Genomic DNA, 51,911 nt, shown 5'->3' with positions numbered 1-51,911 from the left:
GAGGAAAGCCGCCATCTGCGAACTCATGCGGCCGAAGCGGGTGCCCGTGCCGACGATGATCGCGTCGTAGTCGGCCAGATCGGCGATGGAGGCCACCGGAGCGTCCTGATCGAGCTTGAAGTGGGCGTTCTTGGCGACTTCAGGCGGGGCGGTTTCTGGCACGCGCTTGATGTCGACGGTCGCGCCGGCCTCACGGGCGCCTTCGGCCACGGCCTTGGCCATGGTCTCGATGTGGCCGTACGAGGAGTAGTAGAGAACGAGAACCTTGGCCATTTGGGGCTTCCTTGAACGGGTTGTCGGTGAGGAAAGTCGGCGCGAGGTTTTCAGTTTCCTCGCGCCATTTTCTAGAACGGAATGGTCGTGCTTAGGCCGCGTCGACCAGGACGAGTTCGGCGTCTTCCAGGGCGGTGACGGTGATGACGTCTTCGTCCTTGATGCCGGCGCCGTCGCGGGCGTTCAGCTTGACGCCGTTGACTTCCACGACCCCGACGGCTGGGACGAGGTAGCCGCTGCGGTCCTTGCCCAGGGCGTAGGTGGTGCTTTCGCCGGCCTTCAGCGTCGCGCCCAGAACGCGGGCGTCGGTGCGGATCGGCAGGGCGTCGGCGTCATCGGCGAAGCCCGAGGCCAGGGTCACAAACTTGCCCGAGCGGTCACCCTTCGGGAACGGCTTGGCGCCCACGAGGGAGCCGCGCCGAACGTCTTGGGTTCGATCCAGATCTGGAAGATCCGGGTCGTCTCCGGCTCGAGGTTATACTCCGAGTGACGGATGCCCGTGCCCGCGCTCATCACCTGGACGTCGCCGGCTTCGGTGCGGCCCTTGTTGCCCAGGCTGTCCTGGTGGGTGATCGCGCCGTCGCGGACATAGGTGATGATCTCCATGTCGCTGTGGGGGTGCGGCGGGAAGCCGGTGTTAGGGGCGATCTCGTCGTCGTTCCAGACCCTCAGAGCGCCCCAGTTCATGTTGCTGGGATCGTAGTAGCTGGCGAACGAGAAGTGGTGCTTGGCGTTCAGCCAACCGTGGTTGGCGCCGCCAAGCTTGTCGAACGGTCTGCGGTCGATCATGGCTCTAACCTTTCTTTCCCTCTGGGCCTTGGCCCTCTGGTGCGCCGCGTCGGCGCGTCCTGTTGAGGAGAAGATAAGGGATCGCCCGGGATCCGAAATGGAAACTGTTGAAACTCATTGTTTCCGAAACTAGGCTTCAGTCATGTCCAAGCTACCCGATCTCGAAGGCCTCGCCGTGTTCGCCAAGGTGGTGGAGCTGCGCTCGTTCGCCGCCGCCGCCGAGGAGTTGGCCATGTCCAAGGCCACGGTCTCCAAGGCCGTCACCCGGCTGGAGGAACGGCTGGGCGCGCGGCTCTTCAACCGCACCTCGCGCCGCCTGGCCCTGACCGACGCCGGTCAGTCCCTGGTCGAGCGCGCGACCCGCGTGCTGGCTGAGGCGCAGGCCGCCGAGGAAGAGGCTTCCAGCCAGTCTTCGGCCCCGCGCGGCACCGTGCGAATGGCGGTGCCCATGTCGCTGGGCATCACCACCCTTGGGCCCGTGCTGCCGGGGTTCTTCGAAGCCTATCCAGACGTCTCGGTCGACCTCCATCTATCGGACGCCACGGTCGACCTGGTCGGCATGGGCTTCGATCTGGCGCTGCGCGTCGCGTCCCTGCCGGACAGCTCGCTTATCGCCCGTCGCCTGCGGGGCGTGAAGCGCCAGGTCGTCGCCGCGCCGGCCTATTGGGAAAACACGGACGGCCTGGCCACCCGGCCGGCCTGGCCGAGCATCGCGGCCTGACCTACGGCCACCAGGCCGCCCCCGAGACCTGGCGCTTCCAGCGCGGCGGCGAAGAGGCCTCGGTGCGGCCCAAGTCCGTGGTCCGCGCGAATAACGGCGACGTGCTCGTTCCGTCGCTGATCGCCGGCGTCGGCGTGGCTGTCCTGCCGGACTTCATCGTCGGTCCGGCTGTGGCTGATGGCCGGCTGGAGGAGATCCTGGTCGACTGGACCGCCGCCCCGATCGCCCTGCATCTGGTCATGCCGCCGGGCGGCCCGCGTCCGGCGCGGGTCGACGCCCTGGCCAACTATCTGGGCAAGGCGCTTTCAGGCAAAAGCTAGCGGACGCGCTTGAACGTCAGGCTCTGGTCCGGCGGGCCGGGCTGGCCGTCGACATCCTGCTCGACCTTCAGCGTGTTGGCGTCGACGAGCCAAACCCTCATCGACTGCTTGCGGCCGGTTTTGTTGTGGGTCACGGCGGTGACGCCGCTCTGGCCGTCGCGGCGGACGCTGATCATCACGATCTGGGTGTTGACCACGGCCTTGGTCGGTGTGCCGTCCAGCGGCGCGTTGGCGAACTGGATAGCGGCCAGGCCGCTCTCGTCTTCCTCGATCAGGGTCCAGGCCAGGCTCTTGCCGTCATCCTTGGTGACGTCGACCTCGGCGCTCACCGGGGCGGGGCCAGTCAGGGCCTCGTTGAAGCGCGAGGCCGCCAGATCGATCTTCCAAAGGCCCATCGCGCCCAGCGGATCGGTCTGGGCGAGGGCCGGAGACGCCATCAACAGGCCGGCGGTGACGAGAGTGGTTCGGATGATCCGGCGCCTCCTGAGCGTTCGGCCATCAGACGCCCGGGGGGGCGCGCGTCGTCTAGAAGCTTTCTCGCCTATCGGCCTTCCGGCCTAGAGACTGGCGACCTGGGTCGGGGTCAGGGCCCCGACCTGAAGCGGGGTCATGGCCGCCAGGTTGGTCGACGACAGCCAGTCCAGCTGGGCCAGGGTCAGGCCCGGGATCTGGGCCGGCAGCAGGTAGCCGACCTGGGTCGTCGTCAGTTCCGCGATCACGGACGTCCCCAACGCGCCGATCTGGGTGGAGCTCAGCGACTGGACCTGCGTCGGGGTGAGCTGGCTGAACTCGGCGTGCGAGAAGCTACGCATCTGATAGGGCGACAGGCCCCTTAGCGCGCTGGTCGTCAGGGCTGTGACCTGTGTGGCCGACAGGGCCGACAGGTCGGTGATCGAGATCGCGCCCAATTGAGCGCCGCTCAGAGCGCGCACCTGGGTGGTGGAGAACTCGGCCATGTCGGTTGTCGTCAACCCGGCCAGCTGGGTCGCCGTCAGGCCGGTGATCTGCGTCGTGCTGATCGACTGGAAGGCGGTCGCATCCAGGCCCGACAGGTTCTCGACCGAGAGCCCGCCGAACTGGCTGGAACTCAGGCTCTGGAACTGCGTCGCGGAAAGCTCGGCGAAGTCGGTGGCGGTCAAACCGGCGATCTGGGTGGCGGCCAGGCCCGCCAGCTGGGTCGAGGTCAGGGCCGCGATCTGGCTGGCCGACAGGGCGTTGAAGTTGTCGGTGGACAGCGCCGACAGCTGGCCCGCCGTGAAGCCCGCCACCTGGGTCGGGGTCAGCTTGGTGAAGTCGGTGACGCTCAGCGTCCGGACCTGGGCCGCCGTGAGGCCGCCGATCTGGGAAGCGGTGAGGGCGGCGACCTTGGTGGCCGACAACCCCGCGAAGCCGCTGCTGGACAGGCCCGCCAGCTGGGTCGGGGTAAGGGCCTTGAACTGGGTGTCGGACAACCCGGCGGTCTGAGTGCTGGTCAGTCCGCCCAGCTGCGCCGCCGAGAAGACGTTGAAATCCGTATCGAGCTCTGTCAGTTGGTCCAGCGACAGCGATCCGACCTGGGTGGCCGTCAGGCCTTTAAATTGGGTGCTCGACAGGGCGGCGAACTGCAGGTCGTCCAGGGCCGGGATCAGGGTGGCGGGCAGGGCCGACAGCTGGGTCGACGACAGCGCCTGCAGCTGATCGGGCCACATCTCCCCCAGATCCTCCAAACTCATGGCGCCGATCTGCGTGGCCGTCAGGCTCTTGACCTGGGTGGCGCTCAGCGCCGTGATCTGCGTGCCATCCAAGGCCGTGAAGTGGGTGGCGTCCAGCGCTCCGATCTGGGCCGCGCTCAGCTTTTCCAGCCGCTCGGTGTCCAGCTTTGCCAGCTGCGTCGAGGTCAGGGCGTTCAATTGCCCGCCGCTGAACGCCGCCAACTGCTCGGCGTCGAAGATCACGTTCGGGGCGAAGGCCGGGATCTGGGTGGCCGTGAGGCCTTTCACGGCGGTGTTCGACAGGGCCGAGACCTGGCTCGCGGACAGGCTGCCAAGCGCGGTGCTCGAGAGCGCGGCGACCTGGGTGCTGGCCAGGGTCTCCAGCTTGGTGGTCGACAGGTTGGTGATCGTCGACGCCGACAGCGCGGCGATCTGAGCGGCGGAGAGGTACGAAATCGGCACTGAACTCGTTGCCCTACAAGGTCGCGACGCGAATCGTTCGCGTTAACCCTATGCGAAATGGCCCAATGCGACCATGCGGCGAGAAGGCCTACTCCGCGCGCATGGTCCAGAGGTCGAGATCGTTCTCGCGGCCGATCAAGGCCAGGCCCGAGGCGATCGACTCGAATTCGCCGCCGCTTTCGATCTTCTTGGCCCCGAAGCGGCGCAGGAAGATTTCGCGCACGGCCGGTACGAACGAGCTGCCGCCGGTGAGGAAGACCCGGTCGACGCCGGCTTCGGTCAGGTCGGCGCGCTCAAGCGCCTCGCCGACGGCGGTCTCGATGGCCGCCAGTTCCGGGGCGATCCAGCTTTCGAACTCCGTGCGCGCGACGGGCTTCTCGATCTCGACCGAGCCGGCGGCGAAGTGGAACATCGCCTCCGTCTGGGCCGACAGCGCCTCCTTCAGCGCCGAGACCGACTTGTAGAGGGCGTAGCCGTGGTTGCCGTCCAGCACCTCGATCAGGGCGGCGATCTTCTCGGGTTCCACGGCCGTGCGCTCAAGGGCGCGGATGTCGCGCATGTCCTTGGAGGCGCGCAGCAGGGCCAGCTGATCCCAGCGGGCGAAGGCGGCGTAGTAGCGTTGCGGGATCGGCAGGCTGTTGGAGAACGAGCGGTAGTCCGAGCCCTTGCCCAATTCGGGCGAGACCAGTTGGTCGATGATCCTGTAGTCGAAGGCGTCGCCGGCGATGCCGACGCCCGAGCGCGACAGCGGCGTCGAGCGCAGCGTGCCGTCGGCGTCACGCTCGAAGCGGACCAGCGAGAAGTCGCTCGTGCCGCCGCCGAAGTCGGCCACCAGCACGGTGGCGTCCTGCTTCAGCTGGCGGGCGAAGAAGAACGCCGCGCCGACGGGCTCGTAGGCGTATCGGATGTCGGTGAAGCCCAGGCGCTTGAACGCTTCCTCGTATCGGGTCAAGGCCAGGGTCTCGTCCGGCGAAGAGCCGGCGAAGGTCACGGGGCGGCCGACGATGACGCGCGGGGCAAGGCGTCCAACTGGCCCGCCGCGTGCTCCTGCAGGCGCAGCAGGAAGGCGGCCAGCAGGTCCTCGAACTGGTAGCGCTTGTTGAGAATCCGCGTCTCGGTGAAGGCCCTCGAGGCGGCGAAGGTCTTGAACGACTGGATGAACCGTGTCTCCAGCGGATCTTCCAGATAGGATTCAATGGCCCACGGCCCGGCCTCGACCAGGCGCTCGTTCACCGCGCCGTTCTGACCCTGCACGCTGTGAAAGCTCAGCGCCGATCGGAAGGCGAACAGGTCGCGGTTGTCGATCGAGAAGCGGACCAGGTGCGCGTGATCGTCGCCGCGCGTCAGCGAGACGACGGTGTTGGTGGTGCCGAAGTCGACGCCAATGGTCGGCGCGGTCGCCGTCATGGGATGGCTCGATCTGCTGGAACGGGGAGGGGCGTGCGTCGTAGCGCCTCCCGTGAGAAGGTCAAGCGATCTGGCCGCCTTTGAGCGCTCATTCGCGGTCGGCGCCCACCTATCGGCGCGCGCGGTCGGGTTATCGCGACGCCCGCTGATTGACTTCCTGGCGCGCGTCCGGTCGAACGAGCGCGAGCAAATCGTGGGAAGACCTTGGAAAACTTCGACGTCCTGGTGATCGGCGCGGGCGCGGCCGGCATGATGTGCGCCATCGAGGCGGGCAAACGCGGGCGCTCGGTGCTGGTCGTGGATCACGCCAAGGCCCCGGGCGAGAAGATCCGCATCAGCGGCGGCGGCCGCTGCAACTTCACCAACACCGGCGCGTCGATCCACAATTTCCTGTCGACCAACCCGAAGTTCGCCCTGTCGGCCCTGCGCCGCTATCGGCCCAGGGACTTCATCGCGCTCGTCAGCGGCATGGCATCGCCTACCACGAGAAGACCTTGGGGCAGCTGTTCTGCGACGGCTCGGCCAGGCAGATCATCGACATGCTGCTGACCGAGATGAAGGCCGCCGGCGTCACGCTGCGGCTGGAGACGAGCTTCCAGGACTTGGCCAAGACCGAGACCGGCTTCGAGGTTGAATTGTCTTCCGGCAAGGTGCGCTGCGCGTCGCTTGTCGTCGCCAGCGGCGGCAAGTCGATCCCGAAGATGGGCGCCACGGGCCTGGGCTACGACATCGCCAGGCAGTTCGGACTGAACATCGTCGAGACGCGCCCGGCGTTGGTCCCCCTGACCTTCGAGGCCGGCATGCTGGCGAGGCTGACCCCGCTGTCGGGTGTGGCGCTGGACGCCGTGGTCGCTCACGGCAAGACCAGGTTCCGCGAGGGGATGTTGTTCACCCACCGGGGCCTGTCGGGCCCCTCGATCCTGCAGATCTCGTCCTACTGGCGCGAGGGCGACGAGATCCGGGTCGACATGGCGCCGGGCGTCGACGCGCTGGCGGCGCTGAAGGCGGCCCGCACGGCGACTCCCCGCCAGGCGGTCGCCACCGTGCTCTCGACCCTGCTGCCCAAGCGCGTGGCGCAGTCGATCGCCGACGACGAGGAGGGCGCGCCTGAAAGCAAAAGGGGGGGAAACATCGCCGACTGTTCCGACAAGGTGTTGGGCCGGTTGGCCGCGGCGGTCAACGCCTGGACCTTCAAGCCCGTCGGCTCGGAAGGCTATCGCACGGCGGAAGTGACGCTGGGCGGGGTCGACACAGACGCCCTGGATTCGCGCACCCTGGAGGCCAAGGCCGTCCCGGGGCTCTATTTCATCGGCGAAGTGGTCGACGTCACCGGCTGGCTGGGCGGCTATAACTTCCAGTGGGCCTGGGGCGTCCGGCTGGTCGGCGGGGCAGGCCGCATAAGAAAAATCCTCCCCGTGAGGGGGAGGATTTTCGTCTGACTACTTCTTCTTGAACGGCTTACCGGCCGGCTTGCCGTCGAAGCTCTTGGCCTTGAAAGGCTTGGGGCCCTTGAACGGCTTGCCCGGGCCCGCGTCGTCGCGCTTGCCCGCATAGGGCTTGGAATAGGGCTTCGGGCCAGCGGCGTTGTCCGCGAAGCTCTTCTTGAAGGGCTTCTTCGGACCGTCGCCGTCCGCGCGCGGGGCGCGGGGCTTGAACTCGCGCGGCGCGTCGGCGCCGGCTTCGGCGCGCGGCTTGTAGGCGCGCTTGGGGCTGTCGGAATCCTGCGGTGAGTACGGACGCGGCGCTTCTTCACGCGGCGCGCGTGGTTTGAAGTCGCGCGGGGCGTCATCGCCACGCGGGGCGCGGGGCTTGAACTCACGAGGCTTGTAGTCGCCCTTCGGCTCTTCGCCACGGCCATAGGGCTTGGCGTTGCTGACGCCATCGTCGCCGTAGCTGGACGGACGCGGGGTGTGATCGCGCGAGCCCGGGGCGTTGGCGCGCGGCGAACGCGGCGCATCGTCACGAGGCGGGCGCGGCTTGTACTCACGCGGGCCTTCGTTATCGCCGCGCGGCGGACGCGGCGCATATTCGCGACGCGGACCGGCCTCGCGGGCGGCCGGGGCCGTGGTCGGGGTGATCGAGACGTCCTCGCGCACCGTCTGCTGGACCGCCGCGCCGAACTTCACGGCCGCTTCGGCCGAGATCTCGAACTTGGTGTCGTAGTCGAAGATCCGGATCGCGCCGATGTCCTTCTTGGTGATGTGGCCCAGGCGGCAGATCAGCGGGATCAGCCACTTGGGGTCGGCGTTGTTGCGGCGGCCGGTGTTGAGACGGAACCACTCCGAACCGTCCATGCTGACGCGCGGCTCACGCTCGGGGCGGTCGCCAAAATCGCGCTCACCGCCGAATTCACGCGGCTCGCGACCGCGCGGACCCGGATCGGCGCCGTGGCGCGGGTCGTCATAGATCTCTTCCGGGGCCGGCAGCTTGGCGCGGCGGGCGCGGATCAGGGCGGCGGCCAGCTCTTCCGGCGTGCGCTTTTCCAGCATGGCCGCGACCAGGCTGGCGTCGTCCTCGTTGGCGGGCTCAGAGAAGATCGGATCGTCCAGCAGGCGCTCGGTGTCCTTGACGCGGATCTCGTCGGCGGTCGGGCGCCGCCCCACTGGCCTTCGACGCCGGCGGCCATCAATAGCTGTTCGGCCTTGCGGCGCCGCGTGTAGGGCACGACCAGGGCCGAGACGCCCTTCTTGCCGGCCCGGCCCGTGCGGCCCGAACGGTGCAGCAGGGTGGCCTTGTTGACCGGCAGCTCGGCGTGGATGACCAGGCCCAGATCCGGCAGGTCGAGACCACGCGCGGCGACGTCGGTGGCGACGCAGACGCGCGCGTGGCCATCCCGCAGGGCTTGCAGGGCGTCGGCGCGTTCGCGCTGGGAGAGCTCGCCCGAGAGGCCGACGACGTCGAAGCCGCGCTCGCGCAGCTTGGAGTGCAGCGAGCGGACGCTTTCACGGGTGTTGGCGAACACCAGGGCGCCGGGGCTTTCGAAATAGCGCAGCAGGTTGACGACCGCGTGCTCGACCTCGTTGGGCGCGACGCGGACGGCGCGGTATTCGATGTCGCGGTGCGGCTCGTTGCGGCCGATGGTGTCGATGCGGATCGCGTCGTTCTGGTAGCTCTTGGCCAACTGCACGATGTCGCGCGCCAGGGTGGCCGAGAACAGCAGGGTGCGGCGTTCGGCCGGGGCGGCGTCGAGGATGAACTCAAGGTCCTCGCGGAAGCCCATGTCCAGCATCTCGTCGGCTTCGTCGAGAACGGCGACCTTCAGCTCCGACAGGTCCAGGTGACCGCGCTCGATGTGATCGCGCAGGCGGCCCGGGGTGCCGACGACGATGTGGGCGCCGTAGTTGAGGGCGCGCTGCTCGCGGCGAGCGTCCATGCCGCCGACGCAGTTGACCACCACCGCCATGGCCTGGGCATAGAGCCAGGTCAGCTCGCGATTGACCTGGATGGCCAGTTCGCGGGTCGGGGCGATGACCAGGGCCAGCGGGGCGCCGGCGCGGCCGAAGATCTCTTCGTCGCCCAGCAGGGTGGGGGCGGCGGCCAGGCCGAAGGCCACGGTCTTGCCCGAGCCGGTCTGGGCGCTGACCAGCAGGTCGCGGCCCTCGGCGTCGGCTTCCAGCACGGCGGCTTGGACGGGGGTGGGTTCGAGGTAGCCTTGAGCGGCGAGAGCCCGCTCAAGAGCGGGGTGGGAGGCAGGGAAGGGCATATGGGTCCAGTTCATTTGCGGCCGCGCACACAAAAACGCGCGGCTCGCGCCAATGACCAAATCGGGCCCCTGAAGCCTGTAACGCTTCCCTCGGACCGCTTCTTGGTCGAATTCCAACGAAAATAGCCCCCTCCGCGATGGAAGGGGGCCCACGAGCAGTCTTATGCGCTTGCCGCGGCGCTAAAAGCAAGCGCGATGGCGAATTGGCTTCAGTTCACCGTCGCCAAAGCCTGGTCGATCGCTTCGGCGATCCGCTCCGGGGTCTGGCGCCGACCACAGCGACCTTGCCGGCGAAGATGGCGAACGGTACGCCCGTGACGCCGCCCTGCACGGCCATGGCGTGTTCGCGAGCCACGGCCTCCTTGTCGGCGCCCTCCGACAGCAGCTGCAGCACGACCATCCGCTCCATGCCCGCGGCTTCGGCGATATCGCCCAGCACCATCGGGTCGCCGATATCCAGGCCGTCGGTGAAATAGGCCTTGAACAGCGCCTCGACGACTTCGTCCTGCGCGCCGGCCGTCAGGGCCCAGCGGATCAGGCGATGAGCGGCGTTGGTGTTTGGCGCGAATTCGATGGCCTCGAAGTCGAAGCGAATGCCTTCCTCGGCGCCGCCCTCGACCAAGGCCGCGTGGACGGCCTTCAGCTTGTCGGGGTCCTTGAACTTGCTGGCCATGTATTGCTTGCGGTCGACGCCTTCCTCGGGAAGCGTCGGGTCAAGTTGGTATGGCCGCCAGATCAGCTTGGCCTCGACATCGGGGCGCAGGGCCAGGGCCGACTTCAGCCGTCGCCAGCCGAGATAACACCAGGGGCAGACCACGTCGGCGACGACGTCGATAATTATCGGGGCGGTCTGGGGCTGCTGGGCCACGGCGTACTCCTCCGGAACTGATGTCCGCTACAGGACAGGTTCCATATAGGCGCTGCCGTTACGGCGCCCAAGCGCGTGGTTCAGCTGGCGTCGCGGCGCAGGGCGCTGGCGGCGGCGCGCTCCAGGGCCCGCACGGCGCCCTCGCCACGCTGGACCTCGGCCACACCGATATCGAACTCGCAGACGAACGGCGCGCGGTCCTCGCCGGCGTCGAACGCGGTGCAGCCGATCACGGCGGCGATCCGCTCGGCGGCGGCCTTGGCCGCGTTGAGGTTGGTCGCGGGCAGGGCCAGGGCGAAAACTTCGGTCGAGAGGCGCGCCGAAGTGTCCTCGACACGGACCAGACGGCCGATCATCGAGCCGATCTGCGGGATGGCGCGGTCCAGCCAGCCGTTCTGACGGGCCCAGACGGTCTCGGGCTTGTCGGCGACGCGCAGCACGCAGATCGACAGCGGCCGGGCGCGCTCGGTCGCGGCCTTGGCCAGACGCGCCAGGTGAGCGGCGAACAGGTCGCGGGTGAAGAGGCCGGTGGCGGCGTCCATCAGACCCGAGCTGCGGGCCTTTTCCAGGGCGCCGCGGATGGATTCGCCGCGCCGGTAGCTGCGGGCCAGTTCCATGACGCGCAAGGCCGTCTCGACCTCGGGCGTCTCGGGCGAAGCCACGTCGGAGACGCCGCGATGGAACGCCTCCGACATGGTCACATAGCTCTCGGCCTTCAGGTACAGCAGGGCCGGAATGTGGAAGAGGCGGGTGTTGCGGCGCATGCCCGCCGCGATCGACAGGGCTTCCTGCTGGCTGTCGCCGGCCCACAGGACCACGGAGTCGAAGGCTCGCTCGTGCAGGTAGTCGAAAGCCGTATAGGCGGTGAAGGCGCCGACCACTTCGGCGCCGCTGGCCTGCAGGGCGTTGGACAGGGCCAGGAACTGCGGGGCCGGCTCGCCGACCGCCAGGATGCGCACAGGCGTGTCCGGCGGTTCGGGGAGATCGAGGCGTCGTCCGCGCTCGCCGAAGGTCTCCAGGCGCAGTTCGAACTCTTCCTCGGCGATGGCGGTGCGCACCAGGCTCTCCAGGCGCAAGGCGGCCTGGGACGGGTGCAGCGGCGGCGAGAGGGTCAGATCGAACGCTTGGTTGCGATAGTCGCCGTCCGGGTCGCCGATCGCGATGACCGGCAGACGGCGCGGCGCCACGGCGGCTTTCAGTCGACGCGCCAGGGTCTGGGGTCTCGGGACCGGCGCTGGCCAGGTCGACGATGACCGCCTCGATCGGCAGGTCGCCCAGGGCGGCGAGGGCGGCGTAGGGGCCGCGGGCGGTGATGGTGCGCCAGCCCAGCCGGTCCAGCCCTTCGGCCAGCGGTCCGGCGCGAACATCGTCGCGCGCCACGATCAGGATCCGGGCGTCAACCGCCAAACCAACCTCCGCCCGAAATCCCGCGCGACCGCCCACAACGGCCCCTGAGATTCGACGCCGCAACATAGCAGAGGCTTTGCGCGGTCAAAGGTACGGAACGCCGCAGTTCGGAGCTAATCCTATCGGGGCTTGCCTGACCGAACGTCAGGGCCGTTCTAGTGAGCAAGACCGGTCGTCCGAAGAACGCCGGAAGGGAGACTTAATCATGGGCCAGGGGCCGCTTTCGGGACTGAAGATCGTCGAGTTCGCCGGCATCGGTCCGGGGCCGTTCTGCGGCATGCTGCTGTCGGACCTCGGCGCGGACGTCGTGCGGATCGACCGCAAGGGCCCAAGACAAGAAGGAGGGGGGCGCGGCTCGCCGGCCGACGTCACGGCGCGGGGGCGTCGCTCGGTAGCGCTGGACCTTAAGCATCCCGAGGCGATCGAGACCTGCTTGAAGCTGCTGGATCAGGCCGACGGCCTGATCGAGGGCTTCCGCCCCGGAGTCATGGAGCGGCTGGGCCTGGGTCCGGACGTGGCGCTGGCTCGCAATCCCAAGCTTGTCTACGGCCGCATGACCGGCTGGGGGCAGACGGGCCCCTACGCCAAGGCGGCGGGCCATGACATGAACTACATCGCCATCACCGGGGCCCTGGCCGCGATCGGCACGCGCGACAAGCCCGTGCCGCCGCTGAATCTGGTCGGGGACTTCGGGGGCGGGGCGCTCTACCTGGCCTTCGGCCTGCTGGCCGGGGTGATCCACGCGCGCGCCACGGGGCGGGGCCAGGTGATCGACTGCGCGATGAGCGACGGGGCGGCCTCGCTGATGGCCATGTTCTACGGCTTCAAGGCCGGCGGCATGTGGAACGAGGGCCGGCGGACCAATCTGCTGGATGGCGGCGCGCACTTCTATGACACCTACGAATGCGCCGACGGCAAGTGGATCTCGATCGGCTCGATCGAACCGCAATTCTATCTCCTTCTGCTGGAAAAGACCGGGATTTCCGACCCGCAGTTCCAGCACCAGATGAGCCGTGAGGAATGGCCGCAGCTCCGCGAGAAACTGGCGGCGGTGATCAAGACCAAGTCCCGTGACGACTGGTGCACGATCATGGACGCCACCGATGTCTGCTTCGCGCCGGTCCTGACCATGGACGAGGCGCCCAGGCACGCCCACAACGCCGCCCGCGACACCTTCGTCGAGGTCGCGGGCGTCGTTCAGCCCGCGCCGGCGCCGCGCTTCTCGGCTACGCCCGGCGTCATCCAGGGACCGCCGCCGAAGATCGGCGCTCACAATGACGAGGCTTTGGCCGACTGGGGGTTCTCGGCCGACGCCATCGCCGGGCTGAAGACGGCCGGAGCACTCTGAAACCTGCTGATCGCGTTCAGGTGCGGTTCAGGCGCGAGGGGGCAAGTTGCGTGCGTAGACCGGCCGTCGCGCCATCCGTCCCTCGATGCGGCGGTCGGTTCACAGGTACTTCCTGCGGAGACGCGTCGCCTTCCCCAAGGCGGCGCGTCTTTGACTCTGGAGGCCCGCATCGCCATGGTCCGCCGGATGCAAGATCCGCAGCACCACATTCGTTGGCGCGACCTTCAGCTTGATCCGATCCATTGGGTTCGTGAAATCCTCCGCGTGCTGGGCCTGGCCCTGTCGCGCCTGTGGGGCCGCGACGTCATGCTTTACGTCGGCGGCGTCTCGTTTTTCGCGCTGCTGGCCGTGTTCCCGGGCCTGGCGATTCTGATCGGCCTCTACAGCTTCTTCCTGACGCCCGAGAGTGCCGCGCGGCAGGCGACCAAGCTTGCAGAACTGATTCCCTCCGGCGCCCGCTCGATGTTCCAGGACGAGCTTTCGCGCCTGGCCCACGCCCCCGGCCAAACCATCTCGCTCCAGAGCGGCGTCGTGCTGATCGTCGGCGCCTACGCCGCCCATCGTGGCTTCAAGGCCTTGCTGGCGGGCCTGTCGTTCATCCACGACGAGGAGGATCAGCGCGGCTTCCTCGGCTTCAACCTGATGGCGCTGCTGGTGCTGATGGCCGCCTTCGGCCTGCTGTTCTTCATGTCGGGGGTGTTCCTGACCCTGCGCCTGCTAAGCGCGGCCCTGGACCTGAAGCCGCTGGCCGGGGTCTCGTGGATCCAGTCGGAATGGACCTGGGCCAGCTTCGGCATCGTGGTCGGGATGAGCCTGGTCTATCGCTACGCCATGTCGCGCGAGCCGGTCGGCTGGCGCGCCTCGATCTCGGGCGGCGTCGCGGCGGCGGCCCTGTGCGTGTTCATGTCCTGGGCCAGCGCGTTCTATGTCGAGAAGGTCGTCCATCTGGGCGCGACCTACGGCTCGATCTCGGCCGTCATCATCTTCCTGATCTGGCTGTCGTGGAGCGTGAACGCCATCTTCTTCGGCGGCGCCCTGGCCACGGAGGTCGAGATCGCCTTGGACGAACGTCCCCGCGCCCTGCTGGAGGGACCCAGAGCGATTCCGCTCAAGGCGCCTTCCGAATACGAAAACGGATGACTCCGCCCTCCTGGTCGTTGATCTCCAGCACGCTCGCGCCGATCTGACCCGCGAAATGCGGAACGTCGATCCGGGCCATCGGATCGGTGGCCAGAAGGATGAGTTCCGCGCCGGCCGAAGCGGCCTCGTGAGCCTTGCGCAGCTTCAGGGTCGGAACCGGGCAGTGGTGGCCGCGCGCATCGACCAGGATCGGCTCAGACATCGAAGACCGCCTCGGCTTCGTTGGCCGGCAGGATGCGATATCGGCCAGGGTCTAGGTCGGCGGGCAGGGTTAGGCCGCCGATCCGCTCGCGATGCAGCGTGACCACGTGGTTGCCGACGGCGGCGAACATCCGGCGGACCTGGTGATAGCGGCCCTCGGTAATGGTCAGGCGCGCGGTCTTGCCGTCCACAACGTCCAACTGGGCCGGCAGTAGCGGCTTCTCCTCGCCCTCGAGCATCAGCGTTCCGGCGGCGAAGACCTCGCCCTCCGAGCCCTTCAGCGCGCGGTCGAGCGTGGCCAGATAGGTCTTCGGAACATGTCGCTTGGGCGAGATCACCCGATGCAGGAAGTCGCCGTCGTCGGTGATCAGGATCAGGCCGCTGGTGTCCTTGTCCAGGCGGCCGACCGTCGACAGGCCGGGATCGCGCAGCCGCCAGCGGCGCGGCAGCAGGTCGTAGATCTTCTCGCCGTCTTCCTTGTGCGAGCAGGTGACGCCCAGCGGCTTGTGCATCAGCAGCACCAGCGGGGCCGGCGGATCGACCGCGACGCCGCGAATGGTCATGCGTTCGGGCAGCGCAGCGTCGACGGCGATGCGGGCGCCGGCGTCCTTCATCACCTTGCCGTCCAGGACGACCTTGCCGCTGGCGACCAGGGCCTGGACGTCCTTGCGGCTGCCGTAGCCGAGATTGGCCAACAGCCGGTCCAGCCGGGCCATCAGCGCTTTCGTCATTTACGGGCCTCGAAGACCTTGTAGCCGCCGCCCTCGGCGACCAGGCCGACCTTGGCGAAGCTCTCGCCCAGGATCGCCTCGTAGGGCAGGTGGCGGTTGGCCACCATCCACAGCACGCCGCCCTTGCGCAGGGCGGCGGCGGCCGAAGCGATGAAGGCCTGGCCCAGGGTCTTGTCCTCGCCGCCGCCCTCGTGGAACGGCGGATTGCTGACGATGAAGTCGAGATCCTTCAATTCAGTCTGGCGGACATCGCCCCAGACGAAGTCGGCCCGCGGATCAGCGACGTTGCGGCGAGCCAGGTCCAAGGCTCGGCGGTCCAGCTCGACCAGCGTCAGCTTGGTGACCTTCGGTGAAGCCAGGACGTTGAGCGCCAGCAAGCCGATGCCGGCGCCGAAATCGGCCCCGACTCCGGCGAACGGCGGCAGAACCTGGAGCAGGGCGTTGGTGCCGGCGTCCAGGCGATCCCAGCTGAACACGCCAGGCTGGGTCCACAGGCCGTTCTCGGCGATCTGGCGCGGCGCGCCGGCGGCGATCGCCTCGTCCAGCCCCTTAGGCGCAGCGGGGCGGACCGCGAGGCAGATGCGATTGTGGCGGCGGGCGCTCTCGCCGACTTCGCAGCCCAGGGCCTCCAGCTCCTTCTTCAGGCGCAGGCCGCCCCGATCCTTGGGCGCGAAGGCCGTCATGCGCCCGCCCGGCGCCAGGACGCGCAACGCCTGGGCGAGGACAAATCGTCGCTCCACGGCGCCGGCGGGCGCGCGGACGGTCACGGCGGTAAAGGATTCGTCGGGAACCGAGGCGACGTCCCGCGACCCGGCGATCAGCGGCGACAACTGCACGGCGTCGGCCGCGGACGGCGCCAGGTCATGATCGGCCTGGCCATAGATCGCGGTATTCGAAGCCGACATGCTTGTCCTGAAAGGGTTTTCCGGTCGCCAAGAGTTCTGGCGGGCAGGGTGTCTAGCATACCCCCCTTACGCCACAAGCGTTTGCGGGGGTTTTCGGATCTGAGACCAAAGTTACAGCCTAACGGGTTCGCCCCGCTAGGCTGCTCGGCGGGGCACGGCCTGGGCGCGGGCCAGCATGGCGCGGATGTCCGAAACCTCTACGATTGTCAGGCGCCCGACCTTCTTGAGCGTGATCTTGCCGGCCGCGTGCAGCCGATAGATCGTTGGGCGCGACATGCCGGTAACCTCCAGGGCCTCGGCGATCGTGTAGGATAGGCGCTCGTCTGGGTTCAAGGTGCGCTTCGGACGCTCAGCATTGCTCTCAGCCCCCATGTCCGCTCTCCTCGAGAGTCGGCTTCAGCGCATCGCCGTGGAAGGTCCAGGTCTTGTGGCAGGCCTGGCAGGCGAGACCCGAGCGGTTGTCCTTCACGTCCTGCCAGGGGCGCTTTTGGTGCAGGCCGTCCTTGGTGACGGGGCAGATCGGCTCACCCATGTCCGCTCTCCGTGGTCTGGATTGCGCGAAGAAGGGCGGCCGATAGCGCGAGTGGCGCGGTCCCCGTATCAGTAGGGGGCGCGAGAGGCGAAGGCCGCGACGGCGGTGGCGACAGCTTTGATTTGCCCGATGTTGAGTGATCGATTGTCGACTTCCCAGTCCAACGCACCCACGGAAATTTCATCACTATCCGCCCAACTCGGGTCGCTGAAGGCCTCGGCTAACTGAGTGAACGGTTCCGCCGCCTTCACCAGCCGCACCACGTCTCCCGGCAGTTCTGCTACGGGCGGAGGCGGGGGGAGCGCGATCATAGACCGGCCGAACCTCGAACCCTTCTGTGTAGATTTCGCGGCCATATTGCTCGGCGTCAGAACGACGGTGTTCGAACTTCTTGCCGCCCTTAGAACGCCCCGCCGTCGAGACCGCCATCCAGCCAACCGCTTCCGGCAGGGCGGCTTCATCACGGCGCGGGATGAGGGCTAGAACGTCCTCCGCAATCCACGACGCGACATCACCGATGGTCTCGATGGCCTTGCCTACGTCCTTCTCGCGCCGGAAATGGGCGATGGCGTCGAGGATGTTCGTGTCCTCGCTGAACATCGTGTAGCGCCGCAGCTTCGTCGCAATTAGGTCGGCCACGGCTTCTCGCACCTCTACCGAAGGAGGCGGGACCATTTTCCCGGCCTCGGCAATATGGTCTACCGAAGGAGGGGGGGAAGAGAGCGGCCAGTTGCCGACGACCTGAGCCTGATAGAACTCGTGCGCGTGGCCAAGTTCGGCGCGGATGTAGTCCTGCCACCACGACACGTTCCCGCCGCTGTAGTCGCTCAACGAGCCCGCATCGTATGCGGCCAAGTTGAGGATTTCGCCACCAGGAGAGCGGCGGCCCTCGGCGCGGGCGGCGAGACGAGCGGCAACCAACAGATCAAGTTCGCTGGCGACGCGGGAGAATAGCGCAGATCTGGGCTCGTCGCTGGTCATGTCGGCCACCGACGCTTCCAAGCGCCAGCGCGAGACGAGTTCGATCAGCGCGCGGTCTTCGGGGTTCAGTTGGTCGGTCATGCTTGGTCCTCATCGTCTACGTCGCCACAGTCGGGACAGGTCGCAACAGCTTCGTCGCCTGCGTCATCGTCCAGCGGATTGAGATAGCGAGCCCAGTCGGTGACGATCTCGCCGTTGCCATGGCATCGCTCGCAGGTCAGGCGGCTCATCCCGCTTCCCCCTTCCTCTGAAGGGCGGCGCGCAGAGCGGGACAGGGGCGTTTCGCCGGTCCCGATCAGGGTCCATTCGCGGTCGTTGACCCCGCCGTTCACGCGGTGGACGCACCAGCCCTTGCCATCGTCATCTGCATCGCCGTAGTCAAAGCTCAGCTCAACATTTTGGTTCTCGGAAAGCCACGCGAGTACATCAGGCCCGGCCTCAACGCTGGCGTCAGGATCGGTGGTGACGTGGCGCGCTCGACGACGGCCCTGGCGTCCGCCAGCCAGCCGGGCATCCCGAACAGCTGATAGTCCTCGCCGTAGTGGTTGGCGGCGCAGCCCTCGGAGTTCTGAAGCAGTGTCACGGCATGGGAGCGGAGCGCTTTCATCGCGTCGACAAAGTCGGCCGGCAGGGAGGAAGCAGCCGGAGGCGGGGCGGGCGTCACCGTGATCTTGTGGTCGCCGGTCGGCTTCAGCCGCCAGAACTTGCCCTTGCCGTCCGTGATCTCCCATGTCAGGCCGGGGTTCATCTGGCCGCGCGGAACAGTGAACTCGCGCACGAAGTAGCCTACGCGGGTCGGGTTGGCTTCGGACGCCCAGCCGTTCTCGATCGTGTCGCCGAACTTGGCGCGGGCGCGCTCTACGGCGGCCTGGGTGGTGGGGTCAGCCACGGTTGGCCTCCTTCTTAGAGTTGTCGGGGCAGGCGTGGACGCTCAGCCATTGGCCCGGCGGATAGGCCCTCATGAGCATCGCCTTGCCGGTGCGGACCACGAGGTGTCCGGCGTTCGTAATGGCGGCGCTCATGTTCTCGCCGGTCAGGTAGTCGTCGGCCTTGTTGGGCTGGACGACGCGCAAGCTTCGTTCGTTGCGGTTCACTGGTCGCTCCCCTTCTTGGCGTTGAGGGCCGCGTCCGCTTGCTCGACCATGCCTTCGAAGATCCGCACGAGTTGCGCGTTATCGAAGGTGATGCCCGACCGGTGCGCGTTCCATGCGGCGTTGTCGGCTTGGGTTCGGAGGGCCTTCAGCGCCTCTACCGCCGTCCTGGCGCGGGCCTCGGCGGCTTCCCACTGCTCGCAGGCGACACTCAGTCTTTCGCGGAAGTCGTCCCGATCCCTTTCGGCCCCTTGGGCTCGCTCTATGAGGGAGAGGACGAAAGCGGGATTGAAGGTGGCGATGAACTTGCCGTTGGACCGGCGTTTCGCATCGGTAAAGGGGCCGATCAGCTTCGCGATGAAGGGTTGGATACCCTCGGCAAAAGCCACGATCTGGCGATCACCTTCGTCAAGATGCAGCCACTCGCCCTCCGTCGCCGCCTTAGCGATAGCGATCAGCTCTTCGTCTGTGTGCTTGGTCATGGTCTTCTCCCCCATGGCTAATCCCCACCCCCAACAGATTGATTTTGTTGGTGTTCCGCCCAGGGCTGCGGCACGACCTCGGAGGCGATTCCGCCCCGCCACTCGCCAGTGCTTGCGCAGCGGCGTAGGCCTCGCCGGTTCCTTCATCGATGTGACGACCATCTGCGTCGAAGAACTCAGGCGAGTGGAAATCGCCGTCGTCACAGTCCGGGCACACCAAGGTCGCAGAGAAGGCTTTGACGGGGTCTGTTTTCTCGCGGGTCAGATTGTCCCGGCGCAGGCACTTGGGGCAGGTGAAGGCGATCGTGCTCATGCTGCGAGCCTCACGCGCGGGCCACGGCTCAGCCATTCGCCATAACCAAAGTCGACGACGTCGGAGAACTCCAGCCAGACGGCGTATTTCGCGGCCGACCGGCTCTTGGCCATGACGGTCTTGGTGGCGATCAGACCGCCGCCGCTGACGGCGTAGGCGCGGAGGCCGTCCTTGCGGTTGCGCTCGCTGAGCCACGACCAGACGCGGCGCTGACCTTCATCGTTGACGTGATAGTAGGTCAGGCCGCCGGGCACGCCCTGGCCCTTCACCCACAGCCCGATTTCCTCGAAGCGCTTGGCGTCCGGGCTCTCGGTGCTGGTGGCGAAGTAGTTGCGGTACGGCACGACGTGCGGCCCGACTGGTCGCCCCAGCGCGTGGTGCATATGGTCGAGGTCGGCCTCGGTCAGAGCGAAGGTCTTCTCACCCAACATGGGAGGAGTCCTCCTTCTGGATGGCGGGCAGCATCATGCCGAGCGAAACCATGGCGGTCAGGGCGTAGACGGCTGCGTCAACGCTCGGGCCAGGGTTACGGGCGCGCCATGGCCCCTTTTCCATGTCCTCGGCTTCAGCGACCTCAGCGAAATCGTATTGGCGGGGGCCTCCGGGGTCGTCGCCGAATTGCGGAAGCCAGTTCGCGCGAATGCTTGCGGCGGTGCTCTCGTCGCCGCCTTGCTCGACAAAGCGCGCCATGACCTCGCGGCACAGCAGAAACCCAGCCCGAAACGCTACTTGAGCGATGGGGTTCTGATAGCATTCCTGCGCGAGGCAGGCCGCGCGCTCAAGCTCAGGCGTCTCCCAAGCAGGGGTAACCGGAGCCGTCGCTTCCGCGCTCACCCCATCCCTTGCATCGTGGTTGTCGGTCATTCAGGACTCCTGGGGTTTGCGCGAAGTATTAGTGGACAGCATGTGCTTACCTTTCGTCGGCTAGCCGACCACTAGACTTCGGTGGTTTCTGGAAGGGGCGGCTTTGAAGCTTGCGAACACCCTTCGGCCCCCGAGCATCGACTTTCGTCGGGATCTCGCGCGAGCCGCTGGCCATCTTCCGGCGGGCGATCGGCTTCTTTGGCTTGGGCTCGATGACCGGCGGTGGCGTCGGCACGGGGCTCACGATGAAGTGGCCGCTCTCGACGAGGTACCGCATGGTGGCGCGGTGTCCGGCCTCCCAGAACGCGACGGCCTCGTCTTGGTCCTTACGCCCTGCGTCAACCGCGTGGTGGCAGGTGGTGCAGAAGTACGCGATGGCCGCGTCAGAAGCTTTTATGCCAGCGCCCTTGCCGTCACGGCCCTGGTTGGAGTGAGCCGCAACGATGTCGCCCTCGTTGGCTTTTCCGCAGCCAAAGCAGCGCGGAGCCTTGACGGCTAGGCGGAGGAGGAGGGGGTGGCGGAAGTTGCTCACCGGATGCGCTCCGCAGCTCGGGCGTCGGCCTTGCCGGTCTGCCAGGCGCGCGTGATGGCGTCTGCGCTGTCCCGGCGGTCTCGGGCTACGAAATAGGCCTTCTCGGCGACCTCAAGCTCCTCACAGAACGCGGCGTAATGCGGGTGCGTCAGGGCGTAGGTCTCGCGCTCCTTTACACTCTTTTCGTTGCTCTCGCGCTCCAGGCGGGCCAGCACGACCTTGCGCTGGCGCTCCAGTTTCTCGTATCTGGCTTTGGCTTCGGCATGGTTGTCCGACGCAAGCACCTGCATGGCGGCGGACATCATGTCGTCGCTGACAATGACGGTCATCACTTCACCCGCACGGTGAGCGTACGACCGCCATTCGACAGTCGAGCGCCAGGGATCTCCGTTCCAGCGTCCAGCGCCGCCTTGATGGCCTTCTTGTCGGCCTCCTTCTTGGTGCGAACGTATTCCTCGGAGAGCTTCTCGACGTCGAAGTCCTCGGCGTAGATCACGGAGGCCTTGGCGTCGCTCATCGCGATGGTCGCCTCGGGGCGCTCGACCTTCTTCATCGGCACGGCGTCCATGAACTTCGCCAGCGCCGTACGCGCCCAAACGACGCGTTCCTCGTATCGGCCACGGCGAGTGGCGAAGTCGGCCTCCACAGCCTTCAGGGCCTCGGCGTTGGCCGATTGAAGCGCCATCCAGCGCAGGAGCGTGGAGATGCGCTCCATGACGTCGGTCGAGCCTTCAACCATGTCCTGGATCAGATCGTCATCGTCCCCGAAGCCCATGGCCTGGAGGTGCTCGACAAGCTGCGCGGCGACGTGAGCCTCGTAGGCGAGGTCATCGGGGCGCAGCATTTCCTTGACCGCGCCCATCAGAACACCTTGTCGATGAGGTTGATGAGATAGGTTTCGTCCACCGTGTTGTCGCTTTCATCCTTGCCCTTGCGCAGCGCGGCCAGGACTTGGCTGAAGTAGGCGCTATCGACGCCGATCAACTGGTCTTCGAGCGTGGCGTAGTTGGACAGGTCGAGCTTGCTGATCTGGTGGCAGATCTTGAAAAGCTGGCCAGCGGTCACGGTCCAGCCGCGATCCAGGAACTTGCGGACCCGGAAGACGGAGCAGATCGGGTACTTGGAGCCGACGTAGCGCAACTCTTTCGCCAGCAGGGCCTCTAGGGCTTCCTGCTTCAGGTGCAAGCCGTCCCACGACGTCCAATAGTTGGTGCAGTGGATGAAGTCATAGTTCTCGTGGATCTGCTCCGGCTCACCATGGAACCGGAAGATCAGTTGAACCCGGCCGTGTAGCGAAATCGCGTTGGCCGACAGGAAGACCGGCCGATAAGCGGCGTCACGGTCCTCGGTTTCAACGTCCTCGGCTAGATCGGTCGCTGCATCCAAGAAATCGTCTTGTTGGCCGCTCAGCGGGTCGACGCTCTCGAAATATGCGTAGTCTTCATCGTTGTTCTCGCCAACGATGCCGGCCGACTTGACGTAGATCTTCCAGCCGCCGTCTTCGCGGTCCTTGATGTAGACTGGGACGGGTACGGCAGGCGGTCGCCCGCGCTTACCCTCAGAGGCCTTCAGACGTTCGGCGTGCTTGGCGGTTTGCGCCTCATTCCACTGGCCGATGTAGTAGTCGGCGACACGGCGGGCGATCTCCTTGTCGCGGAAGTAGACATCGAAGTCGTTGACCTTGTCGCCGAGGAGCATCGAAGCAATGCAGCCGCCCGTGACGATCACCTTGTCAGCGAGGTCTGTACGTAGCTGGGTGTCGGTGATGCTATCCAGCCACGCGTCAACCTTGCGTCGGATGTGGACGCGGATCCATTTGGCTTTCATCACGCCACCTCTTGGGATTGGTCGGCCGGCGCGCTCTTGGCTTTGAGCGCGTCCTTCTCGGCGACGACACGCTTGAAGTCCTCATCGCCCATGACGTCTTGCCAGGAGCGGGCGTTCTTCACCCAGGTTTCCGACAGGTTGTCCTTGTTGGCGCGGAGTAAATCGATGGCGATGTCTGCGGCGCTCGGCAGGGGCTCCGCGCCGCTTTCCAGCCAGTCGCGCAGCATGGCGCCGGTGCGCTCGCTGATGGGCTTCGGGTCACCACCGAACAGGCCGGTACGATCCTTGGAGGCCAGGGCGAAGTGACCCTCGTGCGTGATGTCCAGCACGGTCGTCATCTCGTATTCAAAGCCGTCGCGCTGTTCGGCCTTCATGCCGAGCTTCACGACCTTCTTGCGCCCGTTCTCCTCGGTCTGTGCCGTCTCGGTCTTGGACCGCATGGTGACGATGACGTGGAGCGAGGAGCGCAGGATGGCGTCTAGGAACGCGCGGTGGCGCGGAGTGACGTCCGACCATGCCGACCAGGAATTGCCCTTGTAGCGAGCCGCCGCGAGTTGATCGACAAGCTCCAGGCAACCGCCGACGCCGTTCCACTCGTGCGTAATGCTGTCGATGATGACCGTCTCGTATCCGGCCGCCTCGGCGGCGCGGATGGCCTCAAGGAACCGCTCGGGCGTGTAGGGAGGCGATAGCTCCAGCACGTCGAAATCGACGAGGTTCGTGTACAGCGAGGCGGACCCGCGCTCGGTATCGATGACCGCAATCTTGCCGCCGATGCCCTTGGCGATCAGCAGCGCGCCCCAGGTCTTGCCCGAACCGGACGGGCCGGTAAGGCCCAGGCGCAGCTTGGCTTTGCGGCGTTCAGCCTTTTGAAACATCATTGGACGGTTTCCTTCTGCTGTTCCCGCTCCAGTTCGGCGGCCTCAGCCTCCAGGCGAGCGGCGATTTGGGTGTATTCGGCGGCCCAGCCTTGGACGGGACATTCCCCAGCCCATCGGCGGTACGTGGCGGCGTCCTCACGCTTGATGCGGAGGGCCTGGCGGATGGCGAGCGGGCTCATCGGCGTTGCTCCAGGCCGCCAAAGATCACCTCGTCAGCCATCACCCAGCAGGCGACGAGCAAGCCGGGGATGAAGGGCACGGCCAGGATCAGGGCGATGATCGCGGAGTTCACGACAGCCACCCAGCCAGTTGCAGGCCGTAGACGGCGAGCGTTGCGAGGAAGCCCAGCGCAGCCGCGCCAATGCCGATGCGGCCCGCCTGACCCAGGAAGGCCCAAAGGCCCGCGTTGGTCCCGGCCGGGAGCGAGCGCGACGTACGCTCCGAGCCTGTTGCCGTAGTAGTCGCGCGGCGGGGAGGGGTGGGGGCCGACATCAGGCGAGGCCCTTCTCAAAGGCATCGACCTTCTCCATGTCGGCCGAAAAGAAGCTGAGACGACCGCTCTTTTCGGTGACGGCGATCGGGTGCTTCATCGCGCGGGCGGTCGGACCGGCCAGTTCAATCCGCTCGGCGTCACGAAAAACGCGCTCGGCCTCGGCTCTGGACCAGTCGGCGCCCATCGCAAAGCCGCCACCGCCGCGCATGTTGTGGACGTACTCGCCGTCATCCAGCATGGCGATGGCTTGGTCGGCGGTGAGAACGCATTCAACTTCGGACATAGGTATAGCCCCTCAGGAAGCCGCGCGTTCAGGCGTCGGCGTGGTGGTGGAAAGGACCGACACGGCTTCAAGCTGGTCGTCGGTCATGTTGCGGATGGCGTGGTCACGCTCGCGGCCTGACATGTCCGCAAGGCTCGCCAGGAGGTCGAAGGTGTCGAAGTCGTCGCGGGCGAAGGCGCGGTTGGCGGCGCGGGCGAGGGTCATCAGCACACCCTCACGGTTGCGTTCGGTGCGGCGTGACAGGCGTCCAGAACCGTCATGGCGAACTGTCGAGCACCGTCGAAGTCGCCCCAGCCGTTGGCAGGGTTCATCGCTCTGAACTTGGCGGGCTCGCGGTTAAAGGCGTCCAGCGTCTTGACGAGGATCTCAGCCACGTCGCGCGCCAACTTGCCGTCCCATTCCTGCGGGCCGTCGCCGTTGTTGACCTCGGCAAACATCGGACGCAGGTTCCACGTCATGTTCGCTTCGAGGATCGACAGAGTTACGGGCTCTGGGCCGCCGGCATCGATATCAAGGTAGACGTCGTAGCTCATGCCGCCCTCGCCATATGCTGAACCCGAAGGGTCACGGTGATGGCGTTAGCCTTGGCCTGGGCTTCGTCAGCGGCGCGGCGGTCGCGAGCGGCTAGGTCCGTCAGGCCCATGGCCTCAACGCGATCGGCATTCCACCGATGCTCGGCCGCCATGCTGGCGTAGTGGGCGCGAAGGGCGGGGAGGGACAGTCGCATCTCTCACCCCTCCCCAAGAGCAGAGGCAAGCCATTCGGCCACGTCACGGTCGAACTGCGGTTCGCCCTTGGGATGGTCGGAGGCAACGAAGTGCTCATCGTCGGCGTAGGTCGTGACGGTCCAGCCGCCAGCCGACTTACGGACGCCGCTGATGAAGGTCGGGTGCGCGGCGATCCACTTGCGGTCTTCCGCCGACGTGCAATCGGTGCAGCGCATAACGCCGTCTTCGATCGAGCCTTCGCCCGCCCGAAGCGCCTCGCACGCAGCCTCAAAGCCGTTGTCGTAGGAATGGGCCGGGTCGATGGACGCCTTGAACTGCTTTCCGCAGGCGTCGCACTCGACGGTAGCGTTGATGCTGATGAGCGCCATGATCAGGCCTCCGCTTTCAGGCGAGCCATCGTCTCGGCGACCTGTTCGCGGTCGAGCCAGAGGACGAGGCCAAGACGGTCGGTGCCGCCGTCGATGGTGATCAGCCGATCGGTGCCGAAGGTGATCTTGGTGCCGCTCTTGGCGCTCCAGTCGGCCTTGATCGTGCTGTGATCCAGGTTCTGGAAGCCGATGCCTTCGTCGCCAATGGCGGTGAGCAGGGCGGTCATGCTGATGGGCTTGCTCACGCCGCGCTCCCCATCTGACGAGCAGCAAGAGCGGCATTGCGGTTGAGGGCGGTGTTCAGGGCGCGAATGGCCTCGCGAACCTCAGCCTCGCCAGTCAGCGTGACCTCGCCCTCAATGCCGTTGATCGTGACGCAGGGGCCGAGGAACTCGTCAGCCTCGAAGGCGATGCGAAGGCCGCCCAGGTCGTGCTCGATCGGCGAACCGTAACCGCACGCGGCGGCGTCATGCGGTCGGGCGGTGTTCAGAAGCTCTTGGGTGTAGGCCATGTCGGCGCTCCCTGTTGATAGGGAGCATCCTACACGGGGTGTTGGTCAGTGCAAGCGAAAAATCTACACCCGATGTTGGTGGGGTTCCGCGCGACGACGGCTCTCTATCGTGGGGCTATTGCGGGGGAGCGGAGCCGCGCATAACGCGAATCATGTTGACCCTGAGGTCAAACCATTGGTCGCAGTTGGACTTGTAATCCTGCTGACTCCAGGCGACGAACCCGTCAGGATCTGCTTCGCGCTGGGCCTTCATCTGGTCGACCTTGATGGCCTGTAGCGTGTCGAATAGCGAAAGCGCTTCCAGTTGCCTCTGTTCCACAAGGCCCTGGGTTAGAAGGATGAGCCCTGTTAGGCGCCATCCGCGTTCCATGCCTTCAAACGCCTTGGCGCTATCTTCCATGCCTTGCCGCTTGGCCAGTAAAGCCGCGTAGGCAAACGTTGCGCTACACCGAGCGAATGCCTCCCCGGCCTGGTAGAACTGAGCCGGCGTCTGGGGCGGCGGGGCGGTTGCATTAGGTGGCTGGGCTTGTGCACCACTAGCGCCGAGCAAGAGCGCAAGCGTCAGAGTGGCCCTCATGCAGCGCGGACTCGTTTTGCCGCTACGGCATGAATTTGGGTGAGGAAGTTGTCTTGTTCCTCGTATGACAGGTTCCTCCAGAGATCCAGGAGCGAGTTTGGCTCTGCTGGCAGAAGTTCAATCCAGTGCACGTTCAGCGCTCTGGCGGCTTGCTGGAGGAAATCCTGCGTCCAGTTCTGCTGACCCTTCTCGATGCGCCCGATGGTCACACCAGTCATCTCCGTCAGCTCGCCCAAGCGTTCCTGGCTCATGTCTAGCCGCTTGCGCGCCTCCCGCAGTCGCAGCGGAAGCGGCTTGTTCTTCGGCTTTCCAGGCTTGTTCCCCATGCCCACAAAGCTAACGCCGACGCGAAATGTGGTCTCTAACACGGCATGTTGATTGTTCTTGCGCATCAACCAACACCGGGTGTAGGTTTAGGTATGGACCTCGAAAAATGGCTCAAAGAGACGCGCACGACGAAGGTCGCCCTCGGCCGCAAGGTTGGGGTGAGCGGCGAACACATTGGACGTCTCGCCAAGGGTGAGGACTGCGTGTCGCTGTCTCTGGCCCTTGCTATCCACCGTGAAACTGGCGTGAAAGTTGGCGTCCTCGCCCGCGCGTCCGATCGAGACGTGAAGGCAGTTGCTCGCGTCGTTGGCCAAGGCCGCGCCGCATGACCTATGTCAGCGGCTCCTTGCACTTGATCGGGCACAGGCCGCATCGGACGCGCAACATTGAGCGAGCCTCGGCATCGAGCTTGCGCAGGGGGGACCACGGGATTCCGCAGGTCTGAGGCAAACGCCTCGTCCATTTTCCGCATGATCTTGCGGCATTTCCGTGACCCGCGCGGAACGATGGCTTGTACCCCACGCTCGAACATCAAGAACACGGTATGCGTGTCGTACATGGCTTTCCCCACCCTTATCGTTGAGCGCTACCTTAAGGTTAAGCTCATGCGTAAGTGGTTGTGGCCGAATGTCGCAGAACGCCGATCTCTCCCCGCAATGGGGAAATGACAGCGATGTCCGGGGCATCACGAAACAATTCCAACACCAAGGCCGCGCCCTCCCTCGGCCCTGGTCTGCGCGACGGTGGAGATCCCCCCTCCGAGTTCTGTCGCGCATGGCGCGCTGGCTTCACCGCTGGCGCGCCGCCCACTTTCCATGACGAAAGGGGAGAAGGCCCGCCAGCCCGCTCCCCGTTGTTCTCGTCAGTCTGTTTATTCACTTTGGGTCGAGACCCTCAACGAGCCGGATAACGGCTTCGATCCGCTCTTTTCTCCCCGCAAGGAAAGCCGTGGCCCAAGCCTTGGCGCCTTCTCGGCTCGATTCGTACTCTTCTTCAATCGTACCGTGGATCGCGTGGATAGCTTCGATGAAGTCCTCATCCGCCGCGAACATGCTCATCTCCCTGTTTCAAACTCCCTCGCTGGGAGCCCGTGAACAATGAGGGCTTTGAGCGTGGAAATCCGACAACCCGTAGTGGGTTTTCAACACAACAGGACGGTTGACAAAGCGACGCGGGATGCGCTCGCCGAATTTGTCAGGACGAAATGGCCGATTGGCGCGGCCAAGTGTGCAGCTCGTGAATGGGACCTGTCCCTAGACGAAGCCAAAGGCGTTCTCGCTGGCCGCACGTCAATAGCGACGCTCGACCGCATCTGGAAACACAAGAACGGTGGCTGGTCCGTACTGCTCCCTGTGATGGGTGCGGTGATTGGCGAGACAGCTGACCAGTTCATTGAGAAACAAAGGGATCGCCATGCCGAACTGGCTGAGCGCCACCGCACGATGGGCCGCAATCTGCGCGCTAATCTTGCTTCAATCGGTCACTTGGACCTTTAGCGCGGGTCTGATGTTCGTGGGTGGCTGGGCAGAGGAACAGGTTCAAGAACTTCGCGATCGCCGCTGGCTGATCCCGGCGTTGATGGTGTCCGTCGCCATCTGGGCGATGATCATCTGGGGCTTCGTGTCGGCCTGGAAGGCGGTGTTCTAGTGGCCCAGCTTCTGAACAATACCAAGACGACCCCGCACCGAGAAACGCTCCTGGCGAAGATCCGATCCGTCATGCCCTATCTCTGGGCTTTGATGGTTGGCCCCGACCATAAGGCCCAAGAGCGCCTAGAGGCCGCGATAATCCGCGCCCGTGCCCTGAAGGATCTCCACGCCGCCCAGGAGCGCAGAGACACCCGCAAGCAGCACGAGAAGGCCAAGGACGCAGTCAGGGCCACGTGCAAGGCCCTGGAGGTCGGCGCGTGATCGCCGTCAGCCTTCCATATCCTCCGTCCGCTAACCGCCTATGGCGCGCGGTCAAGGGGCGCAACATCAAGAGCGCCGCCTATCGCGAGTGGGAGGGGAGGGCGCTGGTAGCTATCGCCCAGCAACGCCCTGGCCACATCGACGGGCCGTACAGCATCCACATCGAGGCAACCCGGCCAGACCGGCGCCGCCGCGACCTAGGAAACCTCGAAAAGCCCCTCTCCGACGCGCTCGTATCGGCTGGCGTGGTCCGCGACGACTGCGAAGCCGTCCGCATCCTTGTCGAGTGGGCTCCAGGTGAGCCCTCCAAAGACGCCGTTGTTCACATTGAAATCCATGGACAGAAATCATGACCATGCAGGACACGGCCAGGCGGCCGGTAAGTGTGTCGCACCTGTTTTTCCCGCTCCCTGACCCAGACCGGATCGCCAAGTCCGAGGCCCGCCTGACGGCCTTGGAGCGCAAGGCGCTAACGCCGCGCCTCATCGGCAACACAGCAAAGGAGCAAGGTCGGAACCGGCTCCTATCAGTGCTGGAGGCTGTTTGTGATGGTTTCACCAGTGGCGCCACGATCTCGGCGCACATCGATCTAACCGTCCGCAGGACCATGGACTACGCCAACGAGGCCCATGACGCGGAACTTCTGACGAAGACCGCAATGCACAAGATCGGAGGCGGCAAGACCTACCGGTTCGTCCTGACAGAAAAGGGACGCGCCGTTTTGGCTGCTGAGAAGGGCGCGAAGGCGGAATGAGCCTCACCGCTAGCGCCATTCGGCTCCTAGCCGCTAAAGGGCTATCCGCCGAAGAGATCGCGGACGTCGCCGAAGCGAACGCGTCTGAAGGTCAGGCTAAACGGTCCAAGGCGGCCGAGAGAACCGCCCGTTGGCGAGATCGTAAGAACGCCGAAACCGTCACTGTGACGTCACAGAACGTCACAGACAACGAGACCGAAAACCGTCACCGTGACGTCACCGAACGTCACACTGTGACGCCTCTCGCGCGCGTAAGAGATAATATAACTAACTCAGTAGATAGACCTAACCTAACTACACTGCACAACGCGGACGTTCGCCCGGTTTCCGGTGATGACGTTGAGTGGCCGCCGGTAAGCCCGCCAGAGCGCCGCTACCTGGATCGCCTCGAAGGGCTGCTGCGCCATGTCGGCGGCAATGCGCTCAACCAGACCGCACCGAACCTGATGGTTCTGGCGCCAATCCTGGCACTCGGATCGGCTGGAAGCGGGCCGATCTGCGACCTGTACGCCGACATCATCCCGACGATCGCCGCGAGGTGCGCCAAGGCTAGGCCGAACTCAATCACCCAGTGGGGATATTTCACCGAGGCCATCCGTGAGGCGCGAGACCGCCGCCTAGCCGGAGCCCCAGCAACCCAGGAAATCCGCCATGAACGCCCTAACGCCCAGTCCGCAAAGTTCGAACGCCGCCAAGCAGCCCATGCCGACGATTTCGCCGGGTCTGAACTCGCTGTTGACCTTAGAGCCGAACGCCGAGCGCGCTATCTCTGAGATTGCTAAGACGCCGTCCATGCTGGCTGAGGCGAAGGTAGCTCTACCGAGTTTGCGGGCCATGGCTGACAATGGCGGCCGGCGAAGAGGGTGTTCGGCGCGTCATCGGCAGTCGCCGTGCGTTGTTCCCCCAGCCGGAACGGACGAAGGCAGAGTCCGCCGCGTGGTGGGCTGATTACTTTGACGCGCTGGCAGAGCTACCCGAGGGCGCCATTGAGGCCGCTATGCAGGCTTGGGTGAAGATGCCTGAGGCCGAATTCATGCCCAAGCCTGGCAAGCTGCTGGAGTTGGCCAAGACCACGCCCAACCGATCGATCAAGGCCTACGAACGGTGCAAGGCCGCGGTTGAATACCAGCCAGCACAATCGGGAGAAAAGATCCCCCGTGAAGCGCTGGCGCAGATGATCCAGCCGCTTACCGCCAAGGTCCGCCAACCACCCACCCAGGACGACAAGGACCGCGTACGCCGCCAGATGCGCGAGTACATTGAGCAGGACGAAGCGCGGAAGGCCAAGGCGAAGACAGCCCAGATGCCGAGACCAGATGTTTCCGGGCCGGTTGACGAGAGCGGCATCACGCCGAGCCTTCGGGCCTTGGTCGAGCGCCAGCGTGGTGCGTCATGAGCGCAGAGCTGATCCGCCAGGTTTCCACCGAGAGCGCACACCTTGCTCAGCGCATGGCCGTCGCCCTCCTAGCTGCGACGACGCCAGCGGCGCCCATTGAGTACCGCCTAGCCAGCATGACCAAGGCCTTCGCTACGTGGCCAGCGCTGTGTCGGAGCATGGCGGTTCTGGAGGACTACGCGCCGTCGACATCAAACGCCGGCCGCGACATCGACGACGCCAAGATCGAATGCCTATCGGACTTCAACAATCGCAGGAAGGATGCAGCATGAGCGAGAACGTCGTCAGCATCGGCAAAGCCTCCATCGTCAGCGAGCGCCGAGAAGCGTTCCTCCAGGCGGTCGCCCAGACCTTTGAGCGCTATGTCTCCAAGTACGGATATGAGCCAGACGCCATCGTCTACATCATGAATGGAACACACCAGCCGTCGCTTATCGGCTGGGACATCCAGGGGCAATCGCAGGGTGGCGCGGTTAGCGTGCTGGCCCTGGCCGGCGCTCACGTCATGGCTGAAGCTCAGAATGGGAGGCAGGGTCTATAGCATCCTCTGGAAAACCCAAGCGAAACAGTCTAGATAGGCACTACAGTCGTCACCTGGGGGAAAACGGGAGAAGGCTAGGGGATACGGGCATTGTCAGCTCGCTTCATAAACGGATGTCCGGTCTCGCTGCATAAGGTGGCGTTTGAGGGGTACCTTGGCCTTGGGCCGGGATCTTCTGAGGTTCTGGTGATCCTGTTCGACAGAGCAGGGGAACCGATCAGCGCCCGCGATCTGTGTAAGCAGGTCTCGACTCACCGGCCGCTCCAGATGCAGGCCCTATACGAGCGCATCCGCGTTCTCAGGGAGGCCATGGACACCGAGGCTCTCGACTCCGACCAGGGCTGCTACTTCCTGACGGACGTTGGCATGGCGGAGTGTCACCGCGCCCTTGCCGAGATGGCTAAGGCGATGACAGGGGGAAGCCAGCCGATCGCCCATCAGCCCCGGCGCCCACGATCGCCCAAGGTCAGCCGGCTACAGCTCTCATTCCTGGACGCGCTCCTCCCTGAGGCCCATGCAGCCTGAGGCATAATCATCAGGTCTTCTAGGTTCCGTCGATCGCCCGCCAACGTCAAAGGCTGCTGGGCGATCACCGCGTGCGGAGACTTCGTGGCTGAAGGACGGACAGGCCACGCCCCACAAGTTTAGCCCGCGTCATAGCGCTCAGGCCCATACCGACAGGTGAGCGACAACAACGGCGAGGATGCGAAAGTCAAAGGGTGGGCGGGCGAAACGGTTAGTGCCACCCCAATCCTCGCAAGTCGGACCCCGCGCCAAACTGAGGCGCACAACCAGGCCCTATGATCAATCAGGGACCAACAGACACAATCATCATGACGGGGCGACCCAGCAGCTTCAAACCCGAGTACGTGGAGCAGGCGCGCAAGCTAGCCCAACTCGGAGCAACAGACCGTGAGGCGGCCGACTTCTTCGAGGTGGCTGAGTTTACGCTGTACCTTTGGAAGCATACGCATCCTGAGTTTTCGGAGGCCCTAAAGGTAGGCAAGGACGCTGCTGACGCTCGGGTCGAGCAAAGCCTGTACCGGCGAGCCCTGGGTTACACGCACGACGCCCAGAAGATCCACGTAGCCAGCGATGGCGGGATCACACAGGTTCCCTATACCGAGCACTATCCGCCCGACACCACGGCGGCGATCTTCTGGCTGAAGAACCGCAAGCGTGACGAGTGGCGCGACATCAAGGCGGTAGAGGCCAGCGGTCCGAACGGCGGGGCTATCGAGGTGCGCGACGTGTCTGACCTAGCGGCGCTGCCGAAAGAGAAGCGCCAGGCGATCAGGGAGGCCCTGAAAGGCGCGCTGGGCGAAGTGAGTGAGCGATAGCCTGGCCGACGCCATCCTGGCCAACCCCAAGGCCGCCTGGCACGCCCTGAACTGCGCAGACGCCCGCGATAGCCTCCACGACTTTTGCGGGATGATCGAAATCCCAGGCGCTCCGGTCGAGGATGACCCGGACGAGGATCGCTCTTTTTGCGGCATAAAGCGCCCGCAAGCCGCTCACCATAAGCTACTGAACGACAAGCTTGAGGCGGTGGAGCGCGGCGAGACCAAGCGGCTTATGGTGTTCATGCCGCCCGGTAGCGCAAAGAGCACCTATGCGAGCGTAGTGTTCCCAACGTGGTTCATGGGCCGCAAGAAGCGCCGCAACGTCATCGTGGCGACCTACGCGTCTGACCTGGCCAGAAAGATCGGCCGGCGCATGCGGTCTATCGTCAAGCAGCCGGTGTTCCGAGATATCTTCGGCACGGGCTTGAGCGCTGAGAGTAGCGCGGCCGATGAATGGGCGCTGGACAACGGCAATGAGTTCATGGGCGGCGGCATCCTGTCGGGCATCACCGGCAACCGCGCCGATGGAATCGTGATTGATGACCCGATCAAAGGGCGCCAGGACGCCGATAGCCAGACGATCCGCGATCGGACCAGGGCTGAGTACGAGGACAGCATCAAGACCCGTCTCAAGCCAGGCGGATGGATCGTGCTTATCCAGACCCGGTGGCATGCAGACGATTTGGCGGGCTCGCTGCTGCCGAAGGACTACGACGGCCAGAGCGGACCTGTCCTATGTCGCGACGGCGAGGTGTGGGAGGTGCTTTGCATCCCCGCTCAAGCCAACCGCAACGATGACCCGCTAGGCCGCAAGCCGGGTGAAATGCTCTGGTCTGAGTGGTTCACGCCTGACCACTGGAACGGCTTCCGTGCCAACAAGCGCACGTGGTCCGCGCTGTTCCAGCAAAGCCCCAGCCCGGACGATGGGACCTTCTTCCTCCGCGCCGACTTCCGCCGTTTCCGGCTGGGCGACGAGCCCCGAAACCTCAAGAAGTACATCACCACGGACCACGCGCCGACTGACGGAGTGGACAGCGACCCCAACGTAGCCAGGGTGTGGGGTCTTACGCCGACGAAGGATATCTACCTCCTGGACGGCTTCAATCACACCGCCCGCATGGACAAGACGGCCCAGCGGATCATTGATCTGATCAAGAAGCACGAGCCGTTCGCGTGGTTTCCCGAGGACGACAACAACTACAAGACCGCAGCCCCGTTCATCGAGAAGATGATGAAGGACCAGGGCGTGTTCACCAGGATCGCCCCGATAAGCCCCCACGGCCAGGACAAGGCGGCCAAGGCGCAGAGCTTCCAGGGCATGGCGGCCATGGGCTGCGTCTGGGTTCCCGAAGGGCCTGAGGGCGACGCGTTCATTGACGAGCTGATCAAGTTCCCGGCCGGCGCACATGATGAGGAAGTGGACTGCGCTGGCATTATCGGCCGCGCTATCGCCATGGCTCACCCGGCGTTGGCGCCAGATCCGCCGCCGAAACCTCCTGAGGAGCCCAAGGGCGTCATGCAGATGACCATGAACCAGCTTCTGGAGCAGATTGACCGGCAGAGTGGGGGAAGCGAGCGGGTGTAACGGTGTCGTTATGTCACCGCTCTTGAGGTAGTGCCACATTGGCGTATAATGGCGCTCTATGACGGGTAAACAGCTTCGGACGTGGCGCAAACGCATGAAGATGGCGGGGACAGAGGCGGCGACGGCGCTGGGCGTGTCGAAGCGGACATACATCCGCTGGGAGGCGACCGAGAGCGAGTTGCCACGCTACGTAGCCCTAGCCTGTGCTGCTATCTCAATGGGTATTCCGGAGGTGCGAGGGTGAGCGAGAAGCTTACGCTAGAGCGCTTCATGGACGAAATCGGAACGCCGATGGCTCTCCGCTTGGCCGAACTACCGGATACGCCGGAAGGACGCGAGCAGCTTCGCAAGCACCTACGCGACGGAACGCTAACGCCAGGAGAGCAAAAGCGACAAGACGCCATTGCTCGTAAATGGCGTGGCCAAAACATTCCGGAGATCAAGGGATGAGCGACAAGCCAGCCGACAAGGAGCCCACCTTTGTCACCCTCGGTGAGGTTGAGGAGGCGCTGAAGTTCAAATTTCACACCATCCTCTATGGCGACGACAACCCATACGTCGAGCGCCGCACGCCTGAGCAAATCGCCCGTGAGCCGGGGTTTTACTGGGTCAAGTTCGACGGCGAATGGTCCGTTGATCAGTGGACAGGGCGCGAATGGCTTATGGTCGGTTCGGAGGAAACGACTAGCGCCGACGTTGGTGAGATCGGACCGCGTGTGGAACCTCCGCAATGACCCACTGGCTACCAATAGAGAGCGCTCCTAGGGATGGGTCGCTTGTGCTGCTCTGGTCTCCCCTTGGTGGAAGCGCCATAGCGCCAAGTCTACCATCCGCCGAGCTAAGTCAGGCGGCTAGAGTGGCGCTGTACGAGGCTACTGGAGAGTGGCCAAACGTCGGTTGGAATCCCACCCACTGGATGCCCCTACCAGATCCCCCGGTGAAAGGCTGAGATGATGAGCGAACCGATCTATCAGTGGGCACCGCTCGAATGGCCCGACCCCATGCAAGATCTGCGCGACAAGGCGGCGTCCGGGGACAAGATTGCAGCGCTCGTTTGTGAGCGCGTGGACAAGGCGGTTGAAGCGGTAATCGCTGACGTCAAGCCGAAGTGGGAAGCGCTGTTGATGGAAGACGCCCTCAAGAACATAGCGGATGGGAAGTGATGAACTTGACCGACGTCCACGACGAAAGCTGCGAGACGCACCGTCATCCAGACTGCGACTGCAATTGCACGTGGAAGGTTCGCAAGTCTATCAGCATCATGACGGGGCACGAGGTGGTTCTGAAAAAGGACACCATCGGTCAAGCCATAGACGCCCTGAACGCTGGCGTCGCCATGGTCAACGCGGCGAGTGAGCGGATGCAGGCGCTCGGGCTTCGGCCGCATATTAGCGTCAACGGGTGCGACTACGGCGACAAGATCAGCGTGCGTCTGGATGGTGATCTAGCGTAGGCCTGAGGCCACTTAACCACCCACTATTCTATGCTCATGGACCAGAGCCAATACCTCGCCGCCGCCCTGCGCCAGATGAGCCAGGGACCGGCCTCGCCGCAGCAGCAAGCGCCGATGCAACCCTACGGCCAGCAACAGGGCCAAGACCCCAACGCGCGCCCGTCGATCGGCGACAACCTGCAACAGGCCTGGCAGAACGCCCAAGGCGCACCGCAGCGGGCTCAGCAAAGCATCATGGGCTTGGGGCAGCTTTTCAAAGGCTAAGCGCGCTCCCCTGAGAACGCCTCCGCATCACCGATACTGACTGTGCAGGGAGCAAGTCAGGTTTCGCATGCGAGAGCGCTACGTCTATCGGGAAGGCCTTGGGGTCGTGAACGTCTTGGACCTCGATCCAGTCGAGGAAAGCAAGCGTTCGGCTCTGGCCGCTCCGATGATCATTTCCGACAACATGGCGCCTGTTCGGTCCATGGCTGACGGGAAGGTCTACGACAGCAAGTCCTCGTATGAGCGCGGCGTTCGCGACAAGGGTTGCCGGATCGTCGGCAATGACCGTCTCGAAAGCTCGACGACCCAAGTCCCTCGCGTTGGCCACGACATCAAGCGGGCCATTGAACAGTTGAAAGCTGGCTGAGGGGCCGACGCATGACCGAGATGAGCCTTCGGGATACACTGACCGCCGCGATGAAGGGTTCTGAGGAGACGCCGGCCCCGGCTGACGTCATCCAGGTCGCACCGGAACCGGCGCCAGCGCCCGAACCGCAAGACACCGAGATCAAGGACGAGCCCACGACCGGCGCGAGAGAACGCGACGAGACGGGAAAGTTCAAGGCCGTTGGCGAAAAGCCAGTGGCCGAACCCATTTCCGAGCCCGTGACGGCGGCGGAAGCGAACCCTCAACCGGAAACCCCGGCTGAGCCCATTCGTGTCCCGCCTTCGTTGCCCGCCGCCTTGAAGGCCAAGTTCGCCGAGTTGTCGCCTGAGTGGAGGGAAGCCTTCCACAAGCGCGACGAGGACGTGAACTCGGCCAAGGCCCAGTGGGAAGCGAAAGCCCAACGGCTCAACCGCTATGACGAGATCCTGGCGCCTCATAAGGACGCTTGGGCCGTGCAAGGCCTGGATGACCACCAGGCTATCGCGCGTCTGGTCGCTGCTGAGAAGGTCCTCAGAGAGACCCCCGCCCAAGGCATCCTCTATCTGGCGCAATCGTATGGCGTCGACCTTCGATCGCTCGTTGGCCAAGCCGGCCAGGCCCAACCGCAGGCGCAAGCCCCGGTCGCCGATCCGGTGATTAGCCAGCTTCAATCGACGGTCCAGACCCTGCAAGAACGCCTTGAGCAGCAATCGCAGTCCGCTTCTCAGGCCAGCCTCGCACAGGCACAAGCCACGATCACCCAATTCGCCAACGACCCGGCCAATCTCTACTTCGAGAACGTCAAGGATGACGTGGCCCTGTTGCTGGATTTCTGGACGGGCCAACACCCTGAAAGACGCCTACGAAATGGCGATCTGGGCGAACCCTGAAACGCGTCCACTCCTCGTCGCGCAAGCCGCGTCCGAGCGAGAGGCCGCTGCGCTGGCGAAGGCCAAGGAAGAGGCCGCGAAGGCGAAAGCCGCGCAAGCCAAGGCATCGAGCGGGTCTGTCACCGGAGCCCCAACCCCCGGCGCTGTGGCGCCCGCGGCTCCAAAGGGAAGCCTTCGAGAGGAACTTGAGGCGGCAATGGCTTCGGCCCGCGCCTAGTTCCTAGAAAGACAGGACTATCATGGCCAGCCCCGGCCTTTCTGAAATCGTCACCACCACCCTGCGTAACCGCACGGGCGTGCTGGCGGACAACATGTCGAAGAACAACGCGCTGCTCTATCGCTTGAGCAAGCGCGGCAAGGTGAAGCCGGTCTGCGGCGGTCGTACGATCGTCCAGGAACTGGAATACGCCGAAAACTCGACCTATCAGCGCTACAGCGGCTACGAGCTGCTGAACGTGTCGCCCTCGGACGTGATCAGCGCCGCTGAATACGACTGGAAGCAGGCCAGCGTCGCCGTCACCATCTCTGGCCTGGAGCAATACCAGAACAGCGGTGAAGAAGCGATCATCGACCTGCTGGAAAGCCGCATCAGCAACGCTGAAAAGACGATGCGCAACAACCTGTCGGCCGACATGTACTCGGACGGCACGGCTTCGTCGGGCAAGCAAGTCGGCGGCCTGCAACTGCTCGTGGCGGATGTTCCGACGTCGGGCACGGTGGGCGGCATCAACCGCGCGTCGTACTCGTTCTGGCGCAACCAGGCGTTCCAAGCGACCTCGGATGGCGGTTCGGCGGCTTCGGCCACGAACATCCAGCGCTACATGAACACGCTGTATCAGCGCACCACCCGTCAGACCGACAAGGTGGACCTGATCATCGCGGACACCAACTACTACAACTTCTATCTGAACAGCCTCCAAGCCATTCAGCGCATCACCAGCGACGAGATGGCCTCGGCCGGCTTCCAGAGCATCAAGTACATGGGCGCCGACGTCGTGTTTGACGGCGGCATCGGCGGCGGTTGCCCGTCGAACCACATGTACTTCCTGAACACGGACTACCTGATGTGGCGCCCGCACCGAGACCGCAACATGGTCCCGAGCGGCGACGTGCGCTCCATCAACCAGGACGCCTCGGTCAACCTCATCCTCTGGATGGGCAACATGACCGCGTCGAACTGCCAACTCCAGGGCGTGCTGTTCCAGACCTGACGCCGACATGAGGGCGGGCAATCCCGTCCGCCCTCAATCCTGCAAGAGAGGAGAGCCTTAGATGGCTTCGACTTCTTCGGTCGTTTACGCGACCACTCCGCTCGCCGGCATCGACCTGGACAGCAAGTCCTCGACCCCGGCGTTCAAGACGCTGACTTCCGTGACCGGCTCCGATGGCCGCAAGCATATCTATGCGCGCGCCTCGGAAGCCCTGGGCTCGGCGTCGACGATCACCGTCCGCACCACCAACGGTTCGGCGTCCTCGGACGCCGGTTCGGGTGGCTACGACTGCAACACGACCGGCGGCGTCGCTGCGGGTCAGTACTTCTGGGCGCGCCGCACTTCGCTCGCCTAACTCCAAAGCCGGAACGTCAGTCACGAGGCGTTCCGGCCCTCCTTCTTCTGAGGTGCGTCAATGGCCGATAGAACACCCGACCAGTTGACGGCGGCGACCGTCATCAACAACGACGACCTCATGATGGTCTATCCGACCGGAGGTCCCCTGAAGAAGATGGCCTGGTCGGTGATCCTCAACACGATCACGACGGCGCTGTCCTCGCTGTTTCTCACTCCGGCCGGCAACCTGGCCGGCATCAACAGCCCCTCGGCGGCGCGAGACAACATCGGCGCGGCGGCCAAGGACAACACGGTCCTGACGGGCGATCCCACGGCGCCTACGGCGGGCTCGGGCGATAACGACACGTCGATCGCCACGACAGCCTTTGTGCAGAACGCGGCCGGCGGATCGGCTTCTGTGAACGTGGCCGGGAGCGCCAACGTCACACTGACGGCTGCTCAAGCTGGCGCGAACACGGTGATCCTGACCGGAGCCCTGACCGGCAACATCAACGTCATTTTCCCGACCCAGGCCGACGCGTGGGTGGTCTCGAACCGCACGAGCGGGGCCTTCACGATCACGGCCAAGCACGCGGCAACGTCTGGCGTGCTGATTCCGCAGGGAAAGTCGCGCGGGATCTACAGCGACGGAACGACCGTGGACTACCAGCAGACCGACTATAACGACGTCAATCCGACCAAGACGGGGAAGGGCGCCTATCTGATCTATAACGACTCGGCGCTGATCGGAGGCAACATCACAGTCTCGACCTCGGCGGCTCCTGGCAGCGGGACCTATGCTGAGGGCGATATCTGGTTGCAGACCTCGTAATGGTGTTCAGCGTCCGAAAAGCTGGCCTGTGGGCTGCTGTGACGGCCTGGTCGTTGCGCCAGGGCGGGACGTGGAAGACCGTGCAGAAGGGGCATGTTCGCCAAGGCGGGGTGTGGAAGCAGTTCTACTCGACGAGTGCTCCGCCGCCGCCCCCTCCGCCGCCTCCTCCGCCTTCTATTTCCGTGAGCTTGGCCGACGAGGTAGCGATCTATTATCAAGGCACTGCGCCAACCTATAGCAACAGCTTCAGCTTGGGGCCGAGCGTAAGTGGCGGGACGCCCCCATATAGCTACTCGTGGAGTGGAGGTGGCGCCTTTATAACCGGCTTCACTCCGTACTCAGGAGGGGCCGGTTGTACGTTTAGATACACCTGCGGCCCGTATGGGCCTGGAACAGGCTCCTTGGTGGGTAACTTTAGCGTCACGGTGACCGACGCCCTCGGAAACACCGGAAGCGATAGCGGCATCGTCTATCAGACAGGCTAAGCGCGCCCCTGAGGGACTGTCATCACGCCGTATAATGCTCCCCAAGCTTACGGGAGCAAGCTTTTGACAATCAATCCTATGGAGGCGGCCGAAAAAGCCGCTGATGAAGTCCGCCGCATCGTGGCCAAGGCCATGTTCGACGCGCAAGCCGAGGACGGTGAGAGCTTCGACGACTTGACCGAAGAAGAGCAGGCGTCGTTCGACTTCCTGGCAGACGCGGCGATCAAGGGCTATCGCGCTCACCTTCACGAGCGTGGCTACAAGATCACGCCGCCTGGAGCATTCGTAGCCCCGTCCAGCGAGCAGGAAGCGCGGGCGATGCTGTCGGTGGCGACGAGCTACCTCCAGAAACCCAAGGGAAAGTCGAAGCTGATCGCGACGCCGGGGCTCATCGTGCCGGGGCGGATGCAATGAATTCAGAAATCGTCAAGATGCAAACTGAAGACGCCCGCGCCATTTTAGCGGAGACGTTAGACAAGCGTCGAGAAACCTTCCTGAAGAAAGGTCGGAGTGACTATCCGGAGGTGTCTGAAGACTGGCTGGCGGCGACTGCTGCGTCGGTAGCTGGCCTAGAACTTCATCCAGCGCTCAACGTGCTGGAGTTCGCAATTTGGGCTCTAGAGCATAAGCGCCGATGAGCATCCACTTCGTCATGGTGCGGGTCGGCAACCGATACGGCCCAGAATACGTCGCTATCCTGGCCGACATGATCGCCCGCAACGCCTCCAACCTGGAGGAGTTCGCGATCTGGTGCGTCACCGACCGTCCTAGGGATTTGCCTGAGGGCGTCGGCTATATCGCGGCTGACGAGAGCATACCGCCGAGCTGGTGGGCCAAGTGCCAACTGTTCTCGGATGACATGCCGTGGGAACCGGGCGACCGCGTTGTCTACTTCGACCTCGATGTGGCGATCACCGGCCGCCTGGAGGATCTGGTCGAGCATGACGGGATCATCAAGGACTGGCATTGGCCATGTTGGAACTCCTCGGTCATGTCCTGGCGGCATGGCGAGCACAAAGCCGTATGGGATGAACTGACTCCCGAGGTGATGGCGCGGCCATCAACTGATCTGGCGCCGTATCTGCCGAAGGGTCAGGTCAACGGCGGTGATCAGGAGCACATCACGCGGCTAGGCGGCTGGAAGACCTTCCCGGCCGCATGGTTCGTATCCTATCGCTCCGCCAAGGGCTGGCCGCCGAACGAGAGCAAGGCGGTGATCTTCCATGGAGATCCCAAGCCGCACGAGGTGACGACCGGCTGGGTTCCAAACGTTTGGAAGGTCGGCGGATACACCTCGCTACCGGTCATGGGCGGCGTCAATGTCACGCATGAGGCGCTGCTGGCCAACGTCCGCGAGGCGGTGAAGCGGGATTTGCCGTGGTTCACGGGCTTCGGTCCTCACAAGCGCGTCGCCTGCGTCGTGGGCGGGGCTCCGTCCGTCCGAGACGACATCGGCAAGATCCGATCCCAGCAAAAGCGCGGCGCTCGCATCGTCACGGTGAACAACACATGGCGGCTGATGGTCGAGAACGGGATCGTGCCCGACGTCCATGTGATGCTGGACGCTAGGCCGGAGAACGCCGCCTTCCTGAAGGATGCGCCCAAGTCGATCCGCTATTTCATCGCCAGCCAGTGCCATCCGGACGTGTTCGACGCCCTGAAGGATCACGATGTCGTCGTCTGGCACAACGGCTTCGGCGACAACGAGGCGCTGAGGGAAGTTCTGGCTCCGTGGTGGGATGAGGGGCCGAACCAACGGCCATGCATCCTCGTGCCCGGCGGCGGAACGGTTGGCCTGCGTTCGCTGTGGCTCTGCGCCTTCAGCGGCTTCAAGACCATCCACATGTACGGCTTCGACAGCTCGTATGAGGGAGAGCAGCACCACGCCTACGCCCAGCCGCTCAATGACGCCGATCGGGTCATGGAGGTGACGATGGGCGACAAGATCTATCGTGCTGCGCCGTGGATGGTCCGCCAATCCAGTGAGTTCAGGACCCACTACAGCGACCTGAAGCGCGAGGGCGTCACTCTGCACGCCCATGGCCGTGGCCTTCTACCTGACCTCTATCGCGCCATCCGAGAAGAGGAGAGGGCGGCGTGATCGAACAGAAGGATGGGTGGTTCTGGCCTTCTGAGGACATCCACGCCCGCCCCGTCATCATGCGCGACCGTGACTTGGCCATCGCGCACCTGATGCAACACGTCTTCGGCCGCGACTTGATCGTTCAGGCCGGCGCAAACATCGGCGCATACCCGATCGCCCTGGCCGACCACTTCCAATCGGTGATCACCGCCGAGCCCGACCCCGAGAACGCCGAGTGCCTGAAGCTGAACCTCAAGGCGCGGGACAGCCTCAAGCGCGTGACGGCCTTCTACGGCGCATTCGGGGAGGCGGAAGGGTCGTGCAAGGTGGTCGAGGTTGAGCCCCACAACTGCGGCGCCCATCGCATTGCGGCTGGCGGTTCAATCCCCATGACCACGATTGACAGCCTGAACCTTCCGAACTGCGACGCGATCTGGCTTGACTGCGAGGGCTCTGAACTCCTGGCGCTGCGGGGCGCGGTCCTGACGATCGACCGGTTTAGCCCTGTGATCGCTTGCGAGGAAAAGGGCCTCGGCAAGGCCTTCGGCATTCAGGACGGCGAGATAGGCCGGTTCCTCGGCTTCTACGGATACGAACAGGTCGACCAGATCGGCCGCGACAAGGTTTTCAGGAGAGCATGATGTTTGACGATGGGACGCCCGATTTCGACGCGGCGGCAGACAAGGGCGATAATGCCCGTCCGCGCTTCTACAGCAAGCCGGTGAAGAACAATTTCCGCTCCGAGAGTGAGGGGCGTCCGGTGTTCGAGGACAAGGAGTTCGTGGAAATCCTTGTTCCCGGCGACCGCAAGACTGTGGTCGACACGCTGGTCAAGGACGAACACAAGCGCCGCTGGCCGCGCGAATACGCTGCCTTCAAGGCCGGCCAGGAAGTCCCTGTCGAGGGAACGCCCCTGGAGGAGTGGCCGCAGATCACGCGTTCGCAGGTGGAGGAGCTGAAGTTCGCCCACATCCGGACGGTCGAGCAACTGGCGAGCCTGCCGGACGATCCCCGAACCGTTCGGTCTCCATGGGGGGCTTTGCGTTGCGCGAGAAGGCGCAGCGCTATCTGGAAGCGCTGAATGGCAACGCTCAGACCGAAGCGCTCGCGGCTGAGAGCGCCCGGAAGGATGAGATTATCGCTGAACAGAAGCGCCAATACGAAGCGCTGCTGGAACGCGTCGCCGCCATCGAGGCGCAGACCAAAGGGGTAACGGCATGACCGCACTCGAACGTACCGCTTTGCCGGTCCCTGGTCCGAAGTTCGAACGGATCGACGGCGAACTGATGTTCAAGTTCGTGATCGACGGCGGCTCGGTCATTGGTCCGCGTCCAGCGACCAAGAAGGACCAGGCCGAGCATGTGGGCGCCTGGCAAGAGTTCTGCGCTCTGGAGGGGGTTTCGGCCCTGGATCGCGACGGCGACGGCAAAGACGGCGGTTCGCTGCCGGCGTCGGACGTGCCGGGATTCACCCCTGCGCCCGATCCGGTCAATGAGCGCGACATGCTGCGCAAGGATCTGTCGATGCTTGGCGTCGAGTACGACAACCGCTGGGGCATCGCGCGCCTGAAGGCTGAAGTCGAAAAAGCCACGGCTCCGAAGGCCTGACACCCATGACCATGCTGTCGATCATCCAGGACGTGGCCGACCGAGTGGGCATACCGCGCCCGACATCGGTTACAAGTTCCACGGACCAGCAGATAAGACAGCTTTTCTCGCTGCTCAACGAGGAGGGCAGCGAGCTATCAAAGCGTGGCGATTGGCAGGGCCTTACCGCTGAGTGGACGTTCACCACGACGGAATCGACTATTCAGACAAACTCGCCGATCCCGCCAGATCTGGACCGTTTTATCTCGGATAGTTTCTTCAACCGCACCCAGGTACGCAAGCTCATCGGCCCGATCACGCCGCAAGAGTTTCAGCGTATTCAGGCCCAGCCGGTCTACAACAAGGTCTATCTGTCGTTTCGCGAGCGTCGCGGCCAGATCATGATTTCCCCTCCGCCACCGGACGGAAACCTGATCGCCTACGAGTACGTCAGCGCCTATTGGGCCGCTTCCAGCACTGGAACGGCCAAGGAAGCCTTCACGGCGGACGATGATACGACCTATCTGCCAGAAAACATCATGAAAATGGGCCTCCGTTGGCGCTGGAAGCACGCCAAGGGCCTGGACTATGCCGAGGACATGGACACGTACGAGCGTGCCGCCACGAAGGCGCTCGCCAACGACGGTGGGATGCGGGCTCTGGATGTCGCAGGCGATGAGATCCCCTACGCCCTTTGGGGAGCGAACATCCCAGAAACGGGATACGGCCGGTGAGCGATTATCAGGTCCCCATCCGCCAAAGTCCCGAGAACTTCCGCCGCAAGATGAACGCCATTCTCGCGGCGCTGAACGAGCGAACGACGGCTATTGAGAGCATGGTTCGTAGCGGGGCGGGGTCGCCGGAGGGAAACGTCGCCGCCCCCAAGGGAACTGCTTATCTGCGCTCTGACGGCGGGGCTAACACGACCCTGTACGTGAAGGAAAGCGGGACAGGCACGAGCGGTTGGGTGGCCAAATGAGGCGCGCGGTTGGTGGTGGGCGCCGCATCGCCTCTTCGCGGACGGTGCCGGCTCCGGTGGGTGGCTGGGATACCGAAAGCCCCCTGGCCAACATGCCCAAGCAGAACGCCATCATCCTGGACAAACTGGATTCCTCGGGCCGGCTATGTCGAGCTGCGGCGGGGTTTTCGCCAGCAGGTGACGGGCACGGGTCCGGTGGAAAGCCTGATCGCATGGCGCGGGGACGCGGCCGGGGACAAGCTGTTTGCCTGCTCCGGGTCTGACATCTACGACGTCACCACGGATGATCCGCTTGGAAGCGCGGTCTATTCGTCGGCCATCAATGCCCGCTGGCGGTCGACTAATTTTGCCAACGACGCGGGCGCTTGGGCCATCGCGGTCAATGGAGCGAACACGCCTCAGAAGTACGACGGCACGAGCTTCACGGACGCGGCGATCACCGGAACGGCCGGTTCGATCACGCTCGACGACTCTGATCTTAGCCAAGTCATGGCTCACAAGCGCCGTCTGTTCTTCATCGAGGGCGACACGCTACGGGTCTGGTATCTACCGGTCCTGGCGGTGCAGGGCGCGGCGGAATTGCTGGATCTTGGTCCCATCTTCGACCTTGGTGGGCAACTTGTCGCCGAGGGAACGTGGTCTCTGGATGGTGGCCAGGGCATGGACGATATGGCCGTCTTTGTCACCTCGGAAGGTCAGATCGCGGTCTACCAAGGCCTCGATCCCTCGGACGCGGACAACTGGTCCCTGGTGGGCGTCTACAACATCGGAAAGCCGATCGGTGACAACAGCCTGATCAAGTGGGGCTCGGATCTGGCGATCATGACCCAGGATGGGATTATCCCCCTGTCTCAGGCCTTGAACAAGGATCGGACCGAGGCGAATAAGATCGCCCTTACGGCCAAGATCGCAACGGCATTTTCCACGGCCTGGAACAGCTATGGCGATCTCTACGGCTGGTCAGGCACGCTCTATCGGGCCGCGGTTCGCTGGCGATCTTCAACATTCCATCGGCTGAACTGGAAACGTCGGTTCAGTTCGTGCAGTCGATCCAGTCGGGCGCTTGGTGCAGGTTTACGGGCATCAACGCAATCTGCTGGGAGACAGCGAACGACGCGATCTACTTCGGCTCGACGGATGGCGTCTATCAGTGGGACATCACCGCCTCGGATGACGGGGACACGATCATTGGGGACGTGAAGCCGGCGTTCAGTAACTTCGGCTCGAACACCGAAAAGCAGTTCACGATGATCCGGCCCCTGATTAAGGCGCCGGCCATCATCAACCCGGCGCTTGAGGTGCTGACGGACTATAGGGAGGCTGTTCCCACGTCCATCCCAACGACGGAGTTCTCCTCTACTGACGTGGGCGACGCCAACGACATCCGTTATGATTGGACCAGCACTACGGCGATCGGCTATGTGGCCACGCCTAGAATGCGGGTGTCTGTTCTGGGAAATCAGAACGTCGATCGGGTCAGTTTTGACGGTATCGACCTGATCCTCACCGAGACGGGTGGGGACTTCATCATCACAGCGCCGAACCTGCCGCTTGACGTGGACGTGCAGTTGATCGGGTTTGACCTGATGTTCATCCAGGGGGGGCCGCTTTGAGCGCTCCCTTCACGCGCGGCGTGTTCGGCCGCGATCAGGAGCTTATCGGCTGGGCGTGCGACCGCATCGGATATGTCAAGCCTGAGCGGTTCTCGACGGGCTGCAATGCCATTGGCGTAACGGACAGCGAGGGAAACCTGAAGGCCGCAGCAATCTACAGCGGCTATGATGGCGACTTCCACGACATCGAGATTTCATTCGCCATGGAGCCGGGCTTCTACCTGTCCAAGTCGGCGATCAGCATGCTCCTGAGGTACCCGTTCGGTCAGCTAAAGTGTCAGCGGGTAACGGCAGCGACACCGCTCAGGGCGACCAGCACGCGCCAGTTCCTTGAAAAGCTTGGCTTCAAGCGAGAGGGCGTCCTTCGTCGCCGCTTCGGGACTGACAGCGCTGCGGTCTACGGCATCCTTGCCAAAGAGTGGGCTCGTAGCAAGTTCAATACCGATCGGCGAACCGATGTGCCTCCGCTTCCTGTGCGGAACCTGATACATGGCGAAAAAAGGCGGGTCGACCACTGTAGCGGCGCCTGATCCGGTTCAGACCGCGAATGCACAAGCGGCGGCGAACACGGCGACGGCGCAAGAGCAACAAAAGCTCAACATGGTGAACTCCTACGGCCCTGATGGCTCTGTCATCTACAAGGCCGACACGAGCGCGCCTGGCGGGTACGCCCGAATACACCAACCTCAGCCCCGGTCAGCAACAGCTCTACGACCAGAGCAACACAGCACAGAACGCCGCCCTCGGGATCGCTAACCAGCAGATCGGGCGTGTAGGGCAGGCCTTAGGCCAAACCCTGACCACCGATGGCCTACCTGCGCTATCTGGCGGATTCCAGGTGCAGCAAGCGCAAGGCGGCCCGATCCAGTCGTCATTCGACATGGGGCAGGCCCTTAAGTACGGCTATGATGCGGGTGGCGACATTCAGAAGTCGGTCGGCGGCAACCTGGACACGGCCCGCCAGCAGGCGATCGACGCCACGTACAATCAGGCCATGTCGCGGCTGAATCCGCAGTTCGAGCGCCAAGACAATGGCCTCGAAACCCGCCTGGCGAACCAGGGCCTCGGCATCAACTCGGCCGCCTATCAGAACGCCCGTGACCAGCTTGGCCGTCAGCAAACCGACGCCACGAACCAGGCTGTCTATTCGTCGATCGGCGCGGGTGAAGACGCGGCGAACGCTCTGTTCGGTCGCCAGCTCAATCAAGGCCAGTTCGCCAACTCGGCGCAGAGCCAGGCCAACACGCAAAACCTGCAAGCGGCCGGGTTCCACAACACGACGGCCGGTCAGGACTACAGCCAGAACCTCGGCGCGGCGCAGTTTGCCAACTCGGCTCAAAACCAGGGCTTTCAGCAGTCGCTCGCCAACGCCCAGATCGCCAATCAGGGCGCCCAGGCCAATGCGCAGTTCGGCAACGAGGCGCGCAACCAGGGCCTTCAGGAGAGGGCGTACATCCAGAACCAGCCGCTCAATCAGTTCAACTCGCTGATGTCATCGGGTCAGGTCTCGACGCCGCAGGGTGTGCAGTACACGCCGACGCAGGTAGGGCAGACCGACGTGTTGGGGGCTTACGCGCTCAACCAGCAAGCCCAGCAGGCCAATGCCAACCGCGCGGCGCAAGCCAACTCTGGCATGATGGGTGGCTTGTTCTCGCTGGGCTCGGCGGCGCTGATGTCCGACGTGCGCCTGAAGAAGAACATCGAGCGCGTCGGTACGCTGAAGCCGGGTATCGACCTCTACGCCTACGAATACGCGTGGGGCGGCGGCTCTCGGGTGGGCGTCCTGGCTCAAGAGGTCTTGGCGGTCAATCCGGCCGCTATCGTCAACGTTGGTGGCTACATGGCCGTTGATTACGCGGTGCTCTGATGGCGACGGCTCAAGTCCCCGCCAACATCGCCGCTGCGCTCCGCGATGGGCCGCAGACGCAATCGAGCCTTCGCCGATCGCAATATCTGACGAACGCGCTCCAGCAGATGCAGGAGGAGGGCGGCAAGAACATTCAGTCGGGCGGTGAGCTGGCGGCCAAGCTGCTCGCGACGGCCATTCTCAGCCGGCAGAGCAAGAAGGCTGATGCGAATGCTGTAACCGCGCTGAAGGCGGACCAGGACTCCGAGACGGCGGCGCTTATCGCGGCCCTGAAGCCCAAAGCGCCCGCCATGCAGCAACCATCGGCGCCGCAGCCACAAGCCCAGCCCGCGCCGCAGATCCCGCAACTTCAGCCGGTAGCGTTGCCGAACGCTGAACCCGCGCCGCCTCCAGTCTCGCAACTGGCGCTGAACCCCGACGTCGACAAGCTGGTCCGCACCGTGTGGGGAGAGGCGAGGGGTGAAGACCCGCTAGGCCAACTCGGCGTGGCGAACGTCGTGATCAACCGCGCGAAGAAGGGCGGGAAAGGGATTGCTGATGTGGTCCTTGAGCCGAACCAATTCGAGCCGTGGTCGAACCCTAAGACGCGCGCCCAGCTTGAGGCCCTGACGCCCGATAGCGCCGACTATCAGAAGATCTTGGCCAACATCGCGCCCGCCCTGCAAGGTCAGGACGTGACGAACGGCGCTGATCACTTCTACAGCCCGACCGCGCAATCCGCCGCCGGCCGCGCTCCGCCGCGCTGGGACAACGGTTCTGGCGTCGATCATGGGCGCCATCGGTTCTTCAACCTCGGCTATGGCGGCCAGGGCGCGCATCAGCGCCAGTCTCCGGCCGAGATGTTCCAGCCCCAACAACCTCAACAGCCTCCGGTGAACGTGGCCACGAATGGCCAGATTGATCCGTCGATGCTGCAAGCCTCCGCTCCTGTCAGTCCCTCCGGGGGCGGAGCGCCGCCCGCCGCGCCTAATGCTCCCCCAGCGGCAGCGGCGGGCGGCAACCCGTGGCCGACCTATCAGCCTACGGAAGCGGAAGTTGGCTACATCCAAGGTCTTCTGAATGATCCACGCTATCACGACCAGGGCGTGGCCGAGGCTCGAAAGCTTCAGCAGAAGATGACGCAGCCCGTCGAGGCCGACATCCAGACGATCAACGGCGTTCCGTTCTACGTCAGCAAGACACCGGGCCAAGGCGGTCAGCCGGTCATGATCCCGATCCCGCAGGGGGCGATGACGCAGGTCATGTCGGCGCAAGACGCGGGTCTGGCCTATGCTCAGCGCGGTTTGAATGTGCAACGCGATCCGCTCGGAAACCTGAAAGAAGCGCCTGGCGCGCCGCCTCAGGGCTATAACGCAGGACCGAACGGGTACGAGCCGGTGCGTGGCGGGCCTGCCGATCCGACGCGCCCGCAGCTTCCGAGCGCGGGCTATCAGTACGACAACGCCGGTCGCCAAGCCCCCATCCAGGGTGGTCCAGCCGACCCACGCGCGCCGGGCAACTACATCGAACAGGTCGGAAAGTTGCAACAGCAAGTTCGCCCGGTCGTGGACCAGGCCATCCAACTCAAGCGCAATATCGACGCGGTTCGCACTGGCTTCCAGCAGCAGAACGGCCCTGGCGACATCGCCATGGTTAACGGCCTCCAAAAGCTGATTGATGAGGGCGTCGTGCGCGAAGGCGACGTCGCCCTGCAACTGAAGGCGCAAGGCATTGAGGGCGGCCTCGCTGGAGCGCAGGCCTATCTCAACTCGTCTGGTACGTTCAACCCGAAGATCCGCCAGCAGATCCTCACGACCGCTGATCGCCTCTATGGGTCGATCAACAACAACTATCGCGATCGTGTTCTCGGATATCAGGGCATGACCAACCGCCTCTTGGGCGAGGGGGCGTTCGAGGACGTGTTCCCGTCGTCGGTGGCGCAGAGCCTTGGCTGGTCGCAGGCGCCGGGACAGCAGACTCCGCAGTCAGCTCGCCCGCCCGCGCCTAACCCGGCCGTCGTCGCCACGCCTGGAACCCGTGAAGCCGCGATTGCCGAAGCCCGCCGCCGAAAGCTGATCCCATGATCGATCAACAGACCGACGTCTCGAAGCTCTCCGACGCGGAACTGCTCGCACTGATCGGCCAGCAACCCCAAGCCCAGCCGGCTACACCCCAGCAAGCGCCTATGCAGCAAGGACCGGGCGAAGGGCTTGGGACCCAATACCAGCAACCGGTTCCGGTGCAGCAGCAGCCGTTGCCCGACCTGTCGCAGCCGCGCGAGCAGGCCCCGCCGGACTTTTTGGACGAGATGGACCAAAAGGTTCGCGCCCTTGCCCGTGGCGTGCCGGTGGCTGGCGCTCTGGCCGATGAGGGCAACGCCGCGATCCTGGCCGGCGTGGCGCCGTATGTCGAGCCCTTGCTGAAGAACACGCCGCTCTATGACCCCAAGTCAGCGATCGGCGATCTTCCCACGTTTAAGGATCGCTATGACGCTGCCCTGAACCTCCAGCGCTTCCGTGATGACAGCTATGACGCGGCGCACCCGACCGAGAGCAAGGTACTGCGCGGCGTAGGGACTGTGGGCGGCTCAATCGCGGCGCTCCCGGCCCTGGCGGCGGGCTCGTCTGCTCTCCCGGCGACGGCTGGCCTGCTTCCTCGGATGCTGGTCGGTGGCCTTGAAGGCGGCGCGGTCGGCTCGGCGCAAGGCTACGCTGAAGGGGCGGGCGGGTTCGATGACCCGTCGCGTCTTGGCGGCGCGGTCAAGGGCGGTATCCTCGGCGCTGGCGTTGGAGGGGCTTTCCCCGTGGCCACGACCGTTGGGGGGGCTGTCTGGCGCAACACGGGGCAAAAGGCCGTTGACGCGGTTCGCATGGCGCTGTCTGGCGCGAAGACCGAAAGCCAAGCGCTTGCCGAGGTCCTGAAAGGTGGCGCGGCTTCCGAGGCTGCGGCGACGGCGCAAGCGGCTCCTGAACTGGCCAGGATGGTTCGACGCCACAACGGTGTCGATTACCCCATTGAGGTCACCGGTCCCCGCAAGGTTGATCCTAGCGGCAAGGCTTGGGTCGAAGTGACTGGAGACACTGGGTCGGTCGGCTTCGTACCTGAGGCGGAGATCTTTCCTACGTCGGGTGGTGCGCAAGCAGCTTCCGCTCCCGGCGTTGCCGAAGCCGTGGCCAACGCCTCTGGGCCCATTCCACCAAGCCAACAGGCCGACGCCTACTCGCGCCTTGCTCTGGCTCTGGAGCGTCAAGGCCAGACGCCGGAACAAATGGCGGCGCGCGTCGGATCTATCGGGCCGAACGCCATGATCGCCGATACTGGCGATGCTGTCCGCACGCTAGGCCGCGACGCCTTCAACCGTCCAAGTGGCGCCGAAGACATCATCCGCAAGGCCCTGGAGGCTCGCCAGCGCGGCGTCATGGTCGATGGCGAGTTCGCCGCTCAGCCGTCATCCATGCGTATCTTGGACGCGGCGAGCGAAGGTCTTGGCGTGAACGGGAAGGCCTATTACGACGAGGCCGACAACCTGCTTGCCACGCGCAAGGCCGCGGCTCAACCCGCCTATGCCAAGGCCTACGAGGCCCAGCCCGTAGACATTGGAGAACTACGCGAGTTCGCAGGAACGCCGCTGTTCCAACAGGCCTATCAACGCGCCCGTGGGATCTCCGAAAAGGAATTCGT

At 64.6% G+C, this 51,911-nt stretch carries 73 protein-coding genes and 7 pseudogenes (2 of these 80 running past the window's edge); 43 read left to right on the top strand and 37 right to left on the bottom strand.

The annotated features are described in order from the left end of the window. On the bottom strand, positions 1-273 hold the 5' portion of the coding sequence (gene wrbA / locus ACHMW8_RS20610; RefSeq protein ID WP_125158377.1) for an NAD(P)H:quinone oxidoreductase. The gene continues 327 nt to the left of window position 1, outside the view; the window shows 273 of its 600 coding nt (coding positions 1-273); it begins with the start codon at positions 271-273; its stop codon lies off the left edge, out of view. Between the two features lie 91 nt (positions 274-364). Further along, positions 365-1,062: pseudogene (locus ACHMW8_RS20605) on the bottom strand (pirin family protein). A gap of 142 nt (positions 1,063-1,204) precedes the next feature. Between ACHMW8_RS20605 and ACHMW8_RS20600 the strand changes: the two are divergent. Beyond that, a pseudogene (locus ACHMW8_RS20600) lies at positions 1,205-2,103 on the top strand (LysR family transcriptional regulator). Here the strand turns inward: ACHMW8_RS20600 and ACHMW8_RS20595 are convergent. From ACHMW8_RS20595 to ACHMW8_RS20585, 3 genes and pseudogenes are all read right to left on the bottom strand, one after another. Next, the gene (locus ACHMW8_RS20595) at positions 2,100-2,540 is read right to left on the bottom strand and encodes a hypothetical protein (protein WP_395443632.1); all 441 of its coding nucleotides are present in this window, start codon (positions 2,538-2,540) and stop codon (positions 2,100-2,102) included. The pseudogene ACHMW8_RS20600 and the gene ACHMW8_RS20595 sit on opposite strands and share 4 nt — an antisense overlap. A 120-nt stretch (positions 2,541-2,660) precedes the next feature. Further along, complete coding sequence (locus ACHMW8_RS20590) at positions 2,661-4,256, bottom strand: ice nucleation protein (protein WP_395443631.1); 1,596 nt, start codon at positions 4,254-4,256, stop codon at positions 2,661-2,663. 88 nt (positions 4,257-4,344) lie between these two features. Continuing rightward, positions 4,345-5,663, bottom strand: a pseudogene (locus tag ACHMW8_RS20585) (Hsp70 family protein). A 204-nt stretch (positions 5,664-5,867) separates the two neighbouring features. On the opposite strand from ACHMW8_RS20585, the pseudogene ACHMW8_RS20580 reads away from it, so the two are divergent. Beyond that, positions 5,868-7,064 (top strand): annotated as a pseudogene (locus ACHMW8_RS20580) (NAD(P)/FAD-dependent oxidoreductase). A 38-nt stretch (positions 7,065-7,102) separates the two neighbouring features. Here the strand turns inward: ACHMW8_RS20580 and ACHMW8_RS20575 are convergent. The 3 pseudogenes from ACHMW8_RS20575 to ACHMW8_RS20565 all read right to left on the bottom strand — a co-directional run bounded on the left by ACHMW8_RS20575 (position 7,103) and on the right by ACHMW8_RS20565 (position 11,641). After that, positions 7,103-9,366: pseudogene (locus ACHMW8_RS20575) on the bottom strand (DEAD/DEAH box helicase). 209 nt (positions 9,367-9,575) lie between these two features. Beyond that, a pseudogene (locus ACHMW8_RS20570) lies at positions 9,576-10,234 on the bottom strand (DsbA family oxidoreductase). 80 nt (positions 10,235-10,314) lie between these two features. Then, a pseudogene (locus ACHMW8_RS20565) lies at positions 10,315-11,641 on the bottom strand (diguanylate cyclase domain-containing protein). Positions 11,642-11,846: 205 nt separating this feature from the next. Here ACHMW8_RS20565 and ACHMW8_RS20560 point away from each other — a divergent pair. Beyond that, the gene (locus ACHMW8_RS20560) at positions 11,847-12,989 is read left to right on the top strand and encodes a CaiB/BaiF CoA transferase family protein (protein WP_395443630.1); all 1,143 of its coding nucleotides are present in this window, start codon (positions 11,847-11,849) and stop codon (positions 12,987-12,989) included. Between the two features lie 174 nt (positions 12,990-13,163). Next, positions 13,164-14,129 (top strand): YihY/virulence factor BrkB family protein, encoded by a 966-nt coding sequence (locus ACHMW8_RS20555; protein WP_395446017.1) that lies wholly within the window; start codon positions 13,164-13,166, stop codon positions 14,127-14,129. On the opposite strand, the gene ACHMW8_RS20550 is transcribed toward ACHMW8_RS20555, so the two are convergent. From ACHMW8_RS20550 to ACHMW8_RS20415, 28 genes are all read right to left on the bottom strand, one after another. After that, a complete protein-coding gene (locus ACHMW8_RS20550) occupies positions 14,098-14,331 on the bottom strand; it encodes a sulfurtransferase TusA family protein (RefSeq protein ID WP_395443629.1) in 234 nt (77 codons plus the stop codon). The genes ACHMW8_RS20555 and ACHMW8_RS20550 overlap by 32 nt on opposite strands. Continuing rightward, the gene (locus tag ACHMW8_RS20545; protein ID WP_395443628.1) at positions 14,324-15,061 is read right to left on the bottom strand and encodes a pseudouridine synthase; all 738 of its coding nucleotides are present in this window, start codon (positions 15,059-15,061) and stop codon (positions 14,324-14,326) included. The genes ACHMW8_RS20550 and ACHMW8_RS20545 overlap by 8 nt, the downstream gene beginning before the upstream one ends. After that, positions 15,058-15,966 carry a class I SAM-dependent methyltransferase gene (locus ACHMW8_RS20540; RefSeq protein ID WP_395443627.1) on the bottom strand — a complete coding sequence of 303 codons (909 nt, stop codon included), beginning with the start codon at positions 15,964-15,966 and terminating at the stop codon, positions 15,058-15,060. The genes ACHMW8_RS20545 and ACHMW8_RS20540 overlap by 4 nt, the downstream gene beginning before the upstream one ends. Before the next feature lie 135 nt (positions 15,967-16,101). Next, positions 16,102-16,338, bottom strand: coding sequence for a helix-turn-helix domain-containing protein (locus tag ACHMW8_RS20535; protein WP_395443626.1), 237 nt, complete (start codon positions 16,336-16,338; stop codon positions 16,102-16,104). Further along, the gene (locus ACHMW8_RS20530) at positions 16,328-16,498 is read right to left on the bottom strand and encodes a hypothetical protein (RefSeq protein WP_395443625.1); all 171 of its coding nucleotides are present in this window, start codon (positions 16,496-16,498) and stop codon (positions 16,328-16,330) included. Before ACHMW8_RS20530 ends, ACHMW8_RS20535 begins: the two co-directional genes overlap by 11 nt. Before the next feature lie 186 nt (positions 16,499-16,684). Continuing rightward, entirely contained in the window at positions 16,685-17,560 is an 876-nt protein-coding gene (locus tag ACHMW8_RS20525; protein ID WP_395443624.1) for a hypothetical protein, read from the bottom strand. Continuing rightward, positions 17,557-17,709 carry a hypothetical protein gene (locus ACHMW8_RS20520; protein WP_395443623.1) on the bottom strand — a complete coding sequence of 51 codons (153 nt, stop codon included), beginning with the start codon at positions 17,707-17,709 and terminating at the stop codon, positions 17,557-17,559. Before ACHMW8_RS20520 ends, ACHMW8_RS20525 begins: the two co-directional genes overlap by 4 nt. A 155-nt stretch (positions 17,710-17,864) precedes the next feature. After that, complete coding sequence (locus ACHMW8_RS20515; RefSeq protein ID WP_395443622.1) at positions 17,865-18,368, bottom strand: hypothetical protein; 504 nt, start codon at positions 18,366-18,368, stop codon at positions 17,865-17,867. Continuing rightward, positions 18,361-18,573: a hypothetical protein gene (locus ACHMW8_RS20510; RefSeq protein WP_395443621.1), complete on the bottom strand. Its 213-nt coding sequence runs from the start codon at positions 18,571-18,573 to the stop codon at positions 18,361-18,363. Before ACHMW8_RS20510 ends, ACHMW8_RS20515 begins: the two co-directional genes overlap by 8 nt. Next, positions 18,570-19,052: a hypothetical protein gene (locus ACHMW8_RS20505; RefSeq protein WP_395443620.1), complete on the bottom strand. Its 483-nt coding sequence runs from the start codon at positions 19,050-19,052 to the stop codon at positions 18,570-18,572. The genes ACHMW8_RS20510 and ACHMW8_RS20505 overlap by 4 nt, the downstream gene beginning before the upstream one ends. Then, on the bottom strand, positions 19,012-19,365 hold the full coding sequence (locus ACHMW8_RS20500; RefSeq protein ID WP_395443619.1) for a hypothetical protein: 354 nt from the start codon (positions 19,363-19,365) through the stop codon (positions 19,012-19,014). Before ACHMW8_RS20500 ends, ACHMW8_RS20505 begins: the two co-directional genes overlap by 41 nt. Continuing rightward, positions 19,362-19,796 (bottom strand): hypothetical protein, encoded by a 435-nt coding sequence (locus ACHMW8_RS20495; RefSeq protein WP_395443618.1) that lies wholly within the window; start codon positions 19,794-19,796, stop codon positions 19,362-19,364. Before ACHMW8_RS20495 ends, ACHMW8_RS20500 begins: the two co-directional genes overlap by 4 nt. Further along, positions 19,786-20,229 carry a hypothetical protein gene (locus tag ACHMW8_RS20490; RefSeq protein WP_395443617.1) on the bottom strand — a complete coding sequence of 148 codons (444 nt, stop codon included), beginning with the start codon at positions 20,227-20,229 and terminating at the stop codon, positions 19,786-19,788. The genes ACHMW8_RS20495 and ACHMW8_RS20490 overlap by 11 nt, the downstream gene beginning before the upstream one ends. Before the next feature lie 46 nt (positions 20,230-20,275). Continuing rightward, positions 20,276-20,761, bottom strand: coding sequence for a hypothetical protein (locus tag ACHMW8_RS20485; RefSeq protein ID WP_395443616.1), 486 nt, complete (start codon positions 20,759-20,761; stop codon positions 20,276-20,278). Then, positions 20,758-21,090 (bottom strand): hypothetical protein, encoded by a 333-nt coding sequence (locus ACHMW8_RS20480; protein WP_395443615.1) that lies wholly within the window; start codon positions 21,088-21,090, stop codon positions 20,758-20,760. The genes ACHMW8_RS20485 and ACHMW8_RS20480 overlap by 4 nt, the downstream gene beginning before the upstream one ends. After that, positions 21,090-21,623 (bottom strand): siphovirus Gp157 family protein, encoded by a 534-nt coding sequence (locus ACHMW8_RS20475; RefSeq protein ID WP_395443614.1) that lies wholly within the window; start codon positions 21,621-21,623, stop codon positions 21,090-21,092. The genes ACHMW8_RS20480 and ACHMW8_RS20475 overlap by 1 nt, the downstream gene beginning before the upstream one ends. Continuing rightward, on the bottom strand, positions 21,623-22,588 hold the full coding sequence (locus ACHMW8_RS20470) for a hypothetical protein (RefSeq protein WP_395443613.1): 966 nt from the start codon (positions 22,586-22,588) through the stop codon (positions 21,623-21,625). Before ACHMW8_RS20470 ends, ACHMW8_RS20475 begins: the two co-directional genes overlap by 1 nt. Continuing rightward, positions 22,588-23,469, bottom strand: a complete 882-nt coding sequence (locus ACHMW8_RS20465) for an ATP-binding protein (RefSeq protein ID WP_395443612.1) — start codon at positions 23,467-23,469, stop codon at positions 22,588-22,590. The genes ACHMW8_RS20470 and ACHMW8_RS20465 overlap by 1 nt, the downstream gene beginning before the upstream one ends. Next, positions 23,466-23,648: a hypothetical protein gene (locus ACHMW8_RS20460; RefSeq protein WP_395443611.1), complete on the bottom strand. Its 183-nt coding sequence runs from the start codon at positions 23,646-23,648 to the stop codon at positions 23,466-23,468. The genes ACHMW8_RS20465 and ACHMW8_RS20460 overlap by 4 nt, the downstream gene beginning before the upstream one ends. A gap of 312 nt (positions 23,649-23,960) precedes the next feature. Then, positions 23,961-24,200, bottom strand: coding sequence for a hypothetical protein (locus tag ACHMW8_RS20455; protein WP_395443610.1), 240 nt, complete (start codon positions 24,198-24,200; stop codon positions 23,961-23,963). A gap of 57 nt (positions 24,201-24,257) precedes the next feature. Next, positions 24,258-24,449, bottom strand: a complete 192-nt coding sequence (locus ACHMW8_RS20450) for a hypothetical protein (protein ID WP_395443609.1) — start codon at positions 24,447-24,449, stop codon at positions 24,258-24,260. Continuing rightward, complete coding sequence (locus ACHMW8_RS20445) at positions 24,449-24,778, bottom strand: hypothetical protein (protein WP_395443608.1); 330 nt, start codon at positions 24,776-24,778, stop codon at positions 24,449-24,451. The genes ACHMW8_RS20450 and ACHMW8_RS20445 overlap by 1 nt, the downstream gene beginning before the upstream one ends. Then, positions 24,775-24,972, bottom strand: a complete 198-nt coding sequence (locus ACHMW8_RS20440; protein ID WP_395443607.1) for a hypothetical protein — start codon at positions 24,970-24,972, stop codon at positions 24,775-24,777. The genes ACHMW8_RS20445 and ACHMW8_RS20440 overlap by 4 nt, the downstream gene beginning before the upstream one ends. Before the next feature lie 3 nt (positions 24,973-24,975). Further along, complete coding sequence (locus ACHMW8_RS20435; RefSeq protein WP_395443606.1) at positions 24,976-25,341, bottom strand: hypothetical protein; 366 nt, start codon at positions 25,339-25,341, stop codon at positions 24,976-24,978. A 2-nt stretch (positions 25,342-25,343) separates the two neighbouring features. Next, positions 25,344-25,586, bottom strand: a complete 243-nt coding sequence (locus tag ACHMW8_RS20430) for a hypothetical protein (RefSeq protein ID WP_395443605.1) — start codon at positions 25,584-25,586, stop codon at positions 25,344-25,346. Next, a complete protein-coding gene (locus ACHMW8_RS20425; protein WP_395443604.1) occupies positions 25,583-25,852 on the bottom strand; it encodes a hypothetical protein in 270 nt (89 codons plus the stop codon). Before ACHMW8_RS20425 ends, ACHMW8_RS20430 begins: the two co-directional genes overlap by 4 nt. 115 nt (positions 25,853-25,967) lie before the next feature. Beyond that, entirely contained in the window at positions 25,968-26,429 is a 462-nt protein-coding gene (locus tag ACHMW8_RS20420) for a hypothetical protein (RefSeq protein WP_395443603.1), read from the bottom strand. After that, complete coding sequence (locus ACHMW8_RS20415) at positions 26,426-26,821, bottom strand: helix-turn-helix domain-containing protein (protein WP_395443602.1); 396 nt, start codon at positions 26,819-26,821, stop codon at positions 26,426-26,428. The genes ACHMW8_RS20420 and ACHMW8_RS20415 overlap by 4 nt, the downstream gene beginning before the upstream one ends. Before the next feature lie 27 nt (positions 26,822-26,848). Between ACHMW8_RS20415 and ACHMW8_RS20410 the strand changes: the two genes are divergently transcribed. Next, on the top strand, positions 26,849-27,085 hold the full coding sequence (locus tag ACHMW8_RS20410; protein ID WP_395443601.1) for a hypothetical protein: 237 nt from the start codon (positions 26,849-26,851) through the stop codon (positions 27,083-27,085). Positions 27,086-27,631: 546 nt separating this feature from the next. Here ACHMW8_RS20410 and ACHMW8_RS20405 read toward each other — a convergent pair. Then, the gene (locus ACHMW8_RS20405) at positions 27,632-27,814 is read right to left on the bottom strand and encodes a hypothetical protein (RefSeq protein ID WP_395443600.1); all 183 of its coding nucleotides are present in this window, start codon (positions 27,812-27,814) and stop codon (positions 27,632-27,634) included. Between the two features lie 48 nt (positions 27,815-27,862). On the opposite strand from ACHMW8_RS20405, the gene ACHMW8_RS20400 reads away from it, so the two are divergent. From ACHMW8_RS20400 to ACHMW8_RS20215, 38 genes are all read left to right on the top strand, one after another. Beyond that, a complete protein-coding gene (locus ACHMW8_RS20400) occupies positions 27,863-28,252 on the top strand; it encodes a hypothetical protein (RefSeq protein ID WP_395443599.1) in 390 nt (129 codons plus the stop codon). Between the two features lie 10 nt (positions 28,253-28,262). Then, a complete protein-coding gene (locus tag ACHMW8_RS20395) occupies positions 28,263-28,403 on the top strand; it encodes a hypothetical protein (protein ID WP_395443598.1) in 141 nt (46 codons plus the stop codon). Continuing rightward, positions 28,403-28,666: a hypothetical protein gene (locus ACHMW8_RS20390; protein WP_395443597.1), complete on the top strand. Its 264-nt coding sequence runs from the start codon at positions 28,403-28,405 to the stop codon at positions 28,664-28,666. The genes ACHMW8_RS20395 and ACHMW8_RS20390 overlap by 1 nt, the downstream gene beginning before the upstream one ends. Next, positions 28,663-29,019: a RusA family crossover junction endodeoxyribonuclease gene (locus ACHMW8_RS20385; protein WP_395443596.1), complete on the top strand. Its 357-nt coding sequence runs from the start codon at positions 28,663-28,665 to the stop codon at positions 29,017-29,019. The genes ACHMW8_RS20390 and ACHMW8_RS20385 overlap by 4 nt, the downstream gene beginning before the upstream one ends. Further along, on the top strand, positions 29,016-29,420 hold the full coding sequence (locus ACHMW8_RS20380) for a hypothetical protein (protein ID WP_395443595.1): 405 nt from the start codon (positions 29,016-29,018) through the stop codon (positions 29,418-29,420). The genes ACHMW8_RS20385 and ACHMW8_RS20380 overlap by 4 nt, the downstream gene beginning before the upstream one ends. Beyond that, positions 29,417-30,193: a hypothetical protein gene (locus ACHMW8_RS20375; protein ID WP_395443594.1), complete on the top strand. Its 777-nt coding sequence runs from the start codon at positions 29,417-29,419 to the stop codon at positions 30,191-30,193. The genes ACHMW8_RS20380 and ACHMW8_RS20375 overlap by 4 nt, the downstream gene beginning before the upstream one ends. 71 nt (positions 30,194-30,264) lie before the next feature. After that, positions 30,265-30,816 carry a hypothetical protein gene (locus ACHMW8_RS20370; protein WP_395443593.1) on the top strand — a complete coding sequence of 184 codons (552 nt, stop codon included), beginning with the start codon at positions 30,265-30,267 and terminating at the stop codon, positions 30,814-30,816. Continuing rightward, positions 30,813-31,088: a hypothetical protein gene (locus ACHMW8_RS20365; RefSeq protein ID WP_395443592.1), complete on the top strand. Its 276-nt coding sequence runs from the start codon at positions 30,813-30,815 to the stop codon at positions 31,086-31,088. The genes ACHMW8_RS20370 and ACHMW8_RS20365 overlap by 4 nt, the downstream gene beginning before the upstream one ends. After that, the gene (locus ACHMW8_RS20360) at positions 31,085-31,357 is read left to right on the top strand and encodes a hypothetical protein (protein WP_395443591.1); all 273 of its coding nucleotides are present in this window, start codon (positions 31,085-31,087) and stop codon (positions 31,355-31,357) included. The genes ACHMW8_RS20365 and ACHMW8_RS20360 overlap by 4 nt, the downstream gene beginning before the upstream one ends. Positions 31,358-31,543: 186 nt before the next feature. Continuing rightward, the gene (locus ACHMW8_RS20355) at positions 31,544-31,882 is read left to right on the top strand and encodes a hypothetical protein (protein ID WP_395443590.1); all 339 of its coding nucleotides are present in this window, start codon (positions 31,544-31,546) and stop codon (positions 31,880-31,882) included. A 275-nt stretch (positions 31,883-32,157) separates the two neighbouring features. Further along, positions 32,158-32,697, top strand: coding sequence for a hypothetical protein (locus ACHMW8_RS20350; RefSeq protein ID WP_395443589.1), 540 nt, complete (start codon positions 32,158-32,160; stop codon positions 32,695-32,697). Further along, positions 32,687-34,285 (top strand): phage terminase large subunit, encoded by a 1,599-nt coding sequence (gene terL, locus ACHMW8_RS20345; protein WP_395443588.1) that lies wholly within the window; start codon positions 32,687-32,689, stop codon positions 34,283-34,285. Before ACHMW8_RS20350 ends, terL begins: the two co-directional genes overlap by 11 nt. Before the next feature lie 240 nt (positions 34,286-34,525). Further along, complete coding sequence (locus ACHMW8_RS20340) at positions 34,526-34,735, top strand: hypothetical protein (protein WP_395443587.1); 210 nt, start codon at positions 34,526-34,528, stop codon at positions 34,733-34,735. Further along, positions 34,732-35,019, top strand: coding sequence for a hypothetical protein (locus ACHMW8_RS20335; RefSeq protein WP_395443586.1), 288 nt, complete (start codon positions 34,732-34,734; stop codon positions 35,017-35,019). Before ACHMW8_RS20340 ends, ACHMW8_RS20335 begins: the two co-directional genes overlap by 4 nt. Continuing rightward, entirely contained in the window at positions 35,016-35,234 is a 219-nt protein-coding gene (locus ACHMW8_RS20330) for a DUF551 domain-containing protein (RefSeq protein ID WP_395443585.1), read from the top strand. The genes ACHMW8_RS20335 and ACHMW8_RS20330 overlap by 4 nt, the downstream gene beginning before the upstream one ends. A 4-nt stretch (positions 35,235-35,238) precedes the next feature. Then, on the top strand, positions 35,239-35,448 hold the full coding sequence (locus ACHMW8_RS20325; RefSeq protein ID WP_395443584.1) for a hypothetical protein: 210 nt from the start codon (positions 35,239-35,241) through the stop codon (positions 35,446-35,448). A 5-nt stretch (positions 35,449-35,453) separates the two neighbouring features. Then, complete coding sequence (locus ACHMW8_RS20320) at positions 35,454-35,738, top strand: hypothetical protein (protein WP_395443583.1); 285 nt, start codon at positions 35,454-35,456, stop codon at positions 35,736-35,738. A gap of 36 nt (positions 35,739-35,774) precedes the next feature. Further along, a complete protein-coding gene (locus ACHMW8_RS20315) occupies positions 35,775-36,002 on the top strand; it encodes a hypothetical protein (RefSeq protein ID WP_395443582.1) in 228 nt (75 codons plus the stop codon). Between the two features lie 67 nt (positions 36,003-36,069). Then, positions 36,070-36,369, top strand: a complete 300-nt coding sequence (locus tag ACHMW8_RS20310) for a hypothetical protein (protein ID WP_395443581.1) — start codon at positions 36,070-36,072, stop codon at positions 36,367-36,369. Between the two features lie 11 nt (positions 36,370-36,380). Beyond that, positions 36,381-37,259: a hypothetical protein gene (locus tag ACHMW8_RS20305; RefSeq protein WP_395443580.1), complete on the top strand. Its 879-nt coding sequence runs from the start codon at positions 36,381-36,383 to the stop codon at positions 37,257-37,259. Between the two features lie 239 nt (positions 37,260-37,498). Next, entirely contained in the window at positions 37,499-38,470 is a 972-nt protein-coding gene (locus ACHMW8_RS20300; RefSeq protein ID WP_395443579.1) for a phage major capsid protein, read from the top strand. A 61-nt stretch (positions 38,471-38,531) separates the two neighbouring features. Beyond that, the gene (locus tag ACHMW8_RS20295) at positions 38,532-38,825 is read left to right on the top strand and encodes a hypothetical protein (RefSeq protein ID WP_395443578.1); all 294 of its coding nucleotides are present in this window, start codon (positions 38,532-38,534) and stop codon (positions 38,823-38,825) included. Between the two features lie 60 nt (positions 38,826-38,885). Then, on the top strand, positions 38,886-39,638 hold the full coding sequence (locus tag ACHMW8_RS20290; RefSeq protein ID WP_395443577.1) for a hypothetical protein: 753 nt from the start codon (positions 38,886-38,888) through the stop codon (positions 39,636-39,638). Positions 39,639-40,201: 563 nt separating this feature from the next. Beyond that, positions 40,202-40,537, top strand: coding sequence for a hypothetical protein (locus ACHMW8_RS20285; RefSeq protein ID WP_395443576.1), 336 nt, complete (start codon positions 40,202-40,204; stop codon positions 40,535-40,537). Further along, positions 40,534-40,761, top strand: a complete 228-nt coding sequence (locus ACHMW8_RS20280; RefSeq protein WP_395443575.1) for a hypothetical protein — start codon at positions 40,534-40,536, stop codon at positions 40,759-40,761. The genes ACHMW8_RS20285 and ACHMW8_RS20280 overlap by 4 nt, the downstream gene beginning before the upstream one ends. After that, on the top strand, positions 40,758-42,224 hold the full coding sequence (locus ACHMW8_RS20275; RefSeq protein ID WP_395443574.1) for a 6-hydroxymethylpterin diphosphokinase MptE-like protein: 1,467 nt from the start codon (positions 40,758-40,760) through the stop codon (positions 42,222-42,224). Before ACHMW8_RS20280 ends, ACHMW8_RS20275 begins: the two co-directional genes overlap by 4 nt. Then, complete coding sequence (locus ACHMW8_RS20270) at positions 42,221-42,847, top strand: FkbM family methyltransferase (RefSeq protein ID WP_395443573.1); 627 nt, start codon at positions 42,221-42,223, stop codon at positions 42,845-42,847. Before ACHMW8_RS20275 ends, ACHMW8_RS20270 begins: the two co-directional genes overlap by 4 nt. Next, positions 42,844-43,287 carry a hypothetical protein gene (locus ACHMW8_RS20265; protein ID WP_395443572.1) on the top strand — a complete coding sequence of 148 codons (444 nt, stop codon included), beginning with the start codon at positions 42,844-42,846 and terminating at the stop codon, positions 43,285-43,287. Before ACHMW8_RS20270 ends, ACHMW8_RS20265 begins: the two co-directional genes overlap by 4 nt. After that, on the top strand, positions 43,251-43,427 hold the full coding sequence (locus ACHMW8_RS20260; RefSeq protein WP_395443571.1) for a hypothetical protein: 177 nt from the start codon (positions 43,251-43,253) through the stop codon (positions 43,425-43,427). The genes ACHMW8_RS20265 and ACHMW8_RS20260 overlap by 37 nt, the downstream gene beginning before the upstream one ends. Continuing rightward, the gene (locus tag ACHMW8_RS20255; protein ID WP_395443570.1) at positions 43,424-43,813 is read left to right on the top strand and encodes a hypothetical protein; all 390 of its coding nucleotides are present in this window, start codon (positions 43,424-43,426) and stop codon (positions 43,811-43,813) included. The genes ACHMW8_RS20260 and ACHMW8_RS20255 overlap by 4 nt, the downstream gene beginning before the upstream one ends. 5 nt (positions 43,814-43,818) lie before the next feature. Next, positions 43,819-44,526: a hypothetical protein gene (locus ACHMW8_RS20250; RefSeq protein WP_395443569.1), complete on the top strand. Its 708-nt coding sequence runs from the start codon at positions 43,819-43,821 to the stop codon at positions 44,524-44,526. After that, positions 44,523-44,771: a hypothetical protein gene (locus tag ACHMW8_RS20245; protein ID WP_395443568.1), complete on the top strand. Its 249-nt coding sequence runs from the start codon at positions 44,523-44,525 to the stop codon at positions 44,769-44,771. The genes ACHMW8_RS20250 and ACHMW8_RS20245 overlap by 4 nt, the downstream gene beginning before the upstream one ends. 195 nt (positions 44,772-44,966) lie before the next feature. Beyond that, positions 44,967-45,971, top strand: a complete 1,005-nt coding sequence (locus tag ACHMW8_RS20240; RefSeq protein ID WP_395443567.1) for a hypothetical protein — start codon at positions 44,967-44,969, stop codon at positions 45,969-45,971. Further along, a complete protein-coding gene (locus ACHMW8_RS20235; protein ID WP_395443566.1) occupies positions 45,968-46,384 on the top strand; it encodes a hypothetical protein in 417 nt (138 codons plus the stop codon). The genes ACHMW8_RS20240 and ACHMW8_RS20235 overlap by 4 nt, the downstream gene beginning before the upstream one ends. Next, positions 46,381-46,914, top strand: a complete 534-nt coding sequence (locus ACHMW8_RS20230) for a GNAT family N-acetyltransferase (RefSeq protein WP_395443565.1) — start codon at positions 46,381-46,383, stop codon at positions 46,912-46,914. Before ACHMW8_RS20235 ends, ACHMW8_RS20230 begins: the two co-directional genes overlap by 4 nt. Positions 46,915-47,006: 92 nt before the next feature. Continuing rightward, complete coding sequence (locus tag ACHMW8_RS20225) at positions 47,007-48,251, top strand: tail fiber domain-containing protein (RefSeq protein ID WP_395443564.1); 1,245 nt, start codon at positions 47,007-47,009, stop codon at positions 48,249-48,251. Continuing rightward, positions 48,251-50,314 (top strand): cell wall hydrolase, encoded by a 2,064-nt coding sequence (locus ACHMW8_RS20220; RefSeq protein ID WP_395443563.1) that lies wholly within the window; start codon positions 48,251-48,253, stop codon positions 50,312-50,314. The genes ACHMW8_RS20225 and ACHMW8_RS20220 overlap by 1 nt, the downstream gene beginning before the upstream one ends. Further along, on the top strand, positions 50,311-51,911 hold the 5' portion of the coding sequence (locus tag ACHMW8_RS20215; protein WP_395443562.1) for a hypothetical protein. Its footprint extends 1,246 nt past the window's final position; 1,601 of the gene's 2,847 nt are visible here — the first part of the coding sequence; the start codon lies at positions 50,311-50,313; the stop codon falls past the right edge of the window. Before ACHMW8_RS20220 ends, ACHMW8_RS20215 begins: the two co-directional genes overlap by 4 nt.

The sequence above is a fragment of the Caulobacter sp. UC70_42 genome (assembly GCF_044056025.1).
Classification (GTDB): domain Bacteria; phylum Pseudomonadota; class Alphaproteobacteria; order Caulobacterales; family Caulobacteraceae; genus Caulobacter.
Note: the sequence above shows the minus strand (reverse complement) of the source record. Positions and strands in the feature narration are given on the sequence as shown.

Coding starts and splice junctions, on each gene's coding strand:
- ACHMW8_RS20455 (WP_395443610.1), bottom strand. CDS start 24,200: ATGCTGGATGACGGCGAGTACGTCCACAACATGCGCGGCGGTGGCGGC.
- ACHMW8_RS20325 (WP_395443584.1), top strand. CDS start 35,239: ATGAGCGAACCGATCTATCAGTGGGCACCGCTCGAATGGCCCGACCCC.
- ACHMW8_RS20550 (WP_395443629.1), bottom strand. CDS start 14,331: ATGTCTGAGCCGATCCTGGTCGATGCGCGCGGCCACCACTGCCCGGTT.
- ACHMW8_RS20360 (WP_395443591.1), top strand. CDS start 31,085: ATGAGCGAGAACGTCGTCAGCATCGGCAAAGCCTCCATCGTCAGCGAG.
- ACHMW8_RS20380 (WP_395443595.1), top strand. CDS start 29,016: ATGACCATGCAGGACACGGCCAGGCGGCCGGTAAGTGTGTCGCACCTG.
- ACHMW8_RS20520 (WP_395443623.1), bottom strand. CDS start 17,709: ATGAGCCGCCTGACCTGCGAGCGATGCCATGGCAACGGCGAGATCGTC.
- ACHMW8_RS20525 (WP_395443624.1), bottom strand. CDS start 17,560: ATGACCGACCAACTGAACCCCGAAGACCGCGCGCTGATCGAACTCGTC.
- ACHMW8_RS20295 (WP_395443578.1), top strand. CDS start 38,532: ATGGCTTCGACTTCTTCGGTCGTTTACGCGACCACTCCGCTCGCCGGC.
- ACHMW8_RS20435 (WP_395443606.1), bottom strand. CDS start 25,341: ATGGCGCTCATCAGCATCAACGCTACCGTCGAGTGCGACGCCTGCGGA.
- ACHMW8_RS20500 (WP_395443619.1), bottom strand. CDS start 19,365: ATGAGCACGATCGCCTTCACCTGCCCCAAGTGCCTGCGCCGGGACAAT.
- ACHMW8_RS20370 (WP_395443593.1), top strand. CDS start 30,265: ATGGCGGCCGGCGAAGAGGGTGTTCGGCGCGTCATCGGCAGTCGCCGT.
- ACHMW8_RS20420 (WP_395443603.1), bottom strand. CDS start 26,429: ATGAGGGCCACTCTGACGCTTGCGCTCTTGCTCGGCGCTAGTGGTGCA.
- ACHMW8_RS20365 (WP_395443592.1), top strand. CDS start 30,813: ATGAGCGCAGAGCTGATCCGCCAGGTTTCCACCGAGAGCGCACACCTT.
- ACHMW8_RS20225 (WP_395443564.1), top strand. CDS start 47,007: ATGGCTCTGTCATCTACAAGGCCGACACGAGCGCGCCTGGCGGGTACG.
- ACHMW8_RS20505 (WP_395443620.1), bottom strand. CDS start 19,052: ATGACCAAGCACACAGACGAAGAGCTGATCGCTATCGCTAAGGCGGCG.
- ACHMW8_RS20445 (WP_395443608.1), bottom strand. CDS start 24,778: ATGAGCTACGACGTCTACCTTGATATCGATGCCGGCGGCCCAGAGCCC.
- ACHMW8_RS20220 (WP_395443563.1), top strand. CDS start 48,251: ATGGCGACGGCTCAAGTCCCCGCCAACATCGCCGCTGCGCTCCGCGAT.
- ACHMW8_RS20475 (WP_395443614.1), bottom strand. CDS start 21,623: ATGGGCGCGGTCAAGGAAATGCTGCGCCCCGATGACCTCGCCTACGAG.
- ACHMW8_RS20350 (WP_395443589.1), top strand. CDS start 32,158: ATGATCAATCAGGGACCAACAGACACAATCATCATGACGGGGCGACCC.
- ACHMW8_RS20470 (WP_395443613.1), bottom strand. CDS start 22,588: ATGAAAGCCAAATGGATCCGCGTCCACATCCGACGCAAGGTTGACGCG.
- ACHMW8_RS20555 (WP_395446017.1), top strand. CDS start 13,164: ATGGTCCGCCGGATGCAAGATCCGCAGCACCACATTCGTTGGCGCGAC.
- ACHMW8_RS20495 (WP_395443618.1), bottom strand. CDS start 19,796: ATGTTGGGTGAGAAGACCTTCGCTCTGACCGAGGCCGACCTCGACCAT.
- ACHMW8_RS20460 (WP_395443611.1), bottom strand. CDS start 23,648: ATGAGCCCGCTCGCCATCCGCCAGGCCCTCCGCATCAAGCGTGAGGAC.
- ACHMW8_RS20450 (WP_395443609.1), bottom strand. CDS start 24,449: ATGACCCTCGCCCGCGCCGCCAACCGCGCCTTCGCCCGCGACGACTTC.
- ACHMW8_RS20375 (WP_395443594.1), top strand. CDS start 29,417: ATGAGCCTCACCGCTAGCGCCATTCGGCTCCTAGCCGCTAAAGGGCTA.
- ACHMW8_RS20405 (WP_395443600.1), bottom strand. CDS start 27,814: ATGAGCATGTTCGCGGCGGATGAGGACTTCATCGAAGCTATCCACGCG.
- ACHMW8_RS20310 (WP_395443581.1), top strand. CDS start 36,070: ATGCGAGAGCGCTACGTCTATCGGGAAGGCCTTGGGGTCGTGAACGTC.
- ACHMW8_RS20410 (WP_395443601.1), top strand. CDS start 26,849: ATGGACCTCGAAAAATGGCTCAAAGAGACGCGCACGACGAAGGTCGCC.
- ACHMW8_RS20595 (WP_395443632.1), bottom strand. CDS start 2,540: ATGGCGTCTCCGGCCCTCGCCCAGACCGATCCGCTGGGCGCGATGGGC.
- ACHMW8_RS20275 (WP_395443574.1), top strand. CDS start 40,758: ATGAGCATCCACTTCGTCATGGTGCGGGTCGGCAACCGATACGGCCCA.
- ACHMW8_RS20250 (WP_395443569.1), top strand. CDS start 43,819: ATGACCATGCTGTCGATCATCCAGGACGTGGCCGACCGAGTGGGCATA.
- ACHMW8_RS20440 (WP_395443607.1), bottom strand. CDS start 24,972: ATGCGACTGTCCCTCCCCGCCCTTCGCGCCCACTACGCCAGCATGGCG.
- ACHMW8_RS20280 (WP_395443575.1), top strand. CDS start 40,534: ATGAATTCAGAAATCGTCAAGATGCAAACTGAAGACGCCCGCGCCATT.
- ACHMW8_RS20425 (WP_395443604.1), bottom strand. CDS start 25,852: ATGGCCTACACCCAAGAGCTTCTGAACACCGCCCGACCGCATGACGCC.
- ACHMW8_RS20560 (WP_395443630.1), top strand. CDS start 11,847: ATGGGCCAGGGGCCGCTTTCGGGACTGAAGATCGTCGAGTTCGCCGGC.
- ACHMW8_RS20465 (WP_395443612.1), bottom strand. CDS start 23,469: ATGATGTTTCAAAAGGCTGAACGCCGCAAAGCCAAGCTGCGCCTGGGC.
- ACHMW8_RS20290 (WP_395443577.1), top strand. CDS start 38,886: ATGGCCGATAGAACACCCGACCAGTTGACGGCGGCGACCGTCATCAAC.
- ACHMW8_RS20415 (WP_395443602.1), bottom strand. CDS start 26,821: ATGCGCAAGAACAATCAACATGCCGTGTTAGAGACCACATTTCGCGTC.
- ACHMW8_RS20255 (WP_395443570.1), top strand. CDS start 43,424: ATGACCGCACTCGAACGTACCGCTTTGCCGGTCCCTGGTCCGAAGTTC.
- ACHMW8_RS20480 (WP_395443615.1), bottom strand. CDS start 21,090: ATGACCGTCATTGTCAGCGACGACATGATGTCCGCCGCCATGCAGGTG.
- ACHMW8_RS20335 (WP_395443586.1), top strand. CDS start 34,732: ATGAGCGACAAGCCAGCCGACAAGGAGCCCACCTTTGTCACCCTCGGT.
- ACHMW8_RS20540 (WP_395443627.1), bottom strand. CDS start 15,966: ATGTCGGCTTCGAATACCGCGATCTATGGCCAGGCCGATCATGACCTG.
- ACHMW8_RS20330 (WP_395443585.1), top strand. CDS start 35,016: ATGACCCACTGGCTACCAATAGAGAGCGCTCCTAGGGATGGGTCGCTT.
- ACHMW8_RS20545 (WP_395443628.1), bottom strand. CDS start 15,061: ATGACGAAAGCGCTGATGGCCCGGCTGGACCGGCTGTTGGCCAATCTC.
- ACHMW8_RS20285 (WP_395443576.1), top strand. CDS start 40,202: ATGGAGGCGGCCGAAAAAGCCGCTGATGAAGTCCGCCGCATCGTGGCC.
- ACHMW8_RS20300 (WP_395443579.1), top strand. CDS start 37,499: ATGGCCAGCCCCGGCCTTTCTGAAATCGTCACCACCACCCTGCGTAAC.
- ACHMW8_RS20305 (WP_395443580.1), top strand. CDS start 36,381: ATGACCGAGATGAGCCTTCGGGATACACTGACCGCCGCGATGAAGGGT.
- ACHMW8_RS20490 (WP_395443617.1), bottom strand. CDS start 20,229: ATGACCGACAACCACGATGCAAGGGATGGGGTGAGCGCGGAAGCGACG.
- ACHMW8_RS20265 (WP_395443572.1), top strand. CDS start 42,844: ATGATGTTTGACGATGGGACGCCCGATTTCGACGCGGCGGCAGACAAG.
- ACHMW8_RS20395 (WP_395443598.1), top strand. CDS start 28,263: ATGTTCGTGGGTGGCTGGGCAGAGGAACAGGTTCAAGAACTTCGCGAT.
- ACHMW8_RS20530 (WP_395443625.1), bottom strand. CDS start 16,498: ATGGGTGAGCCGATCTGCCCCGTCACCAAGGACGGCCTGCACCAAAAG.
- ACHMW8_RS20315 (WP_395443582.1), top strand. CDS start 35,775: ATGGACCAGAGCCAATACCTCGCCGCCGCCCTGCGCCAGATGAGCCAG.
- ACHMW8_RS20535 (WP_395443626.1), bottom strand. CDS start 16,338: ATGGGGGCTGAGAGCAATGCTGAGCGTCCGAAGCGCACCTTGAACCCA.